The following is a 56,894-nucleotide window of genomic DNA, read 5'->3' as shown; positions in this document are numbered from 1 at the left end:
CAGCGTGAACCGCAACAGCTGTTGGCTCAACAAGTGCCCCTAGCTCCAAACCCATCGTTTCTGGTAAAATTAAGCCTTCGACTAGCTTCCTTAAGGTGCCTTAAAAGGCATTTTGTATTCCAAATAAGGCCCTTTTATTGAATAAAGGATTAATTGGACTTTACTTTTGCTCGGCTTCATATAGCGCTTTAATCAGCTTCCAAAGATGATGAAAACCATGTTTATCGCAAAAGATGTTTATACCTATGCCCAAGAAGGAATTGAAAATAAAATTAAGAACGGATGGTTTGAAGAACCCCCGCAAATGGAAAACCGAATCGGAATTATTAAAGGAAGTGAATGAGTGGGACGAGGGGACAGGTTTTGTTGTCCCTCTGTCCCTTACATACTCCTGCTTAAAAATACTAGTCGTTCTATTTCAGAAAATCCGTGTTTTTTGTAAAAACCTTCAGCCGGTATCCCTCTGTCAGTTAATAGTGAAATCATACTTACTCCGTCTGATTTTAATTCTTTTATTAAGTTATTCATCATCTTTGATCCAATGCCAGAATTTTGTTTGTCTGCCACTACACACATTTCATTGATGAAAAATTCGTCGCCACTCCACCAATGTTTTAGATTTCCAAAAATAAATCCTATCATTTCTTCCCCGTCAAAAGCGACAATCCCTTTAAAACCCGGTGTATGTGTGAAATCTTCTAAATAATTCTTAGCCGTTTCCTTTGTCCATTCATCATTCCACGGTTCCTGATTAAAAACATCCATAAATGTACTCGTACATTCCGGGAGGTGTTTTTCTTCAAATAATGCTATTTCCATTTATTTCAACTCATTTCTAAGTGTAGTCGGTTTTTTATATTTAAAACTGTGTTTTTAAGATATGACGCGTAAGACCATGAATGAACAACACCTTTTTTATCTACATGTTTTGGATCAAAGGTGATTTCCACATTAATCCCTTTCGTTTTAAGGTAATCATGATTGTAAATGGTGTTTGCATAACGGTCCCCGCGATCCGGAAATATAGCCGCTATGCCAGCGTTTCATTGACGGACTTGCGACGAAGATGAAATATTTCAAGGATTATGGAAATCAAATGGACTTGCTGTTCCGCTACGCAAAGCGGAAGAAAATCATCAAGGAAAATCCGATGGATGAATTGATCTACCCAGCCTACGTGGACGAGTATAGCAGTCAGGAAGAAGATCAAGGGATCGAATTTTGGGAACGGGATACGGTCAATTATTTCTTGAACCGGACGGAGCAGGAATTTCCGTACCGCGTATATGCGATGTTTCGGACTTTACTATATACTGGCATCCGCAAAGGTGAACTTGGTGCGCTACTCGAATCGGATGTATGCAAAAAAAAAGGAATTGCAGATTAGTAAGAACCTCATTTGGATCAACGAGGAATATCTGTTGCTGCGTCCGAAAACGAAGAATTCGGTGCGCACAATGGTAAAGTTGAAGAAACTGAACAAACAACTACGGGAAGACCGTGGCAATCCCGAAATCGAGAAATTTTTTCCCGCGTCCAAGCGATCTGAAACCAATACGGCTCGCGCATCTGAACGAGCGACTTCATTTCGCCTATAAGAAATTCAAATTGAAAAATATCAGGGTGCATGGGCTGCGGCATACCCACGCTTCTATGTTGTTTGCATCCGGGGCAAGAATGAAAGACATTCAGCAAAGATTAGGACATGCACGTATCAGTACCACAATGGATATTTACACACACATCACCGAAGATGTAGACGGTAGTTTAAGTAAACTTTTGGCGAGCTACTTGAATAAAGAAACCTTCCCAAGCGAAGAAGAATAATGAGGTATAAAAAGGTGTGACACGCGCATGTTCGAATCCCTAAAAACAGCCGAGAGTGAGTCCTTCGAAATTTTTTCGAAAAAAATTACATTCAAATTACATTCACTCGGGTGTTTTTCACCGGTTTTTGGTAAAATAAAGCCCATTTGAAATAAATTCCAAATGGGCGAAATCCTTGATACGATTGGATTTTTAACGTTTTGAGAACTGAGGTGCACGACGCGCGCCTTTAAGACCGTATTTCTTACGTTCTTTCATTCTTGCATCACGAGTTAAGAATCCTTCACGTTTTAAAGTAGAACGATATTCAGGATCTGCTTCTAATAATGCACGAGAGATACCGTGACGAATTGCACCAGCTTGGCCAGTGAATCCACCACCATGAACGTTTACTAATACATCATAAGTTCCTTCTGTTTCTGTAGCAGCTAAAGGCTGGTTAAGAATTAGAAGTTGTGTTTCATATGGGAAATAGTCTCTTGCATCACGACCATTGATTTTAATGTTACCTGTACCTGGTACTAAACGTACACGAGCAGTTGACTTTTTACGACGACCTGTTCCATAATATTGTACTTGTGCCAAAATCATTTACCTCCTTTGATTACCCACGAAGCTCGTAAACTTCTGGTTTTTGTGCTTGATGATTGTGCTCAGATCCTTTGAACACATGAAGTTTCTTAGCCATTTTACGACCTAATGGACCTTTTGGAAGCATACCTTTAACAGTACGCTCAATCATTTCTTCTGTATATTTAGAACGCATTTCTTCAGCATTACGCGCTCTTAGTCCACCTGGATGACCTGAGTGGTTATAGTACATTTTGTCATTTAATTTGTTTCCACTTAATTCTACCTTTTCAGCATTAATGATGATAACATGATCACCAGTATCAACATGTGGAGTGTAAGTTGGTTTATGCTTTCCACGAAGGATAGCTGCAACTTCACTTGCTAGACGACCAAGGCGTTGGCCTTCAGCATCCACTACTAGCCATTTGCGTTCCGTATTAGCTTCATTAGCCATGAAAGTTGTACGCATGATAGTTTCCCTCCAAATTTCATTTAATCGTTCAATTTATTGTTATTCTTATTATTATCATAATTAGTTTCCGGGGCTAATCATGGTTTCTTAAGAAATAAAATGCCATAAATCATATTATAATACATGTGGGGCTGTTGTCAAGCTTCTTCGGTTGCTTTTTCTATTAATTGAGGCTTTACCCATAGGTAACTTTCCACATATAAAGTCCATGAGCGTCTATGGTTTTCCCCACAACTCGTCGATCCCTTTTTTCAAGTAGAATAGGTATATCTTCAGGCTCTCTTTTCCCTTGACCAATATCTAGTAAAACACTAACAAGTATTCTTACCATATTGTACAAAAAACCACTTCCTCGAAAGATAAATTCCACTTGATTATCTTCCCATTTACAAGAAGCTTCATAAATGGTTCTGACTTTATCGCCTTTAACCGTCGCCTTAGAAGAAGAAAATGTCGTAAAGTCATGAGTACCTTCTAAATATTGGCATGCTTCCTGCATTTTTTCCATATCCAGCGAATATGGAAAATGGTACATATAATTTCTCTTAAATAAATCAGGTGTTTCTTGATTTAATATGAAATAATGATATTCCTTCTCTATTACATCGAATCTTGCGTGAAAGTCGGGATGTACCTTCTCCACACTCAGGACATGAATATCATCCGGCAATTGCGCATTTAATGCCTTTTTCCAGCCTGTTTCATGGATCTCCATCGTAGAATCAAAATGTATCACTTGTCCCAATGCGTGTACTCCAGCATCTGTTCTACCTGCACCAATGATACGTATATCTTGACCCTTATGCATTTTACGGAGTACCTTTTCTATCTCACCTTGAACAGTCCGTTTATTTGGTTGTACTTGGTAACCGTTAAATAGGGTTCCATCGTATTGAATAGTACATTTAAACCTTCCCATAAGTGTCAATCCTCATCCATAGGTTCTAGTTACAAATAATAAAATAATGACCACGATAAAAATGATATATACGAATATATCCATTTTTTCAATCTTTAATTCTCTTAGTTTTGATCTTCCTTCTCCACCTTGATACCCCCGTGCTTCCATCGCCATTGCAAGTTCTTCTGCACGCTTAAACGCACTTACAAATAAAGGAACCAATAAAGGTATTACTGCTTTGATACGGTCTTTAATTGGTCCTGTTCTAAAGTCAACCCCTCTTGATGCTTGTGCTCTTGAAATCTTATCTGTTTCCTGCATAAGTGTTGGTATGAATCTTAAAGATATAGACATCATTAAAGCTAGTTCATGTACAGGGAACTTTATCTTTTTTAAGGGCCCTAGCATGTCTTCAATGGCATCTGTAATCTCAATCGGCGTTGTCGTTAGTGTTAAGAGGGAAGTTACTAGAATTAATAGAAAGAAGCGAATGGCTATGGCAATACCTCGAATAACACCACCAGAGTAAAATTTAAAAATCCAAAGGTCAAAAACAAGAGTGCCTTCTTTCGTAACAAATAAATGTAGTAAAAAGGTAAATATAATAAGAAACCAGACAGGTGTTAAACCCTTCAGTATAAAACGAATTGGAACCTTTGAAGCAAACATACTAGCAAAAGCAAAAGCAACTAGGATCGCATAGCTTGGTAAATTATTTGCAAAGAATACAATAAAGACAAAAAAGAATATAATCGTAATCTTTGTTCTAGGATCTAGTCGATGTACAATGGAGTTTCCAGGAACATATTGTCCAATAATTAACGAATTATTCATTCCAATTCATCTCCAATCAGAGCCTGTTTGATTTGCTTTGCTAATTGTTCAGTAGATTGATTGGAAAACGGAATAGAAGTATTAAATTTATGATTAAAACTCGCTATAAACTGGACAATTTCTGGTACATCTAATTGAACTTGCTTCAAAGCATCCTTCTGTACAAAGACGTCCTCTGGGGTTCCTTCTAAATATTTCTTACCTTTATTTAAAATGATGACATGATCCGCATACTTTAAGGCATCTTCCATACTATGTGTAACAAGTACAGTGGTTAAACTCTGTTCTTGATGAAGCCTATAAAACATATCCATGATTTCTTTTTGACCTCTAGGATCGAGGCCAGCAGTTGGTTCATCTAAAACTAAAATATCTGGCTTTATTGCAAGAACTCCAGCTATGGCTACCCGACGCATTTGTCCACCACTTAAATCAAATGGGGATCGATCTAGAAGAGTCTCCGAAAGGCCTACCGCTGACAATGCCTCATGCGTTCTTTCTTTAATTTCACTTTCTGATACACCAAAGTTTTCTGGACCAAATCCTATATCCTTTTCAATCGTTTCTTCAAATAATTGATGCTCCGGATATTGAAATACCACACCAACTTTGCTTCGTAACTCTTTCAGGTCACCAGGCTTCTCGTCATGTGTTAATAAATACTTACCTACCTTAACTTTTCCGTCTGTTGGTATGGATAGACCATTTAAATGACTAATAAGTGTTGATTTTCCTGAACCTGTATGACCGACAATTGCTACAAAGGAACCTGATTTTATATGGAAAGATAAATCTTCTAATGCTTTATGCTCAAATGGGGTATTTCTTTGATAAGTATAGCTTACGTTCTCAAATGTAATGTCCATAGCTCCTCCAACAACTCTTCGTGGTTTAAAGGTTCCTTTGATATACTTACGCCAATATCCTTTAATGCGTCTGCTAAAGTAGTAACAAACGGTACATCAAGTCCAATCTTTCTCAGTTCTTCCTTCTCAGTGAAAATCTCCCTTGGTACAGATTCCTTCCATACTTCTCCCTTATTCATAACAATAACTCGATTTGCCTGAACGACTTCTTGTAAATCGTGAGTAATTGTGATGAGAGCTAAACCTTGCTTACTTTGCAGCTGTGATACAGTTTGCATAATCTCTTTACGACCATTAGGATCTAGCATGGCAGTTGCCTCATCTAAAATTAACACTCTTGGAGAAATCGCTAATACACCAGCAATTGCAACCCGCTGCTTTTGTCCACCAGATAATCGATGTGGTTCAGTAAACTGATAATCCGACATTCCTACAGCTTCTAGTGTTGATTGGATTCTTTCCACCATCACTTCTCTGGTTATACCACGGTTTTCCATACCAAAGGCTACATCATCTTGAACGGTTGCTCCAACAAACTGGTTATCCGGATTTTGAAATACCATTCCGACATCTTTACGTATATCCCAAATAGAATCCTCTGTTACTTTCTTTCCACCTATCAAAATTTCCCCTTCTTGAGGAAATAGTAAACCATTGATTAGTTTAGCGATAGTAGATTTCCCAGAACCATTATGACCTATGATTGCGACCCATTCATCTTCTTTAATTGTAAATGTTACATTCTTCAGTACCCAGGGATCTTGCTCACTATATCGAAATGATACATCTTTAAATTCTATTAAATTTCCTGCCATACATAGTCCCCCTGTTAATCTAGTTGGGAAATACAAACCATACAAAAGTATGATGCGAATATGTTGGTTTCCTAGCGTACAAAAAAAGGGCCTGGATTCACCTCGTGAGAGAATTGAGTCCTGCCCTTGCCGCATGTTGTATCATTAAACTAATTCAACGATAGCCATTTTTGCTCCATCACCTTGGCGTTCACCAAGTTTAAGAACACGTGTATAACCACCTTGTCTATCTTCGTAGCGTGCAGCAACATCATCAAATAGTTTTTGAACAACATTGTTGTCATCATCAGCTTCTTTATTATAAAGAAATGCTGCTGCTTGACGGCGCGCATGAAGATCACCACGTTTACCCAACGTAATCATTTTATCAACGATAGTTCTTAGTTCCTTCGCTTTTGCTTCTGTAGTTTCCACACGTTCATGAATAATTAAATCAGAAGCTAAGTTACGAAGAAGTGCCATACGGGCATCTGTAGTACGTCCTAATTTTCTAGCCATGGACTATAACCCTCCCTTTTTTGAAACTCTAGGTGACTGTAAGTATCAGTCGTCTTCACGTAAACCTAAACCAAGATCATTTAGTTTAAGCTTAACTTCTTCTAAAGATTTACGTCCTAAGTTACGTACTTTCATCATATCCTCTTCAGATTTGTTTGTAAGCTCTTGAACAGTATTAATTCCAGCACGTTTTAAGCAATTATAAGATCGAACGGAAAGATCCAATTCTTCAATTGTCATTTCCATTACTTTTTCTTTTTGGTCTTCTTCTTTTTCAACCATAATTTCAGCATTTTGAGCTTCATCTGTTAGGCTAACAAAAATATTAAAATGCTCCGTAATTATTTTTGCAGCTAAAGAAATAGCTTCTTCTGGACGAATGCTTCCATTAGTTGAAATATCTAATGTTAACTTATCAAAGTTAGCGTCTTGTCCTACACGTGTGTTCTCAACTTGGTAAGATACACGTGATACAGGAGTGAAGATGGAGTCAATTGGAATTACACCAATTGCTTGATCATCACGTTTATTTTCTTCAGCTTGACGATAACCACGTCCAGTTTCTGCCGTAATTTTCATATGCAAGTTACCCTTACTGTTTAAGGTAGCTATATGAAGATCTGGATTTAAAACTTCCACATCACTATCATAAGTAAGATCCCGTGCAGTTACTTGTCCTTCACCTTGAACATCAAGTTCTAATGTTTTAGGTTCATCCGAATAGATTTTTAAAGCTAAGTTTTTTAGATTCAAAACTATTTGTGTTACATCCTCTACTACTCCATCAATCGCAGAAAACTCATGCATTGCTCCGTCGATTTGAACGGATGTAACTGCAGCACCTGGAAGTGAGGATAGAAGGATACGACGCAAGGAGTTTCCTAGAGTGGCACCATATCCACGCTCAAGCGGTTCAACCACGAATTTGCCGAATGTAGCATCATCACTAACTTCAACCGTTTCAATTTTTGGTTTTTCAATTTCGATCATTAAATAAAACCCTCCTTTAAAACGTCGAAACCCCGGCTAGACAAAAGTCTAACCGAAATTCCCCAAAGGCAGTTGGCGTTTCTGCACTACCTTATTATTTTACGTACTGGTTTATCATCGATGCTGTAATAGTGACCATAATCACCGACATTTTAGCTATCATAACCCATTATTGACAGGGTGACAAATTCTATACGGTAAAATTAAACACGACGACGTTTTGGTGGGCGACAACCGTTATGAGGAACTGGTGTTACATCTACAATTGCTGTAACTTCTAAACCAGCTGCTTGAAGTGAACGAATTGCAGCTTCACGTCCAGCTCCTGGACCTTTAACAGTTACTTCTAAGTTTTTCATTCCATTTTCAATTGCAGATTTAGCAGCAGTTTCAGCAGCCATTTGTGCAGCAAATGGAGTAGATTTACGAGAACCTTTAAAGCCTAATGCACCTGCAGAACTCCAGCCAATTGCGTTCCCTTGTTTGTCCGTAATAGTAACAATAGTGTTGTTAAACGTTGAACGAATATGTGCTACACCTGATTCAACATTCTTTTTCACACGACGTTTACGAGTATTTGTTTTACGTGCCATTTATGTGAACCTCCTTTACTTATTTTTTCTTATTAGCCATCGTTTTACGTGGGCCTTTACGAGTACGTGAATTATTCTTTGTATTTTGTCCACGAACTGGTAATCCTCGACGATGACGTAATCCTCTGTAAGAACCAATTTCCATTAGACGCTTAATGTTTAATGAAATTTCACGACGTAGATCACCCTCGATAGTATATGCATCTACAGCTTTACGAATATTTGCTAATTCGTCTTCTGTTAAATCACGCACACGAGTGTCTTCAGAAACGCCAGCCTCTTTAAGGATTTTCTGTGCAGTCTTTTTGCCGATTCCATAAATATATGTTAATGAAATTACTACACGTTTTTCACGTGGAATATCAATACCTGCAATACGTGCCATGTATGGATAGCACCTCCTTATTAACCTTGTTTTTGTTTATGCTTCGGATTTTCGCAAATGACCATTACTTTGCCTTTGCGTTTAATAACTTTACATTTTTCGCATATTGGTTTAACAGATGCTCTTACTTTCATAAGTTATTCCTCCTTTTATATGGAGAGTCTATTTATAACGGTACGTAATTCGTCCTCTTGTTAAATCATATGGAGAAAGTTCAACCGTCACTTTATCTCCTGGTAAAATACGAATAAAATGCATGCGAATTTTACCAGAAACGTGAGCCAATACAGTATGGCCATTTTCAAGCTCTACATTAAACATTGCATTAGGCAATGTCTCGGTCACGGTACCTTCGACTTCAATTACATCATCTTTCGCCATCGTGTAGATCTCCCTTCTCAAGTTCAGTCACAATCTCATTTATAAACTTTGATATGGCAAATCGCAATTTCCCATTTGTGACACGACCAGTTTCTAGAAGGCTGTTTTGGACTTCAGGAGAAACATAATCCGTCATCTCAATGTGATGCAGATTCTTTTTCTTTGGTCGATTTGTTTTGCGTTTCTCCCCATCTGCTAGCAAGACATAACGATCATCTACTTGTTCAATAACAATCATATACTGGCCTGCTTCACGTCCTTGCAAAACACGAACAACCTGACCTAACGCGCCCTTAGCACCTTCGTTCAACAAGATCACCTGCACTTAGGCTATAGTTTGTTTGTCACCAATAAAGGTAAATTATAAATAGTGTCACTTTATAAAAAAGGTGTACATGAGTTTTCCCAAACTATCATATTTATTATAACGATTACCAAAGAGAAATGCATCTGTTCGGTGAGAACCGTTAAATTTCGGAATTACTTTTCAAGGAATTCTTGAATATCTTGGAAGACTTTATCTATCTCTTGATCTCCATTTACTTTAACAAGATACCCTTCTGATTCATAAAAATCAAGTAATGGTTGAGTTTGCTCTATATTAACTGATAAACGTTTTTTGACCGTTTCAGCTGTGTCATCGTCCCGTTGAACTAAATGTGAACCATCTTTGTCACAAATCCCTTCAACTTTCGGAGGATTAAATAAAACATGATAAGCTGTTCCACAAGTTGGACAAATTCTACGACCAGTAAGACGCTCCACTAATTTTTCTTCCGGTACATCTACATGAATAACATGATCAAGTGATAAACCTAATTCACTTAGAAGTTGTTGCAAAGCCTCTGCCTGTGCAATTGTTCTTGGAAAACCATCCAGTAAAAAGCCGTTTTTACAATCGTCTTTACTTAAACGTTCTTTTACTATTCCAACTGTAACTTCATCGGGAACAAGCTCACCTTGATCCATGAATTCTTTAGCTCTTTTCCCGAGTTCTGTTCCTTCTTTAATAGCTAGACGAAACATATCCCCTGTAGATATATGAGGGATGTTATATTTATTATTAATTTTGTCTGCCTGTGTACCTTTACCTGCACCAGGTAAACCCATTAATATTAAGTTCATCGTTTTCCCCTCGCTCTTTGTTGGCAGCAGGAAATTACTTAATAAATCCCTTGTAGTGACGTTTCACTAACTGACCTTCTAATTGTTTCATCGTTTGTAACGCAACACCTACAACGATTAGTAAACTTGTGCCGCCAATTTGTACTGCGGTAGGTAGATTAGCAAGACTACCTAAAACCATAGGTAAGACAGCAACAACAGCTAAGAAAATAGAACCAACAAAAGTTAGTCTATTAATTACTCTTGTCAAATATGTCTCTGTATTCTTCCCGGGCCTAATACCAGGAATGTATCCACCTTGCTTTTGTAAGTTTTCTGCCATTTGCTCTGGATTCACTTGAACAAATGTATAGAAATATGAGAAAGCTATAATTAACGCAATATAGATTACCATACCAATAGGTTGTGTATAATCAAATATCTGTGTAATTGTTGCTGCAACCTTTCCATCAAAGAAACTAGCAATCGTACGTGGCGCAATAATAAATGCAACAGAAAATATTACAGGAATAACACCAGCTGCATTTACTTTTATTGGTAGATGAGTTGATTGGCCACCAACCGTAGAACGATTTACCATTTTTTTTGCATATTGGACTGGTATTTTTCTTAATGCCTCGTTAACAAAAATAACGCCAACTATTACGGCCAAAGCAACCAGGGCAATTAAAGCAACAATAACAATATTGATAAACAATTGATCACCAGGATTAATAAAATACTGGCTATACAACTGTGCCACACCATTTGGTACTGCCGCAACAATACCCGCAAAAATGATGATAGAGATCCCATTGCCAACACCATGTTCAGTAATCTGTTCTCCTACCCACATCAAGAATGCAGTACCAGCAGTTAAAACTATAGCAATTACTAAGAACTTCGCAAAGTTAGGATTTTCAATTAACATTCCTCCAGCTAATGCATTAAATCCTATAGACATTGCAATAGCCTGGATAAATGCTAGCACGATTGTGAAATATCGGGTGAATTGAGCAAGCTTTTTGCGTCCCATTTCACCTTGTTTTTTCCATTCAGTAAACTTAGGAACAATATCCATCTGCAATAATTGCATAATGATGGATGCAGTAATGTAAGGCATAATTCCCATTGCAAAAATGGAGAAGTTTTGTAAAGCCCCACCACCGAATGTATTTAGAAATCCAAATACATTTTGCTGATTGTTCATAAAGTCAATAGCATCATTGTTTGTAAATGGTACTGGTATAAATGTACCTAGACGGAAGACAATTAACATAAGTAGAGTGAAAATTATTTTCCGTCTGATATCAGCAACGCGCCATAAATTGGAGAATGTACGAAACATTAAATCACCTCAGTTTTACCGCCCGCTGCCTCAATTGCTTCCTTTGCAGAAGTAGAGAACTTATGAGCTTTTACTGTTAGATTCTTTTCGATAGCGCCTTTTCCAAGTACTTTAATACCTGCATTTAGTTTGCTTACGATACCTTCTTCTAGTAATAGCTCTGGAGTAATTTCTGTTCCTTCTTCAAAGCGATTTAAAGTTTCTAAATTAACTATTGTATATTCTTTACGATTAATATTAGTAAAACCACGTTTTGGTAAACGTTGAAATAAAGGCATTTGTCCACCTTCGAATCCTGGGCGAACACCGCCGCCAGAACGTGCTTTTTGACCTTTATGTCCTCTACCAGAAGTTTTACCATTTCCTGAAGAAGTTCCACGACCAACACGATTTCTGTCTTTACGTGATCCTTCAGTTGCTTTTAATTCATGTAGTTTCATGCGAGCACCTCCTCTTTACACTTATGTTATTAAACTTCTTTTACCGCTACAAGATGAGATACTCTATTGATCATACCGCGTACGGATGGAGTATCTTCAAGAACTACGGATTGACTAATCTTTTTAAGTCCTAATGCTTCAACAGTTTTAACCTGTTTTTCTTTTCTACCTATAACACTCCGTGTGAGGGTGATCTCTAATTTTTTAGACATAGTATTTCCCTCCTTATTATCCTAACAGTTCTTCTATGGACTTACCGCGCAATTTAGCAACATCTGCAGCACGTTTAAGTTGAGTTAAACCATCCATAGTAGCACGAATCATATTGATTGGTGTATTAGAGCCTAAGGATTTAGTTAAAATATCACCTACACCAGCTAACTCTAAGACCGCACGGACTGGGCCACCAGAGATAACTCCAGTACCTTCAAGTGCTGGCTTCATCAATACTTTACCAGAACCATATCTACCATATACTTCGTGTGGGATACTAGTTCCAACTAAAGGCACAGTGATTAAGTTTTTCTTAGCGTCATCGACTGCTTTTTTAATAGCTTCTGGTACTTCTTGAGCTTTACCTGTACCAAAACCTACATGACCGTTTTTATCTCCGACTACAACGATTGCCGCGAAACGCATACGACGTCCACCTTTTACAACTTTCGAAACACGGTTTACCGCAACAACACGTTCTTCAAGATCAAGTTTATTCGGATCGATACTTGTATTCATCCTAGATTTCCCTCCTTCTTCCTTTAGAATTCTAATCCTGCTTCACGAGCTGAATCAGCTAATGCTTTTACACGTCCATGATAAAGGTATCCTCCGCGATCAAATACAACAGATTTAAATCCTTTATCTTGAGCTCGTTTTGCAATTAGTTCTCCGACTACTTTAGCTGCATCGGTATTTGACGTAGATTCAAGATTAACTTCTTTATCTTTAGTAGAAGCACTTGCAACTGTTACTCCAGTCATATCATCTATTAATTGAGCATAGATATGCTTATTTGAGCGATAAACGTTTAAACGAGGACGTTCCATTGTACCAGCTAAATTTCTACGTACACGGTTATGTCTTCTTTTACGTATAACATTTTTGTCAGGTTTTGTGATCATTTACGTCACTCCTTTCTGCTCTTAACCTTTATTACTTAGCAGTTTTACCTTCTTTACGGCGTACATATTCACCAGCATAGCGAATACCTTTACCCTTGTATGGTTCAGGTGGTCTGATCGCTCTGATGTTAGCTGCAACAGCACCAACTAGTTGTTTATCAATACCTTTTACAACAACTTCGGTATTCTTCGGTACATCGATTTCGATTCCTTCGATTTTTTCGATTTCAACTGGGTGAGAATAACCTGCATTAATAACAACTTTATTTCCTTGTTTTTGAACACGGTAACCAACACCAATGATTTCAAGAGATTTCTCAAAACCTTTACTTACTCCTTCAACCATGTTAGCGATGTTGCTTCGAGTAGTACCGTGTAGTGTGCGATGTTCTTTATGATCACTTGGGCGTTCAACAGTAAGAACATTACCATCTATATTAATCTTCATATCATGATGTATATCTAGTGTCAAAGTTCCTTTAGGGCCTTTAACAGTAATTGTATTCCCATCTTGTTTTACTTCTACACCTTCAGGGATTTCAATTGGCTTAAGTCCTATACGAGACATTCATGGCACCTCCTCTAATTAAAAATATTAATTACCAAACATATGCTAATACTTCGCCGCCTACTGCTTGAGAACGTGCTTCTTTATCAGAAAGCACTCCTTTAGAAGTGGAGACAATAGCAATTCCAAGGCCGTTTAGTACGCGAGGTACTTCGCTAGCTTTAGCATATACACGTAATCCTGGCTTACTGATACGTTTAATACCAGTAATAACCTTTTCTTCATTTTGACCGTACTTAAGGAAAATACGTAGAACACCTTGTTTGTTATCTTCAATTACTTCATAATCTTTAACGAATCCTTCACGTTTAAGAATATCCGCTATTTCAGCTTTAATTTTTGAAGATGGTAGTTCTAATTTTTCATGTTTAACCATGTTTGCATTACGAATACGAGTAAGCATGTCTGCAATTGGATCTGTCATAGTCATTACTAAAATACCTCCTTCCCGAATCGGGGATTACCAACTTGCTTTTTTGACACCAGGAATTTGACCTTTATAGGCAAGTTCACGGAAACAAATACGGCAAAGTTTAAATTTACGAATTACTGAATGTGGACGACCGCAACGTTCACAACGTGTATATTCACGAACTTGATATTTTTGTGGACGTTTTTGTTTCGCAACCATTGATTTTTTAGCCACAATTTTCCCTCCTTGTGTTAGCTCTTTAGCTTATTTTTGGAAAGGCATGCCTAGCCCAGCCAAAAGTTCACGAGCTTCTTCGTCAGTGTTAGATGTTGTAACAATAACGATATCCATACCACGAACTTTATTTACCTTATCATAGTTAATTTCTGGGAAAATTAGTTGTTCTTTAACACCCAATGTATAGTTACCACGACCATCAAAAGCCTTTTTAGAGATTCCACGGAAGTCACGTACACGTGGAAGTGATACTGAAATAAGTTTTTGTAGGAATTCGTACATGCGTTCTCCGCGAAGTGTTACCTTAGCGCCGATAGGCATACCTTCACGTAGACGGAAACCAGCGATTGATTTCTTAGCACGAGTAATAAGTGGTTTTTGACCAGAAATTAGAGATAATTCCTCAACTGCACTATCTAATGCTTTAGAGTTTTGAACAGCGTCACCAACACCCATATTGATAACAATCTTTTCTACTTTAGGCACTTGCATTACTGAATTGTAATTAAATTTATTCATTAAAGATGGTACAATTTCATCTTTGTATTTTTCTTGTAATTGATTCATCATGTCGCCCTCCTTCCTGCAGCGAATTATTTATCTAAAACTTCACCGGATTTTTTAGCGATACGTACTTTTTTTCCATCACGTAATTCATATCCTACGCGAGTTGGTTCACCAGTCTTTGGATCGATTGGCATTACATTAGAAACATGGATAGGTGCTTCAATGTTTAAAATTCCACCTTGTGGATTTTCTTGAGAAGGTTTTGCGTGTTTTTTAATCATATTTACGCCTTCTACTAGTACACGTTCCTTTTTAGGGAATGCTTCTAATATTACGCCTTCTTTACCACGATCTTTACCAGACAATACTTTAACTTTATCACCTTTTTTTACATGCATGCTTTACGCACCTCCTTGACACTAAGTTTACGATCTTATAGAACTTCTGGAGCTAGAGATACGATTTTCATGAATTTAGCATCACGTAATTCACGTGCAACAGGTCCAAAGATACGAGTTCCTCTAGGACTTTTATCGTCACGTACAATTACTGCGGCATTTTCATCAAAACGAATATATGATCCATCTTTTCGGCGAGCACCAGATTTGCTACGTACGATAACAGCTTTTACTACGTCACCTTTTTTGACAACGCCGCCTGGTGTTGCCTGTTTTACTGAACAAACAACAATATCACCGATGTTAGCCGTTTTACGACCTGAGCCACCTAATACTTTAATGGTTAACAATTCACGAGCACCAGAGTTATCTGCAACTTTTAAACGAGTTTCTTGTTGAATCATAACACTGTGACCTCCCTTCGGATTTTTTTAAGATCCGACTTATTATATAATTACAGCTTCTTCCACAACTTCGACTAGACGGAAACGTTTAGTAGCTGAAAGTGGACGAGTTTCCATGATTTGAACGATATCTCCAACTTTAGCTTGGTTATTCTCATCATGTGCTTTAAATTTCTTAGAATATTTCACACGTTTACCATATAATTTATGGTTTTTATAAGTTTCTACTAATACTGTGATAGTTTTATCCATTTTATCGGATACAACACGACCAGTGTAAACTTTACGATTATTACGTTCAGACATTTGAGGCTAACCTCCTCTCAGTTAATCAGTTATTAACGTTTAATTCACGTTGGCGAATGACTGTTTTCATTCTTGCAATTGCTTTTCTTACTTCACGAATACGTGCTGTGTTTTCCAATTGTCCAGTTGCAAGTTGGAAACGTAAATTAAATAGTTCTTCTTTTAATGATTTTACTTTTTGTTCAATTTCGGCAGTGGTTAGATCTCTAATTTCATTAGCCTTCATTGTTTTCACCACCAATTTCTTCACGTTTTACAAATTTAGTTTTAATCGGTAGTTTATGAGAAGCAAGACGCAGTGCTTCACGTGCAACCTCTTCAGATACACCAGCGATTTCAAACATAATTTTTCCTGGCTTAACGATAGCCACCCATCCTTCAGGAGCACCTTTACCGGAACCCATACGTACTTCTAAAGGTTTTTTAGTATACGGTTTGTCTGGGAATATTTTAATCCAAACTTTACCGCCACGTTTCATATAACGAGTCATCGCAATACGAGCAGCCTCGATTTGACGACTTGTAATTCTAGCAGGTTCAACTGCTTGTAAACCATACTCACCAAACGCTACGGAAGTACCACCTTTAGCTTGGCCAGTTAATTTAGCACGATGTTGCTTACGATGTTTTACACGTTTAGGCATTAACATAATGCAATTGCCCCCTTCCTTTATTTTTCTTTTTTAGTTGGAAGGACTTCACCACGATAAATCCACACTTTAACACCTAGCTTACCATAAGTAGTGTCAGCTTCTGCAGTGCCATAGTCAATGTCAGCACGTAGAGTGTGTAATGGTACCGTTCCTTCACTATAATGTTCCGCACGAGCGATATCCGCTCCTCCAAGACGACCAGATACTTGTGTTTTAATTCCTAATGCGCCACCACGCATAGCACGTTGAATCGCTTGTTTTTGAGCACGACGGAATGAGATACGATTTTCTAATTGACGTGCAATATTATCAGCTACTAATTTAGCGTTAATATCAACTTTTTTAACTTCCACAATGTTGATGTGTACTCTTTTACCAGTTAGTGCATTTAAAGATTTACGTAGAGCTTCTACTTCAGATCCGCCTTTACCAATTACCATACCAGGTTTACCTGTATGAATAGTAATATTTACACGATTTGCCGCACGTTCGATTTCAATAGAAGAAACAGCAGCAATCTTTAGGCGATTTTCAAGATATTCTCTAATCTTGATATCTTCATGTAATAAGTCTGCATAGTCTTTTCCAGCATACCATTTTGATTCCCAGTCTTTAATAATTCCCACACGAAGACCGGTTGGATGTACTTTTTGACCCACTAACTATCCCTCCTTCTTTTCTGTTACAACCACTGTAATGTGGCTTGTGCGTTTATTTATTCTGCTTGCGCGTCCTTGTGCACGTGGACGGAAACGTTTCAATGTTGGACCTTCATTTACATAAGCTTCTGATACTACTAAGTTATCAGTGTCCATTTCATAGTTGTGTTCTGCATTAGCAATAGCAGATTTTAATACTTTTTCTACTACTGGAGAAGCACCACGTTGTGTATGTTTTAAAATCGCAACTGCTTCACCAACGTTTTTTCCTCGAATTAGATCAACAACTAAACGAACTTTACGAGGAGCAATACGAACTGTTTTTGCAACGGCTTTAGCTTGCATGCATTAACGCCTCCTCTCATTAACGTTTTGTTTTCCTATCATCGCCAGCATGCCCTTTATAAGTACGAGTTGGCACGAATTCACCTAATTTATGTCCGACCATATCTTCGGTAATGTATACAGGAACGTGTTTACGTCCATCATAAACTGCGATTGTATGACCGATAAATTGTGGGAAGATTGTTGAACGACGCGACCAAGTTTTAACAACTTGTTTTTTATCAGTTTCGTTCAATGTATCAATCTTTTTTAATAAATGGTCATCTGCAAAAGGTCCCTTTTTTAAACTACGACCCATGGATAAACCTCCTTCCGCAATTGAAAGACGGGTGATATTTCCCGTCTGTGATTTCGTTTATTTTTTACGTTTACGAACAATATATTTATCAGACGGTTTGTTACGTTTACGAGTTTTGTAACCAAGTGTTGGTTTGCCCCAAGGAGACATCGGTGATTTACGTCCGATTGGTGCACGTCCTTCACCACCACCATGTGGGTGATCATTCGGGTTCATTACAGATCCACGAACAGTTGGGCGTTTACCTAACCAGCGAGAACGTCCCGCTTTACCGACTCTAATCAATTCATGTTCGACATTTCCTACTTGACCAACAGTTGCGCGGCATGTACTTAAGATAAGACGAGATTCACCAGATGCTAAACGAACTAGTGTGTATTTACCTTCACGTCCTAGAATTTGAGCCTCAGTACCAGCCGAACGAGCAAGTTGACCACCGTTTCCTGGCTTCAATTCAACATTATGAATGATAGTACCAACGGGGATATTTTCTAAAGGAAGTGCATTACCAACTTTAATGTCAGCATTTTCTCCTGATTCAACCTCTTGGCCTACTTTAAGTCCTTTTGGTGCTAAAATATAACGTTTTTCTCCATCAACATAATGGATTAATGCAATATTAGCAGTACGGTTTGGATCATATTCAATCGTAGCAACACGTCCTGGTATTCCATCTTTGTTGCGTTTGAAGTCAATAACACGATATTGACGTTTATGTCCACCGCCTTGATGACGAACCGTTAATTTCCCTTGGTTATTACGACCACCACGTTTATATAACGGAGCTAGTAGGGATTTTTCTGGTTGGTCTGTTGTGATTTCTGCAAAATCAGAAACAGACATATTACGACGACCGTTAGAAGTCGGTCTGTATTTTTTAATCGCCATCTTGTTTCCCTCCTTCTCTTAATTTACTTATTAAGCTTCAAAGAAATCTAGTTCTTTACTATCTTCTGATAGTTGAACGATAGCTTTCTTACGATTTGGGCGAAATCCGCCATAACGTCCCATACGTTTAAACTTACCTTTAAGGTTTAATGTGTTAACTTTAATTACTTTGACACCAAAGATAGATTCTACGGCATCTTTAATTTCAGTTTTATTTGCTTTAGTGGATACTTCAAAAGTGTATTTTTTTTCTCCCATTAAATCTGCGGAATGCTCTGTAATGACAGGGCGCTTAATAATATCACGTGGATCTTTCATTATGCAAGCACCTCCCCTGCTTTAACAGCTGCATCTTTAGTTAAGATTAGCTTGTCATGCGTAAGCAAGTCTAAAACATTTAATTCTTCTACTGTTAATACCTTAACAGATTGTAGGTTATTTGCTGAACGAGCAACAACTTCATCTCTATTATCAGTAACGATTAAAGCTTTATCTGCTACTTTTAATGCTTCTAACATGTTAACAACTTCTTTTGTTTTAGGGGCTTCAATAGAGATACCGTCTAAAACTACTAAGTTATCTTCTTTAACCTTAGAAGATAATGCAGATCTAAGAGCTAAACGACGAACCTTTTTCGGTAGTTTATAGCTATAGCTACGTGGTGTAGGTCCGAAAACAGTTCCACCGCCTACCCATTGAGGAGATCGAATTGATCCTTGACGAGCACGTCCAGTTCCTTTTTGACGCCACGGTTTACGTCCACCGCCGCTAACTTCTGAACGATTTTTAACTTTATGAGTTCCTTGACGTAAAGAAGCTCTTTGCATTACAACTGCTTCGTGTAATACATGAGTATTAGGTTCAATACCGAACACCGCATCGTTTAATTCAACTTCTCCTGCATTACTTCCATCTTGATTAAATAGTGCTACTTTAGGCATGACATATCCTCCCTTCGTCTGTAATTAGTTACCTTTTATCGCACTTGTGATTTTAACGTAAGATTTTTTCGCACCTGGAACATTACCTTTAATTAATAGTAGATTTTTTTCAGCATCTACACTAACAATTTCAAGGTTTTGGATTGTAACTTTTTCAGATCCCATATGTCCTGGTAGTTTTTTACCTTTAAATACACGCATAGCATCAATCGCACCCATAGAACCTGGTCCTCTGTGATAGTGCGAACCGTGTCCCATTGGTCCACGTTGTTGTCCGTGACGTTTAATTGAACCTTGGAATCCTTTACCTTTAGAAGTTCCTGTTACATCCACTTTTTCTCCAGCTTCGAAAACATCAACCTTAATTTCTTGACCTATTTCATAATCGTCAAGATTTGCGTTACGGAATTCACGAACGTAGCGCTTAGGGGCTGTATTTGCTTTTTCAGCATGACCTACTTCTGGTTTTTTTGTGCGAGATTGTTTTTTATCTGCAAAACCGATTTGTAGAGCCTCATAGCCGTCGTTTTCTAATGATTTCTTTTGTAAAACTACGTTTGGCTCAGCTTGAATAACAGTAACTGGTACTAATTCACCATTTTCCGTAAATAGTTGAGTCATGCCAATTTTACGACCTAAGATTCCTTTCGTCATCCGTTACACCTCCTATAATTAAACTTAGTTTTATAATTTAATTTCAATGTCCACACCAGACGGTAAGTCAAGTCTCATTAATGAATCAACCGTTTTTGGTGTTGGATCAACAATATCGATTAGACGTTTATGTGTACGCATTTCGAATTGTTCACGTGAATCCTTATATTTATGAACCGCACGTAAGACTGTATAAACTGATTTTTCTGTAGGCAATGGAATCGGTCCAGATACATTCGCTCCAGAACGTTTTGCTGTGTCTACGATTTTTTCAGCAGATTGATCTAATACACGGTGATCATATGCCTTTAAACGGATTCTGATTTTCTCTTTTGCCATTATTTTCCCTCCTTTACGCCCATATCATAACAGACATTCTCCGTGAAAATTCCTTGACAGCCAGCCATGGCAAAGGGGCCGGGCGTGCCAACAACCTCTCACATCATCACTTTATATGACCAACATTAATAGTATATCAAAAGCGATTGGCCAATGCAACCATTACTTTTAGGCTTTTTTTCGGTCACACATCTAGGTATTATACATACTCATATCAACAATTGCAAGTGATTATGGGATTTTTTTAATTTCGGAAACAAAATGCAGCATGATATTTCCTCCCAATGATAAATGGTATAAAAAAACAGGTAACGCAATTATTGCGTCACCTGTTTCAAAATAAGCATTTATTTAATGATTGTTGTTACAACACCTGATCCAACAGTACGTCCACCTTCACGGATAGAGAAGCGAGTACCTTCTTCAATAGCGATTGGAGAGATAAGCTCAACTGTCATTTCAGTGTTATCTCCAGGCATTACCATTTCAGTTCCTTCAGGAAGATTAATAACTCCTGTTACGTCAGTTGTACGGAAGTAGAACTGAGGACGGTAGTTAGAGAAGAATGGAGTGTGACGTCCACCTTCGTCTTTTGACAAAACATAAACTTCAGCTTTGAAGTTAGTATGTGGAGTGATTGAGCCTGGTTTAGCAAGCACTTGTCCACGGTTGATATCTTCACGAGCAACACCACGAAGTAGCGCACCGATGTTGTCACCAGCTTCAGCATAGTCAAGAAGCTTACGGAACATTTCAACACCAGTTACTGTAGTTTTGCTAGACTCTTCGTTAAGACCGATGATTTCAACTTCGTCCCCAACTTTAACTTGTCCACGTTCAACACGACCAGTTGCAACAGTACCACGACCAGTGATTGAGAATACATCCTCTACTGGCATCATGAATGGTTTGTCGTTGTCACGTTCTGGAGTTGGAACATATTCATCAACTGCGGCCATTAGGTCTACAATTGCTTGTTCGTATTTTTCGTCACCTTCAAGTGCTTTTAGCGCAGAACCGCTAATAACTGGTACATCATCACCAGGGAAGTCATATTCAGATAATAAATCACGAACTTCCATTTCTACTAATTCTAGTAATTCTTCATCGTCTACCATATCAACTTTGTTTAAGAATACAACGATTGAAGGTACACCTACGTTACGAGAAAGTAGGATATGCTCACGAGTTTGTGGCATTGGACCATCAGCAGCAGATACTACTAAGATAGCTCCGTCCATTTGTGCAGCACCAGTGATCATGTTTTTAACATAGTCAGCGTGACCTGGGCAGTCTACGTGTGCATAGTGACGAGTTTCAGTTTCATATTCAACGTGAGAAGTTGCAATTGTAATTCCACGTTCTTTTTCTTCTGGAGCACCATCAATTTGATCGTACGCCATAGCAGTACCAGATCCGTTTTTCTTATTCATTACTGTTGTAATCGCAGCAGTTAAAGTAGTTTTACCATGGTCAACGTGTCCAATTGTACCAACGTTAACGTGACTTTTAGAGCGGTCAAATTTTTCTTTAGCCATTTATAGTTCCTCCTTTAAGTAACAAAAATTATATTTTAAATTTTTATGTGTAACTAAGAAATAATAATTAAACTATTATTTCTTAGCCTTCATACATTTGTTATACGTTACATCTACAAAAAAATCAATTATTCTCCTGCATTTTTCTTAATAATTTCTTCAGCAATTGATTTTGGAACTTCTTCAAAGTGATCAAAATGCATTGAATATGTTCCGCGTCCTTGTGTATTAGAACGTAGAGCTGTAGCATAACCAAACATTTCAGATAATGGTACAAACGCTTTGATAATTTGTGCATTACCGCGAGCTTCCATACCCTCTACACGTCCACGGCGTGATGTAACATCACCCATAATGTCTCCCATGTATTCTTCTGGAATAGTAATTTCTACTTTTTCAATTGGCTCTAGAATAACAGGGTTACATTTGTTTTTGGCAGCTTTAAGTGCCATAGATGCAGCAACCTTAAACGCCATTTCGTTAGAGTCAACATCATGGTAGCTACCATCATATAGTGTAGCTTTTACGTCAATTAATGGATAACCAGCTAATACCCCATTTTCCATTGCTTCTTCAACACCTTGTTGAACAGCTGGAATGTATTCACGAGGTACAACCCCACCAACAATGTTGTTAACAAATTCAAAGCCAGCGCCTTCTTCATTTGGTTCAAATTTGATCCAAACGTGACCGTATTGTCCACGTCCACCAGACTGACGTACGAATTTACCTTCAACTTCAGCCGCTGCTCGGAATGTTTCACGATATGCAACTTGTGGGGCACCAACATTTGCTTCAACTTTGAATTCACGTTTTAAACGGTCAACAATAATATCTAGATGTAGTTCACCCATACCAGAGATGATTGTTTGACCAGTTTCTGGGTTTGTTTCAGTTCTGAATGTTGGATCTTCTTCAGCAAGTTTACCTAAAGCAATACCCATTTTATCTTGGTCAGCTTTTGTCTTAGGCTCAATAGCTACTGAAATAACTGGTTCTGGGAATTCCATGGATTCCAAGATTACTAAGTTCTTTTCATCACATAATGTATCCCCAGTTGCTGTGTCTTTCAAACCAACTGCTGCAGCGATTTCTCCAGAATAAACTGTTGAAATTTCCTCACGGTGGTTTGCATGCATTTGTAGAATACGTCCAACACGTTCACGTTTATCCTTCACAGAGTTCTTCACATAAGAACCAGAATCTAATGTTCCGGAATATACACGGAAGAATGTAAGTTTACCAACGTACGGGTCAGTCATTACTTTAAATGCAAGTGCAGAAAATGGTTCACTATCATCTGATGGGCGAGTTACTTTTTCTTCAGTTCCTGGAATGATACCTTCGATTGGAGGAATATCCGTTGGAGCTGGAAGATAATCAATAACTCCGTCCAACATCAATTGAACACCTTTATTTTTAAATGCTGATCCACAAAATACTGGATAGAATTCAACATTCAAAGTAGCTTTACGAATAGCGGTTTTTAACTCATCGATACTGATTTCTTCACCTTCAAGATATTTTATCATTAGGTCTTCATCAGATTCTGCTACCGCCTCAATAAGATTAGCTCGTAATTCTTCAGCTTGATCTCTTAATTCTTCAGGAATTTCACGAGATTCATCAGTAGTACCTAAGTCATCTAGGTAATAATGAGCTTCCATGTTGATTAGGTCGATGATTCCCTCGAATTGATCTTCAGCACCGATTGGTAACTGAACTGGGTGTGCGTTAGCACCTAGACGGTCTTTCAAAGTCTTTGTAGAATATAAGAAATCCGCACCAGTTTTATCCATTTTATTAATGAATACTATTCTTGGTACACCGTATGTTGTAGCTTGGCGCCAAACTGTTTCTGTTTGAGGTTCTACACCAGATTGTGCATCAAGTACTGTAACCGCACCATCAAGCACACGTAATGAACGTTCAACTTCAACTGTGAAGTCTACGTGACCAGGTGTGTCGATAATGTTAATGCGGTGACCTTTCCACTGAGCTGTTGTTGCAGCAGAAGTAATCGTAATACCACGTTCTTGCTCCTGCTCCATCCAGTCCATTTGCGAAGCACCTTCATGTGTTTCACCAATTTTATGAATACGTCCTGTATAGAAAAGAATACGTTCGGTAGTTGTTGTTTTACCGGCATCAATGTGTGCCATAATACCGATATTACGCGTCTTTTCCAAGGAGAACTCTCTAGCCATGTATTTCTCTCCTTTCTATTACAAACTAACTAATGTTCGTATACTATTACCAACGGTAGTGAGCAAATGCTTTGTTAGCTTCAGCCATTTTATGCATTTCTTCACGTTTCTTAACAGATGCACCTGTATTATTAGAAGCATCTAGAATTTCATTAGCAAGACGTTCTTCCATAGTTTTTTCTCCACGAAGACGTGAATAGTTTACTAGGTAACGTAATCCTAATGCTTGACGTCTCTCAGGACGCACCTCAACTGGTACTTGGTAGTTTGAACCACCAACACGACGAGCGCGAACTTCAAGTACAGGCATTACATTCTTCATTGCCTGTTCAAACACTTCCATTGGATTTTGTCCACTTCTCTCTTGAACAAGCTCAAATGCTTTATAAAGGATTTTTTGAGCTTTACCACGTTTACCATCAACCATGATTTGGTTAATTAAACGTGTAACTAATTTTGAATTGTATAGCGGATCTGGCAATACATCACGTTTTGGTACTGGACCTTTACGAGGCATATGACATCCTCCTTTCACTTAATGTTGATTTGAAATTAATTATTTTTTCGCTTTTGGCTTTTTAGTTCCGTATTTAGAACGACTTTGCATACGTCCTTCTACACCTGCAGTGTCAAGCGCACCACGAACAATATGGTAACGTACCCCTGGTAAGTCTTTAACACGACCTCCACGGATTAATACAACACTGTGTTCTTGTAGGTTATGGCCAATCCCTGGGATGTACGCAGTTACTTCCATGTTGTTTGATAAACGTACACGTGCATATTTACGTAATGCAGAGTTTGGTTTTTTAGGAGTTAGTGTACCAACACGAGTACAAACACCACGTTTTTGTGGAGAATTTACATCAGTTAATGATTTTTTAAAGCTGTTGTAACCTTTGTTAAGTGCTGGAGAGTCAGAAGCTTTAGATTTACTAACTCGACCTTTGCGTACAAGTTGGTTAATTGTAGGCATTTTTGTTTTCCTCCCTTCCTTGTTTAATACTGTAATATAATTGCAGTAACTAGATAGTTTTTCGGCATTTGTAATCCCACACATCCAGGCGGTTCATTTTATAGTAAAAAAATCCAGAGGCTTGACCTCTTAATTAATTACCTTTACCGCAACTACAGACGCATCAACTTCAATGCCACATACGACACCCAACTTCCTTTTGGAATCGACTGACTTACGTGGTATATCAAGTTCATCCGCTAAACTAGCTACTTTTTGCGTTATATGCTCATCAGCATCATTAGCAATAAACACTTCACTTACTTCGCCATTTTTCATAGCTTTCAGTGTTTGTTTAGTCCCAATTATTAGACGTGATTTGACTTGTGTTACTTTATCATAAGACATCTATCATCGTATCCTCCAAAGCAACAAGAATAATCGGAAGCACCTTGAATATAGTACCATTCTACTTTTTTAATGTCAATATCAAATGTCTATTTTTTTTGGTGCTTCCTAACAATTATTCCTTTTTGGTTAGATTAATTATTGTACTATTTCCGTTTCTATCTCTTCTGAAACTTCTTCTTCAGGTTTATCTAATATTGGTTTAATGCGACGATATTGTTGCATCCCTGTACCCGCTGGAACGAGTTTACCAATAATAACATTTTCTTTAAGTCCAAGTAATTCATCACGTTTACCTTTAATCGCAGCATCTGTAAGAACTCTTGTCGTTTCTTGGAAGGATGCAGCTGATAAGAATGAATCTGTTTCAAGAGATGCTTTCGTAATACCAAGTAATACTGGTCTACCTGTTGCAGGGTTACCGCCGTCAAGTAACACAGATTTGTTCGCTTCTTTAAATTGATGTAACTCAAGTAACGAACCTGGCAATACATCCGTATCTCCCGAATCAACAACTCTAATCTTACGTAACATTTGTCGTACCATTACTTCAACGTGTTTGTCGCCAATTTCTACCCCTTGCATACGATATACACGTTGAACTTCGCGTAGAATATAAGCTTGAACACCTTCTACACCTTTAACACGTAATAAATCTTTCGGATCAATGGAACCCTCTGTCAATTCTTGCCCAGCTTCTACTGCGTCACCTATAGATACCTTAAGTCTAGCATTATAAGGTACCGCATAAGAACGCTGTTCCACATCGCCTTGGATAACAATCTCTTGTTTATCTTTGTTTTCATTTATCTCTAGGACACTACCGTAAATTTCAGTAATAACCGCTTGTCCCTTAGGATTACGTGCCTCGAATAATTCTTGGATACGAGGTAAACCTTGTGTAATATCATTACCTGCTACCCCACCTGTATGGAATGTACGCATTGTTAACTGTGTACCTGGTTCCCCGATAGATTGTGCTGCGATAATACCCACAGCTTCACCCACTTCCACATCAGAACCTGTAGCAAGGTTACGTCCATAACATTTTTGACATACACCGTGTTTAGTATTACATGTAAATGCTGAGCGGATAGTAACCTTTTCAATACCTGCTTCAACAATTTCTTTAGCTTGGTCTTCTGTCATTAACTCATTCTTGTTAACTATTACCTTGCCAGTTTCAGGGTGTTTAACAGTCATAAATGCAGTACGTCCTATTAGTCGGTCAATTAATGGTTCAATAACTTCGGTACCATCAACTAATGCTTCTACCTCTAGTCCGCGATCCGTTCCACAATCTTCCTCGCGAATAATAACGTCCTGTGCAACATCTACCAAACGACGAGTTAGATATCCAGAATCCGCAGTCTTAAGCGCGGTATCAGCAAGCCCTTTAAGTGCACCGTGAGTTGAAATAAAGTATTCCAATACCGTTAACCCTTCACGGAAGCTAGATTTAATCGGTAGTTCAATAATCTTACCAGCCGGGTTAGCCATTAGTCCACGCATACCAGCAAGCTGTGTAAAGTTAGACGCGTTACCACGTGCACCCGAATCACTCATCATGAATATTGGGTTTCGGTTACTTAGGGATTCCATAAGTTTAGCTTGGATCGTATCCTTTGTAGTGGTCCAGATAGAGATAACACGGTCATAACGTTCCTCTTCTGTAATAAGACCACGACGGAATTGTTTTAGCACTTTATCTACCTTTTCTTGTGCCTCATCTAAGATTGCTTGTTTTTCAGGTAATACTACAATATCAGCGATACCTACTGTCATCCCAGCTTTTGTAGAATAGCTGAAACCCAAATCTTTCATTCGGTCAAGCATTTTAGATGTTTCTGTAATTTTATATCGTTTAAATACTTCCGCAATAATGTCTCCTAAGAAACCTTTCTTAAATGGTTTAACTAATTCACGATTCTTAATTTCATCTTTAATATTTGTTCCCATACTAACAAAATAATTCTCTGGAGTTTTTTCCTCTAGATTCAATCGTGTTGGTTCGTTTATAAACGGGAACGATGCTGGTAAAATTTCATTGAAAATTAGTTTTCCAACAGTAGTTAGCAATAACTGGCTATTTTGTTCTTCAGTGAAAGTTTGGTTGTTTAAACTTGAAGCCTTAACCGCAACTCTCGTATGAAGGTGAACATAACCATTTTGATAAGCTATCCTTGCTTCATTGATATCTTTAAATACACTACCCTCACCAACTGCATTTTCACGTTCAAGTGTTAAGTAGTAGTTACCTAATACCATATCCTGGGACGGTGTAACAACCGGTTTTCCATCCTTTGGATTAAGAATATTTTGAGCCGCAAGCATAAGAAGTCGTGCCTCAGCCTGTGCTTCAGCTGATAGTGGAACGTGAACAGCCATTTGGTCACCATCAAAGTCCGCATTGTATGCAGTACATACTAGTGGATGCAAACGAATTGCTCGACCCTCAACCAAAGTTGGCTCAAATGCTTGAATACCTAATCTATGCAAAGTCGGTGCGCGGTTTAGTAATACCGGATGTTCTTTAATGACATCTTCAAGCACATCCCATACATCTGGATGAACGCGTTCGATTTTACGCTTAGCTGATTTAATGTTATGAGCTAGACCTCTTTCCACTAACTCTTTCATTATAAATGGTTTGAATAATTCTAATGCCATCTCTTTAGGAAGTCCACATTGATACATTTTAAGGTGAGGACCAACAATAATAACAGAACGTCCAGAATAGTCTACACGTTTACCAAGAAGATTTTGACGGAATCTTCCTTGTTTCCCTTTCAACATATGAGACAGTGATTTAAGTGGTCTATTACCTGGTCCTGTGACAGGACGTCCCCTTCTACCATTATCAATCAAGGCGTCAACAGCTTCTTGTAACATACGTTTTTCGTTTTGCACAATAATGCTTGGCGCACCTAAATCTAATAGTCGTTTCAAACGATTATTACGATTAATAACACGTCGATATAGATCATTTAAATCAGAGGTTGCAAAACGTCCACCATCAAGTTGTACCATCGGACGAATTTCCGGTGGAATGACAGGTAGAACATCTAGTACCATCCAATCAGGTTTATTACCTGAATTACGGAATGCTTCTAATACTTCTAGTCGTTTGATTGCTCTAGTACGACGTTGTCCTTGAGCAGTTTTTAACTCTTCTCTTAGAGTTTCCACTTCTTTTTCTAAATCAATATCTTGCAATAATTTACGAATTGCTTCCGCACCCATTTGTGCCTTGAATGTATTGCCGTATTTTTCATAATATGCTCGATATTCTTTTTCAGAAAGAAGTTGTTTTTTCTCTAACGGTGTACTTCCTTGATCAGTCACAATATAGGCAGCAAAGTAGATTACTTCTTCTAGCGCTCTTGGCGACATATCTAATACTAGACCCATACGGCTAGGAATTCCTTTGAAATACCATATATGAGATACAGGTGCAGCTAATTCAATATGCCCCATACGTTCGCGACGCACTTTAGATTTGGTGACTTCAACTCCACAGCGATCACAAACTACACCCTTATAACGTACACGTTTGTATTTACCGCAATGACATTCCCAGTCTTTTGTTGGGCCAAAAATACGCTCGCAGAAAAGGCCATCTTTCTCCGGTTTTAACGTACGGTAATTTATGGTTTCTGGTTTTTTAACCTCACCATATGACCAAGAGCGGATTTTTTCCGATGAAGCTAAGCCAATTTTCATATACTCAAAATTATTTACATCTAGCAAGGAGCCTTCCTCCCTTTTAATGTGCGTTTTTTCATCCAATTTTCAAATAGAGAATTGATGGTATGATGAACCATCAATTCTCTTATATATTCTATTTTCCTTCTACTTCAACTTCCAAGTTCAGTTTACTAGCAGAGTGGGTATCATCTTCTTCTAAATCACGCATGTCGATTTCGTCTTCATGGCTGTTAAGCATTTTAACATCCATACCAAGACTTTGTAGTTCTTTAATTAAAACTTTAAACGATTCTGGTACACCAGGCTCAGGGACGTTATCGCCTTTAACAATGGATTCATAGGTCTTAACACGGCCTACAATGTCATCCGATTTAACTGTTAGGATTTCCTGTAATGTGTATGCAGCACCATAAGCTTCTAAGGCCCACACTTCCATTTCTCCAAACCGTTGTCCACCGAACTGTGCTTTACCACCAAGTGGTTGTTGCGTTACTAATGAATAAGGTCCAGTTGATCTCGCATGCAGCTTATCATCGACCATGTGAGCCAATTTAATCATATACATTACTCCGACAGAAACACGGTTGTCAAAAGGGACACCTGTTCTACCATCATAAAGTACGGTTTTCGCATCTCTTGACATGCCAGCCTCTTCTAGGGTTTCATATACATCTTCTTCTGTTGCACCATCAAATACTGGTGTAGCAACATGAATGCCTAAAAGTCTAGCTGCCATACCTAAGTGAAGCTCAAACACCTGTCCGATATTCATTCGCGATGGTACACCTAGTGGGTTTAACATGATATCAACAGGCGTTCCATCTGGTAAGAATGGCATATCTTCTTCAGGTAATATTTTGGAGATTACCCCTTTATTACCGTGTCGACCAGCCATCTTATCTCCTTCATGGATTTTACGTTTTTGCACAATATACGCACGCACCAATTGGTTTACTCCAGGTGGTAACTCATCGCCGTCTTCACGGTTAAAGATTTTAACATCTAATACTATACCGCCTGCACCATGTGGAACACGCAAGGATGTATCACGTACTTCACGCGCTTTTTCACCAAAGATAGCATGCAATAATCTTTCTTCTGCAGATAATTCCGTAACTCCCTTAGGCGTTACTTTCCCAACTAGGATATCCCCATCAGTAACTTCAGCACCAACACGGATTATTCCATTCTCATCCAAGTTCTTCAATGCATCTTCACCGACGTTAGGAATATCACGAGTAATTTCTTCAGGTCCCAGTTTTGTATCACGAGATTCGGATTCATATTCTTCAATATGAATAGATGTGTAAACATCGTCCTTTACAAGCCTTTCACTCATGATGATCGCATCTTCATAGTTGTAACCTTCCCATGTCATGAAAGCAACTAGAACGTTTTGACCTAATGCCATTTCTCCGTCTTGCATAGATGGGCCGTCTGCTAAAACTTCACCCTTTGTTACACGATCGCCTTCTTTAACAATTGGGCGCTGGTTAATACATGTTCCTGCATTCGAACGAATAAATTTTTGAAGTTTGTATCGATCTAGATCACCTTGAACTTCTTTCCCGTTCACTTCAGATACACGACGCACAAGCACTTCTTTCGCTTCAACTCGTTCTACAATCCCCTCATGCTTACAAATCAATGCAGCACCTGAGTCTTTACCATTCACATATTCCATTCCCGTACCAACAATTGGTGCTTGTGGTTTGATTAACGGCACTGCTTGTCGTTGCATGTTCGCTCCCATAAGGGCACGGTTTGAGTCATCATTCTCTAAGAAAGGAATACACGCCGTTGCAGCAGATACAACCTGCTTAGGGGAGACATCCATATAGTCTATTTTCTCTCGATCAACAACAATGTTTTCCCCTCTAAATCTTGCAATTACTTCATCGTTTTCGAATATATTCTCCTCATTTAAAGGAGCGTTTGCTTGAGCGACAATGTAATTATCCTCTTCGTCAGCAGTTAAATAATCAATTTTATTCGTAACTTTACCAGTATCTGGGTCAACTCGACGATACGGAGTTTCAATAAATCCGTAATCATTCACTTTTGCAAAGGATGATAAAGAGTTAATTAGACCGATGTTTGGTCCTTCAGGTGTTTCGATAGGACACATACGACCATAGTGTGAATAGTGAACATCTCGCACTTCCATACCAGCACGCTCACGAGTCAAACCACCAGGTCCTAATGCAGATAGACGACGCTTGTGCGTAAGCTCTGCCAATGGATTCGTTTGGTCCATAAACTGAGATAACTGGGAACTACCAAAGAACTCCTTAATAGAAGCAATTACTGGTCTAATATTAATTAGCTGTTGCGGCGTTACACTTGACGTATCTTGTATGGACATTCTCTCACGGACTACACGTTCCATACGAGAAAGTCCAATACGGAATTGGTTTTGTAATAACTCACCAACGGATCGCAACCTACGATTACCTAGGTGATCAATATCATCTGTATCCCCAACTTCATGAAGGAGATTAAAGAAATAACTAATTGAGGCTAAGATGTCAGCTGTTGTAATATGCTTCGTATCTTTGTCAACATTACCATTTCCGATTACATTAAGTACTCTTTCTCCACTTGGGTCTGTTGGGTCAATGATTTTCACCGTTTGCAAAGTGATTTCATCATCTAGAACCCCATCATGTGGTTGAAACGTGTTTTCGCCAAGCATATTTTCAGTACGTTCTAAATATGGAATTAACTTATTCAATAATTTACGTTCTAATCGGTCGCCTTTTTCAGCTAAAACTTCACCAGTTTCCGGATCAACTATTGTTTCAGCTAAAACTTGGTTAAATAAGCGATTTTTTATATTAAGCTTTTTATTCATTTTATAACGACCTACATGTGCAAGATCGTAACGTTTCGGATCGAAAAATCTAGAAACTAGTAGACTTTTAGCGTTTTCCACTGTTGGTGGCTCACCAGGACGTAATCGCTCATAAATCTCGAGCAAGGCCTTTTCAGAAGTCTCTGTATTATCTTTTTCTAATGTATTTTTAAGGTAATCATTTTCACCAAGTAAATCTATGATTTCCTGATCGGTACCGAATCCAAGTGCACGTAAAAGTACAGTTATTGGCAATTTTCTTGTACGGTCAATTCGTACATGGGCTACATCCTTAGCATCCGTTTCAAATTCAAGCCATGCGCCTCGATTCGGGATAACTGTTGCTCCAATACCGCGCTTACCATTTTTATCGATCTTATCATTAAAATAAACGCTTGGAGAACGTACAAGCTGAGATACAATGACACGTTCAGCACCATTTATAATAAATGTTCCTGTATCAGTCATTAATGGGAAGTCTCCCATAAACACTTCTTGTTCTTTTACTTCACCGGTCTCGTTATTAATTAAACGAACCTTCACACGAAGGGGAGCATTATACGTAACATCTCTAGACTTTGACTCATCCACATCATACTTCGGCTCACCTAAACTATAATCTACGAATTCAAGTGATAAATTTCCTGCGAAATCCTCAATAGGAGAAATATCCTTGAACATCTCTCTTAATCCTTCTTCTAAAAACCAATCATATGAAGAAGTTTGAATCTCAATTAAATTTGGTAGCTCTAATACCTCATTAATACGTGCATAGCTCCTACGTTTTCGGTGCCGTCCATATTGAACTAGTTGACCTGCCAACTGCTTCACCCCTTAAATAATACGTTTTGTAGAAGTTAATTCTACTATTTTACAAAGGCATGTATATATATAAAACACAGCCAATCAAAAATTGGATATGTTTTGACACAAGATTCACACCTCATAACAATGAGGTTTATAGAAATGCTTTATAAAACAGAAATATGTAGCCACCTATCTATTAGAGCGTATGATCTATAGGATGAAAACTATAACCCCTCTAAAGTTGTAACCTTTTTCGCAAATAATAGTTTACAGATAGATTGATTAAACGTTATAATAAGAAAAAGTAAAAGTAATATTTTCTTTAAAAACCCCGTTTACCTTCCATTATAACAGTTTTTCCTATCATCCATTAATTATACATATTTATTTTATAAAGATCCCTTGACATAAAAATCCCATTATTAGCATCTTCCAATGTTAACACAAGAGGCCTGTTTGGTCAAACATTTATTGCCTTAAAAATATAATAACCTTTATCCCTGGCCATGATATCTACCTCGCCAAATAGCGTTTCAAGTTTCTTTTTCGCCGATGGGGCTCCTTGCTTCTTTTGAATTACCACCCACAACTCGCCATTCGGAAGTAAAACATCTTTTGAATCTCCAAACATATCGTGAACAAGCTTTTTTCCAGCTCTAATTGGAGGATTCGTTATAATAGAGGCGAACTTTCGATCCTTAACATTTGTTGTACTATGACTTTGGATAATTTCAGTGTTATTCTCCACATGATTTTCCATAGCATTTCTTTTTGCTAATTCCAGTGCTCTATTATTAACATCGACCATAATAACATTACGTTTTTGGAAGCTTTTAGCTAAGGAAATACCTATTGGGCCATAGCCGCATCCTAGATCTAAAAAATCACCATCAATTGAAGGTTCGTTAAAGGTTTCAATTAGTAATCTAGAACCGAAATCTACTTCACTTTTTGAAAAGACGCCTATGTCGCTAGTAAAAGTAAATTCCTTTTCTCTTAAATTATATTTCCAAGTCTTTGGTGAACTTTTTGATTGAGGTTGTTGTGAAAAGTAATGCTCTGACATTCGGCACCTACTTTACTAATATAATAGCGTAAGTCCAGTTCTTATTTGGACTGAAAAACAGAAGAATTTATTATAGTTGAAAAGAGCTCGGTCGAATATCGACGAGCTCTATTATTTTTATATACTTTAATTATTTAACTTCTACAGATGCTCCAGCTTCTTCAAGTTTAGCTTTAACTTCTTCAGCTTCATCTTTAGAAACGGCTTCTTTAACAGCTTTAGGAGCGTTATCTACTAGATCTTTAGCGTCTTTCAAACCAAGACCAGTGATTTCGCGTACAGCTTTAACAACTTTGATCTTAGATGCTCCAGCACTTTCAAGTACAACATCAAATTCAGTTTTTTCTGCAGCAGCGTCTCCGCCTGCAGCTGCGCCTGCAACAGCAACTGGCGCTGCAGCTGTAACTCCAAATTCCTCTTCGATTGCTTTAACTAAGTCGTTCAATTCTAAAACAGTCATTTCTTTGATCGCGCTAATCATTTCTTCTTTAGTCATGATATATTGCCTCCTAATTTATAATTTAATATATTTATTATTTTCCAGTTATTAAGCACCTTGTTCTTCTTTTTGTTCTGCAACAGCTTTAGCCGCATAAGCAAAGTTGCGAATCGGTGCTTGTAGTACGCTAAGCAACATAGAAACCATACCTTCGTAGTTTGGTAGGTCTGCAAGTTCGTTGATTTGATCAAGAGTAGCAATTTTACCTTCGATGATGCCACCTTTAATCTCTAAAGCTTCATGTTCTTTGCCGAATTCCTTTAAAATTCTAGCAGGAGCAACCGCATCATCATTACTGAATGCTAGAGCAGTTGGTCCAACTAAAGTTTCGTTTAGTTCACTTAGTTCAGCTGCATCTGCCGCACGACGAGTCATAGTATTTTTATATACTTTGAATTCAACTCCTGCTTCACGTAATGTTTTACGTAATTCAGTAAGCTCACTAACGTCAAGTCCACGATAATCCACAACTACTGTAGTTTGGCTATTACGGAATTTATCAGTAATTTCCTCTACTAGTTGTTTCTTTTGTTCGATAATACCAGACATTGTTCCACCTCCCAATTATTCTCATATACCGTAGCTATAGTTAATCTAGAGCGATCATATCGAAAAAGCCCTCATGTAGACATGAGGGCTTTTTATTACAAACGTAAATTATCCATTCCAGAAAATTTGTTTATAAAAACCTCGGTAGGATCATTAAGCTTTATATAGCCCCTACTGTCTACGGTATAACATATTATTTTATAACAACGGAAGTTATTATAACAAACCCATAAAAGGATGTCAATAACTAATTAACGAAAATCAGAAACATCTACTCTGATTCCAGGTCCCATTGTAGATGAGATAGAAACATTCTTCAAGTATGTTCCTTTTGCAGATTGTGGTTTAACTTTAACAATCTGTTCTACTAATGCTTTGAAGTTATCAGCTAGTTTTTCATTATCAAATGAAATTTTACCGATTGGAACATGAATATTTGATGATTTATCTACACGATATTCGACTTTACCAGCTTTAATTTCATTAACTGCTTTTTCTACATCAAAAGTAACTGTTCCAGTTTTAGGGTTTGGCATTAAACCTTTAGGTCCTAATACACGTCCTAATTTACCTACTTCTGCCATCATATCTGGAGTAGCAACGATAACATCAAACTCGAACCAACCTTGGTTGATTTTGTTAATGTATTCAGCATCTCCAACATAATCAGCGCCTGCAGCTTCAGCTTCTTTTACTTTATCGCCTTTAGCGAACACTAGTACGCGTTGTGTTTTACCAGTACCATGTGGTAAAACCATAGCACCACGGATTTGCTGGTCTGCTTTCTTAGGGTCTACCCCTAAACGAAACGCTACTTCAACTGTTTCATCAAATTTAGCTTTAGCAGCATCTTTTGCTAGTTGAACAGCTTCTGTAATTTCATAAGATTTACTACGATCAATAAGCTTTGTAGCTTCTTGATACTTTTTACCTCTTTTAGCCATTATATTTCCTCCTCTATTGTGGTTATAACGGTAATACCTCCCACTTATAAAAGCGTGATAACTTTTATAAATCGTGTGATCGTTTTATCACACTCACGAAAAAGGTTGCGATTTATGGCAATACTCGCAACCCTATACCGTATTAAAAAATCACTCTAGTAGTTTAGCGACCTGCTAGATTAGTCTTCAATAACAATTCCCATACTTCTTGCAGTACCTTCAACCATACGCATCGCTGATTCTACATCAGCTGCATTAAGGTCAGGCATTTTTGTTTCTGCAATTTCTTTTACTTTATCGCGTTTAAGCGTAGCAACTTTATTACTATTTGGTTCACCTGACGCTTTATCAATTCCAGCTGCTTTTTTAAGTAATACAGCTGCAGGTGGAGTTTTAGTGATAAATGTAAATGAACGGTCTTCAAATACTGTAATTTCTACAGGAATTATTAGACCTGCTTGTTCTTGTGTACGCGCATTAAACTCTTTACAGAATCCCATAATGTTAACACCTGCTTGACCTAATGCTGGTCCAACTGGTGGCGCTGGATTAGCTTTACCTGCTGGGATTTGCAATTTAACTACTTTAATTACTTTTTTAGCCACGAGACACACCTCCTTAAAGTCCGTGATGTGGTAATAGGGGTAATATGTCCCCTCCCACTCATATTAAACACTCATACTCAGAGTGTGAATTAACATAGGAATTTTATCATGAATAATAAAATAATGCAAGGTTTTGTCTAAACAATATATAACTATAACTTTTCTACTTGAGAGAAGTCAAGTTCAACAGGAGTCTCCCTACCAAACATATTCACATGGACTTTGATCTTTTGCTTATCAATGTCAATGTTTTCAATGGTTCCTGTGAAGTCAGTAAATGGTCCTTCTTTCACACGGACATTTTCTTGCAATTCGAAGTCAACTTCAACACGAGTTTCGTCAACACCCAACTGTTTTAACAGAGTATCTACTTCTTCCGGTAAAAGAGGTGTAGGCTTAGATCCATGTCCACTTGATCCAACAAACCCAGTTACTCCTGGGGTATTACGTACAACATACCATGAGTCATCTGTCATGATCATTTCTGTCAAAACATACCCAGGGAAAAACTTCTTTTTCACTACTTTTTTCTTACCATTTTTAATTTCAGTTTCTTCCTCTTCTGGTACAATGACACGAAAGATTTTTTCTTCCATGCCCATTGTTTCAACACGTTTTTCTAAATTCATTTTCACTTTGTTTTCATATCCTGAATACGTATGAACTACATACCATTGTTTCTCCATTAAACTAGGGCGACTTAGCCCTTCCCTCCCTTAGATACTTTTAGAATTTTATGCAATTTAAAAAACCCGTTTTTTTGCGGGTTTTTGCGTCATCATTATTTATCATTAATTATTAACATTATAACATAATTATAACATAATTATTCAAAAGGTTACTAAAGGAGATTTAATCCTAAAGATATTAACTGATCTATAACCATAAAGAATATGGACATTAACACTACAGTAGTAACGACTATAATTGTATAGTTGATTAATTCTTTCCCTTTAGGCCAACTAACCTTCTTCATTTCTCTCGAAACATTATTTAAGAATTTAAACAAAGTTGTACCCCCCTACTCTACCAAATGCATTCACTAAAGAACCCATTTATTTCGTCTCGCGATGCAATGTGTGTTTTCCACATATCTTGCAAAATTTGCGTACTTCTAAACGAGTAGATTTTGTTGATACATTTTTATTAGTTGAATAGTTTCTACTTGAACATATTGCACACGCTAGAGTAACCTTTTTGTTCATATTTTCACCTTTATACTGAAGTTTCTCTTCTTTTAAATGTAGCACGGCATACTACATGATGTCAATAAATCAACATATTACACATACATTAATTATAGCTTAATCTCAATTTCATTAGATTCTAATAGCTGTTCTAACTTTTTCTTCACCCGCTGAAGCGCATTGTCAATTGACTTCACATGCCTTTTTAAATCTATAGAAATCTCTTGATAGGTTCTACCATCAAGGTATAATTGAAGTACTTTCTTCTCTAACTCGCTAAGTAGTTCAGATAACTTCAATTCCATATCTCCCATTTTTTCTCTATTAACCAATAATTCTTGCGGATCACTTGCTTTTGAACCCTCAATAATATCCATTAAAGTACGCTCTGACTCTTCATCATAAATAGGCCTGTCCAAAGAAACGTAAGAATTTAGCGGTATATGTTTTTGCCTTGTAGCAGTTTTAATCGCAGTAATAATTTGACGAGTAATACAAAGCTCTGCAAACGCTTTAAAAGAGGTTAGCTTGTCCTCATTGTAGTCACGAATGGCTTTATATAAACCAATCATCCCTTCCTGTACAATGTCCTCTTTATCCGCTCCAATAAGAAAATATGTCCGTGCTTTTGCTCGTACAAAGTTTCTGTATTTTTGTATTAAATAGTCAAGAGCATGACTATTCCCCTGATGAATTAGAGCTAAAATTCCTTCATCATCAAGCAAGTGTATGCTTTTATTTTCTTCTTCTAATCGCTCGATATTCAAGAAAAAAGCCCTCCCAATCCCACACAGTGCACTTTAAAGAACATTATACAGTCCGTTTAAACAAGCGTCAATACTCGTTCCGGGTGATTTTTAAAATATATAGAAAAAACGAAAATGACTAAAAATTATTCGACCCTTTTCGTATTCTGTCGACAATATTCCGCAATACCTACTCGGAAAACTCCCCTCTTCTCATTTTTTCGAACTTGTTTAAGATAGATTCATCCAACTCGATTTTCGTTTGAGGTTTGATTTGTTTATGACTTTCAACATTTTCTTTAATTTGCCGTTCAACATCTTTTAGTTCAATATATAATTCGCGCGCTGACTTTCTTAATGCACCTTGCGCAAAAATGGTACGTTGCTCTGTATAGTCTGAGGTTGCCACATATACTTGAGTTTTAACGTTCTTTAGTTTTTTCACTAATTTTTCAATACATTCGTCGGCTGTTTCCTTTTCTTTGGTGTAAATTATTTCAACGTTGAATTCCTGTAACTTACTTTCAATACCTCTAACATAGTAAGCGTCAAATACAACGATGACTCGATATCCCGAATATGACTGATACTCGGCCATCAACTCAATCAAGCGATCCCGTGCTTGACCTATGTCTTTATCCTTTAATTGCTTTAATCCGTCCCATGCCCCAATAATATTATACCCATCTACTACAACGATAACCATTAGTGCTCTCCCATTGGATGCCGTCTTCGATATACTTCATATAGTAATAGACCACAGGCTACAGAGGCATTTAATGAGGAGACCTTTCCTCCCATTGGAAGACTCACGGTCCAGTCACATTTCTTTTTAACTAATCTACTAATCCCTTTTCCTTCGTTGCCTATAACAACCGCAATTGGTAAAGTGCCATCTAACTTTCGGTAATCTTCTGTTGCTTCTGCTTCTGTACCGACAACCCAAACATTCTCTTCTTTTAATTCATCAATTGTATTTGCGATATTTGTCACTCTTACCACGGGAATATGTTCCATTGCACCAGCTGCTGTTTTTGCCACAGTTGCTGTTAGCCCAACAGAACGTCGCTTCGGAATGATAACACCATGAGCCCCAGTGGCATCTGCTGTTCTTAATATAGATCCCAAGTTATGGGGATCTTCTAATTCATCCAATATGATAAAAAAAGGTTCCTCTCCTTTGTTTTTAGCATTTTGAAACAAATCATCTAATGTAGCATATTCGTATGGCGCCACATAAGCTATCACTCCTTGGTGATTACCGGAATTAATTTGATCAAGTTTCGTCTTCGGTACTTTTTGAATAATTGTACCTGCTTCTTTTGCTAATTGTTTTAGCTTCCCTTGTACATTTTGATTTAAATGTTCTGATATCATGACTTTATTAACAGATCTTCCCGTTTTCAAGGCTTCCATAACGGGGTTTTTTCCCATAATAATTTCTTGATCCATTTTCCTTATTCACTCCTTCCTTCGATAACTTGCACAGCCCTTTTGAGTAACTCTTCTAAACGCTCCCCGTTTTTAGCTAAGTAATGATAACCAATTAGAGCTTCAAATGCTGTACTATATCGATACGTTTGGATACTGATATTTTTTGGCGTGGATCCGGATTTTGCATTTCTCCCTCTTGCAACAATCCGCTCCTCTTCCTCTGATAAAATGCCTTGCTCTAACCATTCTAGAATAACTTCTGCTTGTGCCCTTCCCGAAACAAATGAAACAGCACTTTGATGCAATTCATTAGGCTTTATTTGACCTTTATTTAGAAGATACTCTCTAATATATACCTCATATACCGCATCTCCCATATAAGCAAGACTTAAACTTTTCATTTGTTTCACATCTAAATTCATGACTACTTATCCTCTTTTCCACCGTACTCCTTGTGGTGTATCTTCTAATATAATACCTTTACTTTTAAGCATATCCCGTATTTCATCAGCACGACCAAAATCACGATCTTTCCTAGCCTGATTACGTTCTTCTATTAAATTTTCGATATCTTCGTCTAACAGTTGTTGCTCTTGTTGAATATTAATACCTAAAACATTTAAGAGAGTAACAATTGTATCCTGGAACTTTCTTATAACATCTGTTGACGTTTGCTCTAGTTGCAGATAAACATTGGCTTCTTTTGCTAAGTCGAATAAGACTGAGATAGCATTTGCAGTATTAAAGTCATCGTCCATCTCATGCTCGAATTTTTCTCTTAACTCATTAATTCTGCCAATCCATTCCGTATGATGGTCAACTAAGTCCATACTTGTTTCTTTTCGATGTTCTAAATTTTGATAAGCTGTTTTGATTCGATCAAAACTATTATGTGCACTTTGTAATAATTCTTCCGTAAAGTTTATCGGATTTCGGTAATGAACGCTTAACATAAAGAAGCGAAGAACTTGAGGATCATACTTAGCTATTAAATCTCTTGCCAACACAAAATTCCCCAGTGATTTAGACATCTTCTCATTGTTAATATTGATATAACCATTATGGATCCAATAGTTTGCAAAGGTTTTTCCCGTATTTGCCTCTGATTGAGCAATTTCATTTTCGTGATGTGGAAAGGTCAAATCTTGCCCACCAGCATGAATGTCTATCGTATCCCCTAAATATTTCTTTACCATTGCGGAACATTCAATATGCCAACCTGGCCTTCCTTTTCCCCAAGGCGAATCCCATGAGATCTCCCCTTCTTTCGCACTCTTCCATAAAGCAAAGTCTAATGGATCATCTTTCTTTTCCCCAATCTGAATTCTAGCACCTGAACGGAGTTCATCAATGGATTGGTGAGAAAGCTTCCCATAACCTTCAAAGGCACGTGGTTTAAAATAGACATCTCCTCCGGCTTCATAAGCATATCCTTTTTCAATCAGTACTGCTATGAAGTCAATAATATCATCCATTGATTCTGTTACTCTCGGATTGTGGGTTGCCTTTTTTACCCCTAATGCATTTACATCTTCTAAATATGCATTAATAAACCTTTCAGAAATGGCAGGAACCTCTTCACCTAATTCATTGGCTGCCTTAATAATCTTGTCATCTACGTCCGTAAAGTTTAGAACATAATCCACTTTGAAATTCCGATATTCAAAATATCTACGCACCGTATCAAAGACAATCGCCGGCCTAGCATTTCCTATATGAATATAGTTGTATACTGTTGGTCCACAAACATACATGCTAACTTTACCTTCAACAAGTGGTTTAAACTCCTCTTTTTCATGTGTTAATGTATTATAAATTTTGATTGTCATACTGTTTTGTTCCCTTCTTTCAATTTGGCTATTTCCTCACGTAAGGATTCCACTTCCTGTTTCAATTCTTTAATCGTATTTGCAACAGGGTCAGGCATATTTTGATGATCTAGGTCTCTTCTCACTCTAACTCCATTTTGAACAACCACTCTCCCCGGCACCCCAACGACTGTACAATTTTCCGGAACATCTCTTACAACTACCGCTCCTCCGCCTACCTTAGAGTTTTCCCCTATTGTAATGGAGCCAAGCACTTTTGCCCCTGTAGAAATTAGTGCATTATCTTTTATAGTCGGATGACGCTTTCCCTTCTCATTTCCGGTTCCCCCTAGTGTAACCCCTTGAAATATAGTTACGTTATCACCAATTTCGCAAGTTTCACCAATAACGACTCCCATTCCATGATCGATAAAAAAACGTCTACCTATTTGGGCTCCCGGGTGGATTTCAATTCCTGTAAAAAATCTACTTAGTTGCGATATTACCCTTGCAATAAAGAATAACTTACGTTTATAAAAGGCATGTGCAATGCGATGCGCCCAAATCGCATGTATACCTGAATAAGTTAGAAATACTTCTAAATATGTTCTAGCGGCTGGATCCTGTTCAAAGACAACATCCATATCCTCTTTCATACGCTTAAATATCCCCATTTTACTTTTCTCCACCCCTATCTATTTCTATTAGAAAACTTGACATTTCCTATTAGGTTAGACAAATACCTTAGTTGCACTTAGAATGTTTTATCTTATCTCTCTACTAAAAAAGACGTCTTTGTGTAATAAATACACAGAGACGCCTTTTTGCGCGGTTCCACTCTGTTTGGAGGTTCTCTCCCAACTTGTGCTCCATTAACGGTAGAGTGCCGCTGTCATGTACTACTATTTCCATAACAGACTCCAAGGGGCACTTCAAAAATGTCACTTAAAACCGCTCTCAGCCTAGGCGATTCTCTCTGGATAAGTCAGCCACTTTCTACTTTCCCTTTTCAACGTTCCTTATATAGTTTCAATTCCGCTTTTATATTTCTAATATATTACATCTCTTTACTTTTGTGAATGGTTACGCTCCTAGTTGTTTCAAAACTTTGTCTAGGCGCGATACAATAAGTTCTTTTCCTAATAATTCAATGGCCATTGGTAATTCTGGGCCGTGCATTTGTCCAGTTGTTGCAATACGGATTGGCATAAATAGTTTTTTCCCACGATGACCGGTTTCCTTTTGCGTTGCCTTTATTTGTGCTTTGATGGAATCCTTAGTGAAATCATCTAAGTGAATTATTTTATCTGTAAACACTTGTAAAACTTCCGGAACTTGTTCTTCTTCTAAAACCTTCCTAGATGCTTCATCTAATGTTATTTCTTCTTTGAAAAACAACTCCGTCAATTCTACTATTTCTTGTCCATAACGTAATTGTTCACGATATAATTCAATAACATTCTCGGCCCACTGTCTTGTTTCAGCATCCATATCCTCAGGAAGCCTTCCAGCTTCGATTAAATATGGCATTGTTAACTCAATAACATCTTCCGTATCTCTTGCTTTAATATATTCATTATTCATCCATTTTAATTTTTGTTGATCAAAGATAGCAGCTGAAGTAGATAAACGTTCCGGATCAAAGATTTTAATTAGTGTTTCCTTATCAAAAATTTCTTCTTCACCAACCGGGGACCAACCAAGTAATGAAATGAAGTTAAATAATGCCTCCGGTAAATAACCTAAATTCTTATATTGCTCGATAAATTGAACAATATGGCTATCCCTTTTACTTAGTTTTTTACGATCTTCATTTAGAATCAATGTCATGTGCCCAAATTTAGGAGGTTCCCAACCAAATGTTTCATAAATCATCATTTGTTTAGGTGTATTTGAAATGTGTTCTTCTCCTCTTAATACATGAGAAATTCCCATTAAGTGATCATCAATCGCTACTGCAAAATTATAAGTTGGAATACCATTTTTCTTTACAATAACCCAATCGCCAAAGTCACTAGATTCAAAAGTAATATCCCCGCGAACTATATCATTAAACGTATAAGTTTTATCATCCGGAACACGAAAACGAATACTTGGTTTGCGCCCTTCCGCTTCAAAAGCTAAACATTGATCTTCCGTTAAATTACGATGCGCACCAGAATACTTAGGAACTTGTCCATTGGCTTTTTGTTCTTCACGTTCGGCTTCAAGTTCCTCTTCCGTCATATAACATTTATATGCCAAACCTTTTTCTAACAACTCATCAACGTATTTTTGGTAAATATCAAGGCGCTCTGTTTGCCGATATGGTCCATATTCTCCGCCAATATCAGCACCTTCATCCCATTCAATTCCTAGCCATTTTAGGAATTTAAACTGACTTTCTTCTCCACCTTCTACATTTCGTTTATCATCTGTATCTTCTGTACGAATAATAAACTTTCCATCAAAATGTCTTGCATATAAATAGTTAAAAAGCGCTGTTCTAGCATTACCAATATGTAAATGCCCAGTTGGACTTGGAGCATACCTTACACGAACATCGTTTGTCATTTTTGCTTTCTCCTTTCAAGTTAAAGTAAAATTATATATTTAAAGAAGACTTCCATCAGTAGGGTTTTCCTTCATCCCCACTGATAATTAGTCGCACTTATCGGACCTTTACGGGCAGTTGGTCTCACACCTACCTTCTTTGTTTCCCTAGAAACGGTGAGAGTTTTATTGCCCGTTTAGGCAGGATAAATAATTATGTATACCAAAAAGGAAAGTGATAACGAATACTGTTATCACTTCTACTCTCTCCTTATAAGTTATACCGCTTTTATAATGCTTTTTCAAGTAATTTTGGTTTTGCAAAAATCATTCTACCTGCAGAGGTTTGTAAAACACTCGTAATTAATACCTCAATTGTCTTCCCTATATAATCCTTACCTTCTTCTACAACTATCATTGTTCCATCATCGAGATAAGCTACACCTTGGTTTTGTTCTTTACCATCTTTTATTACCTGTACCACAAGCTCTTCTCCTGGTAAAACAACTGGTTTCACTGCATTTGCCAAATCATTAATATTAAGAACACGAACACCTTGTAAATCACAAACCTTATTTAAATTGAAATCATTTGTAACAATAATTCCGTCAATCACTTTTGCAAGTTTAATTAGTTTACTATCTACCTCATGAATTTCTTCAAAATCACCTTCGTAAATTTCCACTTTAACTGGTAATTCCTTTTGAATTCTATTTAACACATCTAATCCCCTACGACCACGATTTCGTTTCAATGCATCTGAGGAATCAGCTATATGTTGAAGTTCACCTAGTACAAATTGCGGAATAACAATGGTTCCTTCTAAAAAATTGGTTTGACAAATGTCCGCAATTCTACCATCGATAATAACGCTTGTATCTAGTATTTTTACTTTTGGCTCGCTTATTTCCGTTTCGTCAGAGTCCGACATTCTACGTTTTTCCTTTTTTGATGTTCTTAACAGATTGATAAATTCGTCCCTTCGTTTAAAACCAACCTGAAACCCGAAATAACCAAGTAAAATCATAATGAAGAGTGGTAGTACTTGAGATATAACATCTATATTTATATCTTGCAAGGGTATGTTAATAAAGTAAGCAATAACTAACCCAAGGATTAAACCAATACTACCAAAGAATAAATCAACAGCTGGAATTTTAATAAGAGATTCTTCAATCCATTTTAAGAAATTAACAATAAATCCGGCCACCCAATAGGAAATGAGAAAGAATATAATTGCGCCTACGACCATACCAAGATATGGGGATGTCAACCAACTTATATCAGTTAATTTTAATAAATGAATAATAGCTGGAATGTATAAGAATCCAATTGTTCCACCAAGTATTACAAAAAATAGATTAACAATAATCTTTAACAACCCATTCACCTCCTAATTCTATTATTACCGTTCATACAATAAATAATCCTAGTAATTATTAAAAAAACTCGAATTCGCCTATCCTTTTGAGAAATAATTCAAATGAATTACTCTACAGAACATACTTCCTGCATAAGTGCGTGTTCAAAAAGGACCGAGTCGGCTAAGAACGCAACGTCCTGGGATTCTGATTACTCGTCCCGCCGTAAAGATTTGTTGCAACGCTGCTCCTACATAGGGTATGCCGATGTTAGCCGCAAAGGCTGCCTTTAGTCGGCCTTTCTCTAATGCACGTCCTGTGCGTCGGAATTTCGAGGCGGTGAAGCTCCCGGTACCGGAATGTATGCAGTTCATACATAAGGGACGGATAAACGAGCATTTTCAAGAAATTCGAAGTGTCATTTTTACCGGACTTTTTGAACAACATCTATTATATATAAAAGAAAAATAATACCAATTAAATCATAGCATAGCTATGATGAACATTCCATTTGGATAAATGCTAAGAAACATCCTTTTTTTGTACAGCGATACAATACTATCGTTCTATCCCTAAATCCAATGCCTCTTGAACTGATTGAACTCCAATTACTTGGATGTCCCTAGGTGGTGTCCACCCATCTAAATTATTTTTAGGACAAATAACTCGTTTAAAACCGAGTTTGGCAGCCTCTTGCACTCGCTGTTCAATTCGAGAGACCCTTCTAATTTCTCCGGTTAGTCCAACCTCACCTATAAAAATATCATCTGGTCTAGTAGGATTATCCCGAAAGCTAGATGCAATACTGACAGCAATCGCTAAATCAATTGCTGGCTCATCTAATTTCACTCCACCAGCAACTTTTATATATGCATCCTGGTTTTGTAGCATTAATCCTACACGTTTTTCCAAAACCGCCATTAATAACGATACACGATTATGATCTACACCGGTTGCCATTCTCCTTGGGTTTCCAAAACTAGATGGGGATATTAACGCTTGGATTTCCACTAAAACCGGTCGTGTCCCCTCCATAGACGCAACAACCGTGGATCCAGACGTGCCATGAGAACGTTCCTCTAAAAATATTTCTGAAGGATTCATAACCTCTCTAAGTCCCTCTTCCTTCATTTCGAAAATCCCCATTTCATTGGTAGAACCAAAGCGATTCTTTACCCCACGTAAAATTCGATAGGTATGATGCCTTTCACCTTCAAAATAAAGAACCGTATCTACCATATGTTCTAGCATTCTCGGTCCTGCAATTGCTCCCTCTTTTGTAACATGACCTACAATAAAGATAGGAATGTTATTTATCTTTGCCAAGCGCATTAATTCTCCTGTACATTCTCGCACTTGGGAGACACTTCCTGGGGCACTAGTTACCTCTTCTTTAAATATCGTCTGAATGGAGTCAATCACTACAAAAGAAGGCTTAATTTGTTCCACATGTCTTGAAATATCAAATAAATTTGTTTCCGAGAGCACATATAGTTCTTCTGATTTAATCCCTAAACGATCCGCTCTTAATTTCGTTTGACGGGTTGATTCTTCTCCTGAAATATAAAGCACAGGTAAATGCTTATCTGCTAATTGTGCTGAAATCTGCAATAATAGTGTAGATTTACCAATTCCGGGGTCACCACCAATTAATACAAGGGATCCCATTACAATCCCTCCACCGAGAACACGATTAAACTCTTTCATAGTCGTCGTAATTCTTGGCTCTTCTTGGGATTCAATAGATGTAATCCGTTCAGGTTGGGCTACCGCACTTCTGGCTACATTAAATATATGTCTCCCTTTACCTGATGATGCTTCCATTTCCTCCACTAAAGTGTTCCAATTATGGCATCCTGGGCATTTTCCCATCCACTTTGCAGACTCATATCCACATTCCTGACACACAAACTTTGTCTTACGCTTCGCCAAGCTTCTCGTTCCCTTCTCCCTTTTAATTGTAACTTACTTTTTTAATGTATAGGTTACATCCTCCTTTCAATTAAAAGCAAATGAACCACAACTTTGCCACAATTTTTTAGTACAAAAATCTTTCTTGTCTTGGGCTTTGATTTCTCGCTCTACCATACTGAATTGCATAAGTGTTGCTAAGGTAGAGGCCAAGTTGTCTAAGATGATGGAAAAGCTAGAAGAACATTATTCTTCTAGCTTTTCATGAAAACTTATGAAAGGAGAATAAAATCGCCTTTATTACTTAAACCGATTTTCACTTTCTGTCCTTTTTCTATCGTTCCTTTTAGCATTTCTTCAGATAATAGATCCTCGATATTCTTTTGAATGGATCTACGTAATGGACGTGCCCCATATTCAGGATCAAATCCCTCGCTAGCAATCTTTTCAATTGCCTTATCAGTAAGGGAGAGGTCTATTTCTTGTTCATATAATCGGTCATGTAACTGTTTAACCATAAGCGTAACAATATCTTTCATATGCTTTCTTTCCAAGGAATGGAAGACAATTGTCTCGTCAATACGGTTTAAAAACTCTGGACGGAATGCTTTCTTTAGTTCGTTCATTACTTTAGATTTCATATCTTTATATTCTTGGTTGTCATCTTCCATTGCAAAACCAACATATTTATTTCGTCTCAATTCGCTTGCACCAACATTAGACGTCATAATAATAATTGTATTTCGGAAATCAACTAGACGGCCTTTCGAATCTGTTAAACGACCATCTTCTAATACTTGCAGTAAAATGTTAAACACTTCTGGATGTGCCTTCTCAATTTCATCAAGTAAAACTACAGAATATGGTTTACGACGTACTTTCTCAGTTAATTGTCCACCCTCTTCATAACCTACGTATCCAGGAGGTGAACCAACTAAACGTGCTGTCGCATGTCGTTCCATATATTCGGACATATCGATTCGAATCATAGCATCTTCATCAGCAAACATCACTTCAGCCAAAGCTCTAGCCAATTCTGTTTTACCAACTCCTGTTGGACCTAAGAAGATAAATGACCCGATAGGACGTTTTGGATCTTTTAACCCCGCACGTGCTCTACGAATGGCTTTAGAAATAGCTACAACTGCTTCTTCTTGACCGATTACACGTTTATGCAAAGTTTCTTCCATATTTAGTAGTCGATCACTTTCATCCTTAGTTAATTTAGAAACAGGAACCCCAGTCCAGCTTGAAACAACGCTAGCAATATCGTCTATTGTAACTTTAGAATCCATTTGTCCTTGTTTTTCTTTCCATTCTTTCTTCGTCTGTTCTAATTCCTCACGATAACGCTGTTCAGAGTCCCGTAAGGATGCTGCTTTTTCAAACTCTTGACTCTGAACTGCTGCATCTTTTTCTTTCCGAACCTCTTCTAATTTATGCTCCAATTCCTTTAAATTTGGTGGAATGGTATATGAGCGTAGGCGGACTTTAGAGCCAGCTTCATCTATTAAATCAATTGCTTTATCAGGAAGAAAACGATCTGTAATATAACGATCCGATAGGGTAGCAGCCGCTTCAATTGCATCGTCTGTAATCGTCACTCGATGGTGTGCCTCATAACGATCGCGTAATCCACCTAAAATCTGAATGGTTTCCTCCACAGACGGCTGATCTACTTGAATTGGTTGGAATCTACGTTCTAACGCTGCATCTTTTTCAATATATTTACGGTATTCGTCTAATGTTGTAGCTCCGATACATTGTAACTCTCCACGAGCAAGGGATGGTTTAAGTATGTTGGACGCATCAATTGCTCCCTCTGCTCCACCGGCTCCAATTAGTGTATGTAATTCATCGATGAATAAAATAATATTACCAGCCTGACGGATTTCTTCCATTACTTTTTTCAAGCGGTCCTCAAATTCACCACGATATTTGGTCCCCGCGACAACAGTACCCATGTCTAAAGTCATAACGCGTTTATCACTTAATGTTTCTGGAACCTCGTTATCTATTATTTGTTGTGCCAATCCTTCAGCAACAGCCGTTTTCCCTACACCAGGTTCACCGATTAGCACAGGGTTATTTTTTGTTCTTCTACTTAATACCTGAATAACACGTTCAATTTCTTTTGCTCGACCAATAACTGGATCAATTTTTCCGTCTCGAGCACTTTGGGTTAAATCTCGCGCTAAAGAATCTAATGTTGGTGTATTAGCACTTGATTGCTGGCCCCCTCTACCTTGTCGGCCGGCTTGTGATTCATTGCTACCTAATAATTGTAGGACTTGTTGTCTTGCTTTATTTAAACTAACTCCAAGGTTATTTAAAACTCTTGCAGCAACACCTTCACCTTCACGAATAAGGCCTAATAGGATATGTTCAGTTCCAACGTAGGAATGACCTAACTTCCTAGCCTCATCTTGTGAAAGCTCTACAACCTTTTTTGCGCGAGGTGTATAATGGATGGATTGCATAGGTTGTTTACCAACACCTATTAACTTTTCCACTTCCTCTTGAATTTGGCTAATCTCTAGGCCTAATGATTGTAAAGCTTTTGCAGCAATTCCATCTCCTTCACGTACAAGTCCTAAAAGGATATGCTCAGTTCCTATATTATTATGACCAAGGCGAACTGCTTCTTCCTGGCTTAACGCTAGTACTTTTTGTGCTCTCTCAGTAAATCTTCCAAACATCATAATAGCTTCCCTCCTAATTCTCTAACTGTAATCTTTCACGGATGAGTGACGCCCTAAGTACATCACGTTCTCGGGATGTTAATGTTTTCTTTGCATAGTGTTGAAGAAATCCTGGTTGTATAAGTACCATCAACTCATTAAGTATATTTCTAGAGGTATCTTTAATGATACCTAAATCTATTCCTAATCGCACGTTTGATATGCAATTAGATGCCTCTTTTGATTCGATTATTCTACTATAGGCTAGCACACCATAAGAACGAAAGATGCGGTCTTCTAATGCGGTAGGCGACTCCCTCATAATTAAATCTCTTGCATTTCGTTCATGATCTATTAGCTGATTTACTACACTTTCCAGATCGCCTACAATATCTTGCTCCGATTTTCCTAATGTGATTTGATTAGAAATTTGGAAAATATTCCCTAGCGCTTCACTGCCCTCACCATAAATTCCTCGAACAACTAGCCCCAACTGGTTAATAGCTGGCATCATTCGATTTATTTGTCCTGTGAGAGCAAGTGCTGGTAAATGCATCATAACAGAAGCACGCATCCCTGTACCAACGTTGGTTGGACAGGTTGTTAAATACCCTTTATTTTCATCAAAAGCATAATTTACCTTTTCTTCTAACCAATCATCTATTTCAAATGCTTTATCTAAAGCATGACGTAACTGTAAACCAGGAAAATAAAGCTGGATACGAAGATGATCCTCTTCATTTACCATAATAGATACTTGTTCATTTTCAGAGATTATTACTGCCGATTCATTCGTATGTTTAGCAAGATTAGGGCTTATTAAGTGCTTTTCTACTAAAACTCGCTTTTCAATAGCAGTTAATTCTCTAATAGGGATAAATTCAAAATTATGATAACTATTAAATGACTTGTTTGCATATTCTTTTTCAATAAGTTTCCTTACTTCTGCCAGTTTCTCCTCTTCAGCAATAATAGGATAAGGTATACTTGCTATATTTCTTGCTAGGCGAATGCGGCTACTCATTACAATATCACTACTCGGCCCTTCTTCACGCATCCAAGGGCTAATAGCATCATTCATAAAATGTTCGAGTGTCATGCATTATCACCTGCTTCTTTATCTCTTATATTAGCTTCAAGCTCCTTTATTTGATCCCTTACTTTAGCTGCCTCTTCAAATGCTTCATTTTCTATCAATTGCTGTAATTGACTCTTGTAATGGTTCAACTGACGTTTCATTTGTATATCATTACCTGCACGTTTAGGTATTTTTCCATAATGTTTTGTATTACCAGCATGAACACGTCTTAATATTGGATCTAATTTATCCGAAAATGTTTCATAACAAGTAGCACATCCAAACTTGCCAACTTGCTTAAATTGAGCAAATGTCATTTTACATTGTGGGCATTGCAGATCTTTCACTTTCTGCAAAGTTGGATTATCTATTTTCGACGTATCAAAATTAAAAAGACCTGATAATAAATTATGAAGAGAATAAGCTTCTTCCTCTGGATACGTCACATAACCTTTTTCTTTTGCACATACATTACATACACTTATTTCCGTCTTTTTACCATTAATAACTTGTGTAAAATGCAGTGTCGCTGGACGTTTATGACATTCTTGGCATTCCACTGTTTCTTCCCCCTTTACAACTACTGGTATTAGAAAACTTGGCATCCGCCAAGCCTTTCGGTGGATGGCTTAGTTGCACTTATGCAGACGGGAAAGATTTTATACTTTCCTACCTGCCAAGGTAATTCCCTTTGTATAGTAAATTTAAACTAAAAATACTTTAGTTGTGATAACATAGCGGTTAAGATTCTGGAACGTATTTCATCTCTTAACGGAAGGTTAAATGCTAAAGTGGTACGTTCCATGGCACTTAGCATAATTTTCGCCTCTCGTTCCGTTATAATTTCCTCTTCTAAGAGTCGATCTAGTATGTCAGTAGCCGATCGTTGGGATATAGTTGGATTAGCCATTTCAATAATCTCATCAATTAATGTAGATTTATCCTTATGCCTCACTCGCATAATACGAATGTATCCTCCACCACCACGTTTACTCTCTACAATGTAACCTTTTTCTAACGTAAAACGAGTATTAATAACATAATTAATTTGTGATGGAACACACTGGAAGCGATTGGCGACTTCACTTCTCTTTATTTCAATTGCATTTTGGCCTTTCATTTGAAAAACAGTTTTTAAATATTGCTCAATGATATCTGAGATATTACTCATCAGATCCATCCCCTCTTGCACGTTGTTAATGTCAGTATTTTCAATGCATTTGACTTTGACTATCTTTGACTATACTCTTATTATACGCCAACATTTTTGAGATGCAAATACCTTTTATATATTTTAGACAAAATTATTGAAAACAAAACCTTACACCTAATTATACGTGTAAGATTTTTAGAATCAAAAGCGGAAACTCCCTTACAGCACGTGTTCAAAAGGAAGGATAAGAGTCGGCTAAGAACTAACGTACTATTGAAACGCTACCCAACACAGGGGTATGTCGACGACGTTACCGCAAAGATTGTTTTAGTCGGCCCTCCTTTAATTCGGTTCTAGTGCGTCGGGAGTCGAGACAGCGAATTCCCCGGTACAGTTAATACGTGAGGAATGGAAAAGCGAGCTAAGGGAGGACACACTAAAGCTGGACGTGACTTTTCTTAAAAAAATATAATAAGCTAAATTAAAGCTTAATTATGATATGTTTCGTACCCCTGTTAATCTTGATAATTCATCATAAAGTTTTATTTTATCGATTCTTTTGTTCCTTTCAACTTTAATTTGAACATTTCTCATTCTTTTCTCAATATTAGTAATTTCAATAGAAAGAATTTTTACATCAAATTGTTCAAATAAATTTACTAATAAACTCAGATTCGTATTATGGTCAATAGTAATATTTACGGAAGAAAAGGAACGCCTGCTTTGAAATAACTTTTCAAAGTTATTCAGGAATACTAAGCTAATTAATATAATTAATGTAGCTAATATAGCCGCACCATACATACCTAATCCAACAACTAATCCTAAACCTGCCACTGTCCAAATAGACGCTGCCGTAGTTAAACCTCTTATTGTTCCACCGTAAACGATAATCGTACCTGCCCCTAAAAATCCGATACCACTAATTACATATGAAGGTATTCGTGCAGGGTCGAAACGTATATTACCATAAGTATCAATTAATGATGAAAAACCATAGAGCGACATTAACATCATTAAACAAGAACCAACACCTACTAAAATATGAGTACGGAAGCCAGCAGAATGATTATTCATTTCTCTTTCAAAGCCAATAAGTCCTGATAGAAGAAGTGCAATTAGTAAGCGAATTGCTATAACATAAAAGTCCTCTCCTAATATTTGATTTACGTAAACTATAGGAAATCCCCCTATCTAAAAGATATAATAACAAAACAACTCTAAAGATAGAGTGGTATTAAAATTTATGTGTCAATCCTTAATTTTATGCTGTCTTATTATAATTAGGTTCCCTGTTATCGACTTAGTATAAAGAAGACTTCCATCAGTGGAGGTTTTCCTTCATCCCCACTAATGGTTAGTCGCACTTATCAGACCTTTACACGCAGTTGATCTCCCACCTGCCTTCTTTGTTCCCAGAAATTTGAGGAGAAAGGCTTACTACCCGTTTAAATGGGATAAATTCCTTTCCTGTTACCAGAGCGTTAATACAATACTAAATATTTTTTTAATACTGTGGTGAAACCCTTTTTATGTATCGCTGGGCGCTGGAGCCGGACGTGGCCTATTCTGAATAATTATCCACATGCAGCAAATTTTATAATTTCCTAAACAAAAAAACATCTAGGTTGATTGTCCTAGATGTTTTTTATTTGCCTGGCGGCGTCCTACTCTCGCAGGGGGAACCCCCAACTACCATCGGCGCTGGAGAGCTTAACTTCTGTGTTCGGTATGGGAACAGGTGTGACCTCTCCGCCATCGCTACCAGACATTCATATTAAATTAAGGATTTATACCTTAAAAACTAAATAAGAGTAAATCAAGACATCAAAAGAATTTAGTTAAGTCCTCGATCGATTAGTATTTGTCAGCTCCACGTGTCGCCACGCTTCCACCTCAAACCTATTAACCTCATCGTCTCTGAGGGATCTTACTCATTTAAAATGATGGGAAGTCTCATCTTGAGGGGGGCTTCATGCTTAGATGCTTTCAGCACTTATCCTTTCCATACGTAGCTACCCAGCTATGCTCCTGGCGGAACAACTGGTACACCAGCGGTATGTCCATCCCGGTCCTCTCGTACTAAGGACAGCTCCTCTCAAACTTCCAACGCCCACGACGGATAGGGACCGAACTGTCTCACGACGTTCTGAACCCAGCTCGCGTACCGCTTTAATGGGCGAACAGCCCAACCCTTGGGACCGACTACAGCCCCAGGATGCGATGAGCCGACATCGAGGTGCCAAACCTCCCCGTCGATGTGAACTCTTGGGGGAGATAAGCCTGTTATCCCCGGGGTAGCTTTTATCCGTTGAGCGATGGCCCTTCCATGCGGAACCACCGGATCACTAAGCCCGACTTTCGTCCCTGCTCGACTTGTAGGTCTCGCAGTCAAGCTCCCTTCTGCCTTTACACTCTGCGAATGATTTCCAACCATTCTGAGGGAACCTTTGGGCGCCTCCGTTACCTTTTGGGAGGCGACCGCCCCAGTCAAACTGCCCGCCTGACACTGTCTCCGAACCGGATCACGGTCCTGGGTTAGAAGGTCCATACAGCCAGGGTGGTATCCCACGGATGCCTCCACGTAAGCTGGCGCTCACGTTTCTAAGGCTCCCACCTATCCTGTACAAGCTGCACAGACATTCAATATCAGGCTACAGTAAAGCTCCACGGGGTCTTTCCGTCCTGTCGCGGGTAATGCGCATCTTCACGCATCGTATAATTTCACCGGGTCTCTCGTTGAGACAGTGCCCAAGTCGTTGCACCTTTCGTGCGGGTCGGAACTTACCCGACAAGGAATTTCGCTACCTTAGGACCGTTATAGTTACGGCCGCCGTTTACTGGGGCTTCGGTTCTAAGCTTCGGGCAAAAGCCCTAACTCTTCCCCTTAACCTTCCAGCACCGGGCAGGTGTCAGCCCCTATACTTCGCCTTTCGGCTTCGCAGAGACCTGTGTTTTTGCTAAACAGTCGCTTGGGCCTATTCACTGCGGCTCTACTCCGTAGAGCACCCCTTCTCCCTAAGTTACGGGGTCATTTTGCCGAGTTCCTTAACGAGAGTTCTCCCGCTCACCTTAGGATTCTCTCCTCGCCTACCTGTGTCGGTTTGCGGTACGGGCACCTGTGACCTTGCTAGAGGCTTTTCTCGGCAGTGTGAAATCAGGAACTTCGGCCAGAAGGCCTCCCCATCACAGCTTGAAATGGCCAGGCGGATTTGCCTACCTGACTTTCTCACTGCTTGGGCGCACACATCCATCCGTGCGCATTCCTTATCCTACTGCGTCCCCCCATCGCTCAAACGGTCATGAGGTGGTACAGGAATATCTGCCTGTTGTCCATCGCCTACGCCTTTCGGCCTCGGCTTAGGTCCCGACTAACCCTGAGAGGACGAGCCTTCCTCAGGAAACCTTAGGCATTCGGTGAAAGAGATTCTCACTCTTTTTTCGCTACTCATACCGGCATTCTCACTTCTAAGCGCTCCACCAGTCCTCACGGTCTGACTTCACAGCACTTAGAACGCTCTCCTACCATTGTTCGTAAGAACAATCCACAGCTTCGGTGATACGTTTAGCCCCGGTACATTTTCGGCGCAGAGTCACTCGACCAGTGAGCTATTACGCACTCTTTAAATGGTGGCTGCTTCTAAGCCAACATCCTGGTTGTCTAAGCAACTCCACATCCTTTTCCACTTAACGTATACTTTGGGACCTTAGCTGGTGGTCTGGGCTGTTTCCCTTTCGACTATGAACCTTATCACCCATAGTCTGACTCCCAAGTTTAAGTATCTGGCATTCGGAGTTTGACTGAATTCGGTAACCCGATGAGGGCCCCTAGTCCAATCAGTGCTCTACCTCCAGTACTCATCATCTTGAGGCTAGCCCTAAAGCTATTTCGGAGAGAACCAGCTATCTCCGTGTTCGATTGGCATTTCACCCCTACCCACACCTCATCCCCGCATTTTTCAACATACGTGGGTTCGGGCCTCCAGTCAGTGTTACCTGACCTTCACCCTGGACATGGGTAGATCACACGGTTTCGGGTCTACGACCGCATACTAAATCGCCCTATTCAGACTCGCTTTCGCTACGGCTCCGTGTCTTCCACTTAACCT

Annotated in this window: 69 protein-coding genes, 2 rRNA genes, 1 pseudogene and 2 other annotated features (1 of these 74 running past the window's edge); of the genes and pseudogenes, 3 read left to right on the top strand and 69 right to left on the bottom strand. The window is 38.1% G+C overall.

Features of this window, described 5'->3' with window-relative positions; all coding sequences use genetic code 11:
* Positions 1–55, bottom strand: a pseudogene (locus KM885_RS09745) (zinc-binding dehydrogenase); it reaches 562 nt to the left of the window's first position.
* A 162-nt stretch (positions 56–217) separates the two neighbouring features.
* Here KM885_RS09745 and KM885_RS09740 point away from each other — a divergent pair.
* The gene (locus tag KM885_RS09740) at positions 218–343 is read left to right on the top strand and encodes a DUF3231 family protein (protein ID WP_216883864.1); all 126 of its coding nucleotides are present in this window, start codon (positions 218–220) and stop codon (positions 341–343) included.
* 38 nt (positions 344–381) lie between these two features.
* Here the strand turns inward: KM885_RS09740 and KM885_RS09735 are convergent, their stop codons facing one another.
* Complete coding sequence (locus KM885_RS09735) at positions 382–819, bottom strand: GNAT family N-acetyltransferase (RefSeq protein WP_047185869.1); 438 nt, start codon at positions 817–819, stop codon at positions 382–384.
* A 247-nt stretch (positions 820–1,066) separates the two neighbouring features.
* Between KM885_RS09735 and KM885_RS09730 the strand changes: the two genes are divergently transcribed.
* Positions 1,067–1,387 (top strand): site-specific integrase, encoded by a 321-nt coding sequence (locus KM885_RS09730; RefSeq protein WP_204798443.1) that lies wholly within the window; start codon positions 1,067–1,069, stop codon positions 1,385–1,387.
* A gap of 113 nt (positions 1,388–1,500) precedes the next feature.
* Positions 1,501–1,827 (top strand): tyrosine-type recombinase/integrase, encoded by a 327-nt coding sequence (locus KM885_RS18260; RefSeq protein WP_204798444.1) that lies wholly within the window; start codon positions 1,501–1,503, stop codon positions 1,825–1,827.
* A gap of 192 nt (positions 1,828–2,019) precedes the next feature.
* On the opposite strand, the gene rpsI is transcribed toward KM885_RS18260, so the two are convergent.
* The 67 genes from rpsI to KM885_RS09390 all read right to left on the bottom strand — a co-directional run.
* On the bottom strand, positions 2,020–2,412 hold the full coding sequence (gene rpsI, locus KM885_RS09720; RefSeq protein WP_047185871.1) for a 30S ribosomal protein S9: 393 nt from the start codon (positions 2,410–2,412) through the stop codon (positions 2,020–2,022).
* A gap of 19 nt (positions 2,413–2,431) precedes the next feature.
* Positions 2,432–2,869 (bottom strand): 50S ribosomal protein L13, encoded by a 438-nt coding sequence (gene rplM, locus KM885_RS09715; RefSeq protein ID WP_047185872.1) that lies wholly within the window; start codon positions 2,867–2,869, stop codon positions 2,432–2,434.
* A 178-nt stretch (positions 2,870–3,047) separates the two neighbouring features.
* Positions 3,048–3,791: a tRNA pseudouridine(38-40) synthase TruA gene (gene truA / locus KM885_RS09710; RefSeq protein WP_047185873.1), complete on the bottom strand. Its 744-nt coding sequence runs from the start codon at positions 3,789–3,791 to the stop codon at positions 3,048–3,050.
* A 12-nt stretch (positions 3,792–3,803) separates the two neighbouring features.
* Complete coding sequence (locus KM885_RS09705) at positions 3,804–4,607, bottom strand: energy-coupling factor transporter transmembrane component T family protein (RefSeq protein ID WP_047185874.1); 804 nt, start codon at positions 4,605–4,607, stop codon at positions 3,804–3,806.
* Positions 4,604–5,473, bottom strand: a complete 870-nt coding sequence (locus KM885_RS09700; protein ID WP_047185875.1) for an energy-coupling factor ABC transporter ATP-binding protein — start codon at positions 5,471–5,473, stop codon at positions 4,604–4,606. Before KM885_RS09700 ends, KM885_RS09705 begins: the two co-directional genes overlap by 4 nt.
* Positions 5,449–6,288 carry an energy-coupling factor ABC transporter ATP-binding protein gene (locus KM885_RS09695; RefSeq protein ID WP_047185876.1) on the bottom strand — a complete coding sequence of 280 codons (840 nt, stop codon included), beginning with the start codon at positions 6,286–6,288 and terminating at the stop codon, positions 5,449–5,451. Before KM885_RS09695 ends, KM885_RS09700 begins: the two co-directional genes overlap by 25 nt.
* Positions 6,289–6,432: 144 nt before the next feature.
* Complete coding sequence (gene rplQ / locus KM885_RS09690; RefSeq protein WP_047185877.1) at positions 6,433–6,786, bottom strand: 50S ribosomal protein L17; 354 nt, start codon at positions 6,784–6,786, stop codon at positions 6,433–6,435.
* Positions 6,787–6,831: 45 nt separating this feature from the next.
* A complete protein-coding gene (locus KM885_RS09685) occupies positions 6,832–7,776 on the bottom strand; it encodes a DNA-directed RNA polymerase subunit alpha (protein ID WP_047185878.1) in 945 nt (314 codons plus the stop codon).
* Positions 7,777–7,979: 203 nt separating this feature from the next.
* Positions 7,980–8,369, bottom strand: a complete 390-nt coding sequence (gene rpsK, locus KM885_RS09680) for a 30S ribosomal protein S11 (RefSeq protein ID WP_047185879.1) — start codon at positions 8,367–8,369, stop codon at positions 7,980–7,982.
* 19 nt (positions 8,370–8,388) lie between these two features.
* Positions 8,389–8,754, bottom strand: coding sequence for a 30S ribosomal protein S13 (rpsM, locus tag KM885_RS09675; protein WP_047185880.1), 366 nt, complete (start codon positions 8,752–8,754; stop codon positions 8,389–8,391).
* A 20-nt stretch (positions 8,755–8,774) separates the two neighbouring features.
* Positions 8,775–8,888 (bottom strand): 50S ribosomal protein L36, encoded by a 114-nt coding sequence (gene rpmJ, locus KM885_RS09670; RefSeq protein WP_010095733.1) that lies wholly within the window; start codon positions 8,886–8,888, stop codon positions 8,775–8,777.
* A gap of 28 nt (positions 8,889–8,916) precedes the next feature.
* Positions 8,917–9,135, bottom strand: coding sequence for a translation initiation factor IF-1 (infA, locus tag KM885_RS09665; RefSeq protein ID WP_010095735.1), 219 nt, complete (start codon positions 9,133–9,135; stop codon positions 8,917–8,919).
* Complete coding sequence (locus tag KM885_RS09660; protein WP_047185881.1) at positions 9,122–9,445, bottom strand: KOW domain-containing RNA-binding protein; 324 nt, start codon at positions 9,443–9,445, stop codon at positions 9,122–9,124. Before KM885_RS09660 ends, infA begins: the two co-directional genes overlap by 14 nt.
* Before the next feature lie 170 nt (positions 9,446–9,615).
* Entirely contained in the window at positions 9,616–10,260 is a 645-nt protein-coding gene (locus tag KM885_RS09655; protein ID WP_047185882.1) for an adenylate kinase, read from the bottom strand.
* 34 nt (positions 10,261–10,294) lie between these two features.
* The gene (gene secY, locus KM885_RS09650; RefSeq protein WP_060668145.1) at positions 10,295–11,587 is read right to left on the bottom strand and encodes a preprotein translocase subunit SecY; all 1,293 of its coding nucleotides are present in this window, start codon (positions 11,585–11,587) and stop codon (positions 10,295–10,297) included.
* Positions 11,587–12,027: a 50S ribosomal protein L15 gene (gene rplO / locus KM885_RS09645; protein ID WP_047185884.1), complete on the bottom strand. Its 441-nt coding sequence runs from the start codon at positions 12,025–12,027 to the stop codon at positions 11,587–11,589. Before rplO ends, secY begins: the two co-directional genes overlap by 1 nt.
* Before the next feature lie 29 nt (positions 12,028–12,056).
* Complete coding sequence (rpmD, locus tag KM885_RS09640) at positions 12,057–12,239, bottom strand: 50S ribosomal protein L30 (protein WP_047185885.1); 183 nt, start codon at positions 12,237–12,239, stop codon at positions 12,057–12,059.
* Between the two features lie 16 nt (positions 12,240–12,255).
* A complete protein-coding gene (gene rpsE, locus KM885_RS09635) occupies positions 12,256–12,759 on the bottom strand; it encodes a 30S ribosomal protein S5 (protein ID WP_047185886.1) in 504 nt (167 codons plus the stop codon).
* A 23-nt stretch (positions 12,760–12,782) separates the two neighbouring features.
* Positions 12,783–13,145, bottom strand: coding sequence for a 50S ribosomal protein L18 (rplR, locus tag KM885_RS09630; protein ID WP_047185887.1), 363 nt, complete (start codon positions 13,143–13,145; stop codon positions 12,783–12,785).
* A gap of 31 nt (positions 13,146–13,176) precedes the next feature.
* Positions 13,177–13,713 (bottom strand): 50S ribosomal protein L6, encoded by a 537-nt coding sequence (gene rplF, locus KM885_RS09625; protein ID WP_047185888.1) that lies wholly within the window; start codon positions 13,711–13,713, stop codon positions 13,177–13,179.
* A gap of 31 nt (positions 13,714–13,744) precedes the next feature.
* Positions 13,745–14,143, bottom strand: a complete 399-nt coding sequence (gene rpsH / locus KM885_RS09620; protein ID WP_047185889.1) for a 30S ribosomal protein S8 — start codon at positions 14,141–14,143, stop codon at positions 13,745–13,747.
* A 30-nt stretch (positions 14,144–14,173) separates the two neighbouring features.
* Complete coding sequence (locus KM885_RS09615; protein ID WP_047185890.1) at positions 14,174–14,359, bottom strand: type Z 30S ribosomal protein S14; 186 nt, start codon at positions 14,357–14,359, stop codon at positions 14,174–14,176.
* Between the two features lie 30 nt (positions 14,360–14,389).
* Entirely contained in the window at positions 14,390–14,929 is a 540-nt protein-coding gene (gene rplE / locus KM885_RS09610) for a 50S ribosomal protein L5 (RefSeq protein ID WP_047185891.1), read from the bottom strand.
* Between the two features lie 26 nt (positions 14,930–14,955).
* Positions 14,956–15,267, bottom strand: a complete 312-nt coding sequence (gene rplX / locus KM885_RS09605) for a 50S ribosomal protein L24 (protein WP_060668146.1) — start codon at positions 15,265–15,267, stop codon at positions 14,956–14,958.
* Between the two features lie 35 nt (positions 15,268–15,302).
* On the bottom strand, positions 15,303–15,671 hold the full coding sequence (gene rplN / locus KM885_RS09600) for a 50S ribosomal protein L14 (protein WP_047185893.1): 369 nt from the start codon (positions 15,669–15,671) through the stop codon (positions 15,303–15,305).
* Positions 15,672–15,713: 42 nt separating this feature from the next.
* A complete protein-coding gene (gene rpsQ, locus KM885_RS09595; protein WP_047185894.1) occupies positions 15,714–15,977 on the bottom strand; it encodes a 30S ribosomal protein S17 in 264 nt (87 codons plus the stop codon).
* A gap of 25 nt (positions 15,978–16,002) precedes the next feature.
* A complete protein-coding gene (rpmC, locus tag KM885_RS09590; RefSeq protein ID WP_047185895.1) occupies positions 16,003–16,203 on the bottom strand; it encodes a 50S ribosomal protein L29 in 201 nt (66 codons plus the stop codon).
* Complete coding sequence (rplP, locus tag KM885_RS09585) at positions 16,193–16,627, bottom strand: 50S ribosomal protein L16 (RefSeq protein ID WP_047185896.1); 435 nt, start codon at positions 16,625–16,627, stop codon at positions 16,193–16,195. The genes rpmC and rplP overlap by 11 nt, the downstream gene beginning before the upstream one ends.
* A 20-nt stretch (positions 16,628–16,647) precedes the next feature.
* Positions 16,648–17,289 carry a 30S ribosomal protein S3 gene (gene rpsC / locus KM885_RS09580; protein WP_047185897.1) on the bottom strand — a complete coding sequence of 214 codons (642 nt, stop codon included), beginning with the start codon at positions 17,287–17,289 and terminating at the stop codon, positions 16,648–16,650.
* A gap of 3 nt (positions 17,290–17,292) precedes the next feature.
* Positions 17,293–17,634, bottom strand: a complete 342-nt coding sequence (gene rplV, locus KM885_RS09575) for a 50S ribosomal protein L22 (RefSeq protein WP_047185898.1) — start codon at positions 17,632–17,634, stop codon at positions 17,293–17,295.
* Positions 17,635–17,653: 19 nt separating this feature from the next.
* Positions 17,654–17,932: a 30S ribosomal protein S19 gene (gene rpsS, locus KM885_RS09570; protein ID WP_060668147.1), complete on the bottom strand. Its 279-nt coding sequence runs from the start codon at positions 17,930–17,932 to the stop codon at positions 17,654–17,656.
* Between the two features lie 57 nt (positions 17,933–17,989).
* The gene (rplB, locus tag KM885_RS09565) at positions 17,990–18,820 is read right to left on the bottom strand and encodes a 50S ribosomal protein L2 (protein WP_047185900.1); all 831 of its coding nucleotides are present in this window, start codon (positions 18,818–18,820) and stop codon (positions 17,990–17,992) included.
* A 30-nt stretch (positions 18,821–18,850) separates the two neighbouring features.
* Positions 18,851–19,138: a 50S ribosomal protein L23 gene (rplW, locus tag KM885_RS09560; protein WP_047185901.1), complete on the bottom strand. Its 288-nt coding sequence runs from the start codon at positions 19,136–19,138 to the stop codon at positions 18,851–18,853.
* Positions 19,138–19,761, bottom strand: coding sequence for a 50S ribosomal protein L4 (gene rplD, locus KM885_RS09555; RefSeq protein ID WP_047185902.1), 624 nt, complete (start codon positions 19,759–19,761; stop codon positions 19,138–19,140). Before rplD ends, rplW begins: the two co-directional genes overlap by 1 nt.
* A gap of 24 nt (positions 19,762–19,785) precedes the next feature.
* Positions 19,786–20,415: a 50S ribosomal protein L3 gene (gene rplC, locus KM885_RS09550; protein ID WP_047185903.1), complete on the bottom strand. Its 630-nt coding sequence runs from the start codon at positions 20,413–20,415 to the stop codon at positions 19,786–19,788.
* A 30-nt stretch (positions 20,416–20,445) separates the two neighbouring features.
* The gene (rpsJ, locus tag KM885_RS09545; RefSeq protein WP_047185904.1) at positions 20,446–20,754 is read right to left on the bottom strand and encodes a 30S ribosomal protein S10; all 309 of its coding nucleotides are present in this window, start codon (positions 20,752–20,754) and stop codon (positions 20,446–20,448) included.
* A 347-nt stretch (positions 20,755–21,101) separates the two neighbouring features.
* Complete coding sequence (gene tuf, locus KM885_RS09540; RefSeq protein ID WP_047185905.1) at positions 21,102–22,292, bottom strand: elongation factor Tu; 1,191 nt, start codon at positions 22,290–22,292, stop codon at positions 21,102–21,104.
* A gap of 128 nt (positions 22,293–22,420) precedes the next feature.
* Complete coding sequence (gene fusA / locus KM885_RS09535) at positions 22,421–24,499, bottom strand: elongation factor G (RefSeq protein WP_060668149.1); 2,079 nt, start codon at positions 24,497–24,499, stop codon at positions 22,421–22,423.
* 46 nt (positions 24,500–24,545) lie between these two features.
* Positions 24,546–25,016 carry a 30S ribosomal protein S7 gene (rpsG, locus tag KM885_RS09530; RefSeq protein WP_047185907.1) on the bottom strand — a complete coding sequence of 157 codons (471 nt, stop codon included), beginning with the start codon at positions 25,014–25,016 and terminating at the stop codon, positions 24,546–24,548.
* A gap of 39 nt (positions 25,017–25,055) precedes the next feature.
* The gene (rpsL, locus tag KM885_RS09525) at positions 25,056–25,475 is read right to left on the bottom strand and encodes a 30S ribosomal protein S12 (RefSeq protein ID WP_047185908.1); all 420 of its coding nucleotides are present in this window, start codon (positions 25,473–25,475) and stop codon (positions 25,056–25,058) included.
* Positions 25,476–25,604: 129 nt separating this feature from the next.
* Positions 25,605–25,862: a ribosomal L7Ae/L30e/S12e/Gadd45 family protein gene (locus KM885_RS09520; RefSeq protein WP_047185909.1), complete on the bottom strand. Its 258-nt coding sequence runs from the start codon at positions 25,860–25,862 to the stop codon at positions 25,605–25,607.
* Positions 25,863–26,000: 138 nt separating this feature from the next.
* Positions 26,001–29,612 (bottom strand): DNA-directed RNA polymerase subunit beta', encoded by a 3,612-nt coding sequence (rpoC, locus tag KM885_RS09515; protein WP_216883863.1) that lies wholly within the window; start codon positions 29,610–29,612, stop codon positions 26,001–26,003.
* 91 nt (positions 29,613–29,703) lie between these two features.
* Entirely contained in the window at positions 29,704–33,246 is a 3,543-nt protein-coding gene (rpoB, locus tag KM885_RS09510; RefSeq protein ID WP_204798447.1) for a DNA-directed RNA polymerase subunit beta, read from the bottom strand.
* A 445-nt stretch (positions 33,247–33,691) separates the two neighbouring features.
* A complete protein-coding gene (locus tag KM885_RS09505) occupies positions 33,692–34,297 on the bottom strand; it encodes a class I SAM-dependent methyltransferase (RefSeq protein WP_216883862.1) in 606 nt (201 codons plus the stop codon).
* Positions 34,298–34,427: 130 nt separating this feature from the next.
* The gene (gene rplL, locus KM885_RS09500; protein ID WP_047185913.1) at positions 34,428–34,793 is read right to left on the bottom strand and encodes a 50S ribosomal protein L7/L12; all 366 of its coding nucleotides are present in this window, start codon (positions 34,791–34,793) and stop codon (positions 34,428–34,430) included.
* A 51-nt stretch (positions 34,794–34,844) separates the two neighbouring features.
* Positions 34,845–35,345 carry a 50S ribosomal protein L10 gene (gene rplJ, locus KM885_RS09495; protein WP_047185914.1) on the bottom strand — a complete coding sequence of 167 codons (501 nt, stop codon included), beginning with the start codon at positions 35,343–35,345 and terminating at the stop codon, positions 34,845–34,847.
* 52 nt (positions 35,346–35,397) lie between these two features.
* Positions 35,398–35,547 (bottom strand) — a sequence feature (ribosomal protein L10 leader region).
* 49 nt (positions 35,548–35,596) lie between these two features.
* On the bottom strand, positions 35,597–36,289 hold the full coding sequence (gene rplA / locus KM885_RS09490) for a 50S ribosomal protein L1 (RefSeq protein ID WP_047185915.1): 693 nt from the start codon (positions 36,287–36,289) through the stop codon (positions 35,597–35,599).
* 179 nt (positions 36,290–36,468) lie between these two features.
* Positions 36,469–36,894, bottom strand: a complete 426-nt coding sequence (gene rplK, locus KM885_RS09485) for a 50S ribosomal protein L11 (protein WP_047185916.1) — start codon at positions 36,892–36,894, stop codon at positions 36,469–36,471.
* A 152-nt stretch (positions 36,895–37,046) separates the two neighbouring features.
* On the bottom strand, positions 37,047–37,580 hold the full coding sequence (gene nusG, locus KM885_RS09480) for a transcription termination/antitermination protein NusG (protein WP_060668153.1): 534 nt from the start codon (positions 37,578–37,580) through the stop codon (positions 37,047–37,049).
* Positions 37,581–37,735: 155 nt separating this feature from the next.
* Positions 37,736–37,903 carry a preprotein translocase subunit SecE gene (gene secE, locus KM885_RS09475; RefSeq protein WP_060668154.1) on the bottom strand — a complete coding sequence of 56 codons (168 nt, stop codon included), beginning with the start codon at positions 37,901–37,903 and terminating at the stop codon, positions 37,736–37,738.
* Positions 37,904–37,949: 46 nt separating this feature from the next.
* Positions 37,950–38,099 (bottom strand): 50S ribosomal protein L33, encoded by a 150-nt coding sequence (gene rpmG, locus KM885_RS09470; RefSeq protein WP_083452522.1) that lies wholly within the window; start codon positions 38,097–38,099, stop codon positions 37,950–37,952.
* A gap of 92 nt (positions 38,100–38,191) precedes the next feature.
* Complete coding sequence (sigH, locus tag KM885_RS09465) at positions 38,192–38,848, bottom strand: RNA polymerase sporulation sigma factor SigH (RefSeq protein ID WP_216883861.1); 657 nt, start codon at positions 38,846–38,848, stop codon at positions 38,192–38,194.
* Between the two features lie 169 nt (positions 38,849–39,017).
* Entirely contained in the window at positions 39,018–39,533 is a 516-nt protein-coding gene (locus KM885_RS09460) for an NYN domain-containing protein (protein ID WP_216883860.1), read from the bottom strand.
* Positions 39,533–40,279 (bottom strand): 23S rRNA (guanosine(2251)-2'-O)-methyltransferase RlmB, encoded by a 747-nt coding sequence (gene rlmB / locus KM885_RS09455; protein WP_216883859.1) that lies wholly within the window; start codon positions 40,277–40,279, stop codon positions 39,533–39,535. Before rlmB ends, KM885_RS09460 begins: the two co-directional genes overlap by 1 nt.
* A gap of 5 nt (positions 40,280–40,284) precedes the next feature.
* Positions 40,285–40,683 (bottom strand): Mini-ribonuclease 3, encoded by a 399-nt coding sequence (locus KM885_RS09450; protein ID WP_047185922.1) that lies wholly within the window; start codon positions 40,681–40,683, stop codon positions 40,285–40,287.
* A 6-nt stretch (positions 40,684–40,689) separates the two neighbouring features.
* Complete coding sequence (gene cysS / locus KM885_RS09445) at positions 40,690–42,090, bottom strand: cysteine--tRNA ligase (RefSeq protein WP_060668157.1); 1,401 nt, start codon at positions 42,088–42,090, stop codon at positions 40,690–40,692.
* Positions 42,087–42,737, bottom strand: coding sequence for a serine O-acetyltransferase (gene cysE, locus KM885_RS09440; RefSeq protein WP_047185935.1), 651 nt, complete (start codon positions 42,735–42,737; stop codon positions 42,087–42,089). The genes cysS and cysE overlap by 4 nt, the downstream gene beginning before the upstream one ends.
* A gap of 141 nt (positions 42,738–42,878) precedes the next feature.
* Positions 42,879–43,091 (bottom strand) — a binding site (T-box leader).
* A 61-nt stretch (positions 43,092–43,152) separates the two neighbouring features.
* Positions 43,153–44,622: a glutamate--tRNA ligase gene (gene gltX / locus KM885_RS09435; RefSeq protein ID WP_047185924.1), complete on the bottom strand. Its 1,470-nt coding sequence runs from the start codon at positions 44,620–44,622 to the stop codon at positions 43,153–43,155.
* A 268-nt stretch (positions 44,623–44,890) separates the two neighbouring features.
* Positions 44,891–45,982: a PIN/TRAM domain-containing protein gene (locus KM885_RS09430; protein WP_047185925.1), complete on the bottom strand. Its 1,092-nt coding sequence runs from the start codon at positions 45,980–45,982 to the stop codon at positions 44,891–44,893.
* Between the two features lie 538 nt (positions 45,983–46,520).
* Complete coding sequence (gene radA / locus KM885_RS09425; RefSeq protein ID WP_060668158.1) at positions 46,521–47,894, bottom strand: DNA repair protein RadA; 1,374 nt, start codon at positions 47,892–47,894, stop codon at positions 46,521–46,523.
* Between the two features lie 251 nt (positions 47,895–48,145).
* A complete protein-coding gene (gene clpC / locus KM885_RS09420; RefSeq protein WP_047185928.1) occupies positions 48,146–50,575 on the bottom strand; it encodes an ATP-dependent protease ATP-binding subunit ClpC in 2,430 nt (809 codons plus the stop codon).
* 13 nt (positions 50,576–50,588) lie between these two features.
* Positions 50,589–51,653, bottom strand: coding sequence for a protein-arginine kinase McsB (locus KM885_RS09415; RefSeq protein ID WP_204798455.1), 1,065 nt, complete (start codon positions 51,651–51,653; stop codon positions 50,589–50,591).
* Entirely contained in the window at positions 51,650–52,192 is a 543-nt protein-coding gene (locus tag KM885_RS09410; protein WP_047185930.1) for a protein-arginine kinase activator protein McsA, read from the bottom strand. Before KM885_RS09410 ends, KM885_RS09415 begins: the two co-directional genes overlap by 4 nt.
* 149 nt (positions 52,193–52,341) lie before the next feature.
* Positions 52,342–52,803, bottom strand: coding sequence for a CtsR family transcriptional regulator (locus tag KM885_RS09405; RefSeq protein WP_047185931.1), 462 nt, complete (start codon positions 52,801–52,803; stop codon positions 52,342–52,344).
* Positions 52,804–53,277: 474 nt separating this feature from the next.
* A complete protein-coding gene (locus tag KM885_RS09400) occupies positions 53,278–53,862 on the bottom strand; it encodes an MgtC/SapB family protein (protein ID WP_240473227.1) in 585 nt (194 codons plus the stop codon).
* Between the two features lie 577 nt (positions 53,863–54,439).
* Positions 54,440–54,554 (bottom strand): 5S ribosomal RNA (gene rrf / locus KM885_RS09395).
* A 68-nt stretch (positions 54,555–54,622) separates the two neighbouring features.
* A 23S ribosomal RNA gene (locus KM885_RS09390) occupies positions 54,623–56,894 on the bottom strand; the annotation flags it as partial.

The organism is Oceanobacillus caeni (assembly GCF_019037185.1).
GTDB classification, from domain to species: Bacteria; Bacillota; Bacilli; order Bacillales; family Amphibacillaceae; genus Oceanobacillus; species Oceanobacillus caeni.
This window is presented reverse-complemented; position numbering and strand designations above follow the sequence as displayed.

Excerpts from the sequence above, each read along its gene's own strand:
- KM885_RS09405 (WP_047185931.1), bottom strand. The coding sequence starts at position 52,803 with ATGAGTAATATCTCAGATATCATTGAGCAATATTTAAAAACTGTTTTT.
- infA (WP_010095735.1), bottom strand. The coding sequence starts at position 9,135 with ATGGCGAAAGATGATGTAATTGAAGTCGAAGGTACCGTGACCGAGACA.
- rplJ (WP_047185914.1), bottom strand. The coding sequence starts at position 35,345 with ATGTCTGGTATTATCGAACAAAAGAAACAACTAGTAGAGGAAATTACT.
- rplO (WP_047185884.1), bottom strand. The coding sequence starts at position 12,027 with ATGAAACTACATGAATTAAAAGCAACTGAAGGATCACGTAAAGACAGA.
- rpsS (WP_060668147.1), bottom strand. The coding sequence starts at position 17,932 with ATGGGTCGTAGTTTAAAAAAGGGACCTTTTGCAGATGACCATTTATTA.
- KM885_RS09400 (WP_240473227.1), bottom strand. The coding sequence starts at position 53,862 with ATGAATAATCATTCTGCTGGCTTCCGTACTCATATTTTAGTAGGTGTT.
- rplD (WP_047185902.1), bottom strand. The coding sequence starts at position 19,761 with ATGCCTAAAGTAGCACTATTTAATCAAGATGGAAGTAATGCAGGAGAA.
- rpsH (WP_047185889.1), bottom strand. The coding sequence starts at position 14,143 with ATGACTATGACAGATCCAATTGCAGACATGCTTACTCGTATTCGTAAT.
- rpsK (WP_047185879.1), bottom strand. The coding sequence starts at position 8,369 with ATGGCACGTAAAACAAATACTCGTAAACGTCGTGTGAAAAAGAATGTT.
- KM885_RS09695 (WP_047185876.1), bottom strand. The coding sequence starts at position 6,288 with ATGGCAGGAAATTTAATAGAATTTAAAGATGTATCATTTCGATATAGT.
- nusG (WP_060668153.1), bottom strand. The coding sequence starts at position 37,580 with ATGGAGAAACAATGGTATGTAGTTCATACGTATTCAGGATATGAAAAC.
- fusA (WP_060668149.1), bottom strand. The coding sequence starts at position 24,499 with ATGGCTAGAGAGTTCTCCTTGGAAAAGACGCGTAATATCGGTATTATG.
- rplL (WP_047185913.1), bottom strand. The coding sequence starts at position 34,793 with ATGACTAAAGAAGAAATGATTAGCGCGATCAAAGAAATGACTGTTTTA.
- KM885_RS09700 (WP_047185875.1), bottom strand. The coding sequence starts at position 5,473 with ATGGACATTACATTTGAGAACGTAAGCTATACTTATCAAAGAAATACC.
- rplW (WP_047185901.1), bottom strand. The coding sequence starts at position 19,138 with ATGAAAGATCCACGTGATATTATTAAGCGCCCTGTCATTACAGAGCAT.
- rplC (WP_047185903.1), bottom strand. The coding sequence starts at position 20,415 with ATGACGAAAGGAATCTTAGGTCGTAAAATTGGCATGACTCAACTATTT.
- rpsG (WP_047185907.1), bottom strand. The coding sequence starts at position 25,016 with ATGCCTCGTAAAGGTCCAGTACCAAAACGTGATGTATTGCCAGATCCG.
- rplP (WP_047185896.1), bottom strand. The coding sequence starts at position 16,627 with ATGTTAATGCCTAAACGTGTAAAACATCGTAAGCAACATCGTGCTAAA.
- secY (WP_060668145.1), bottom strand. The coding sequence starts at position 11,587 with ATGTTTCGTACATTCTCCAATTTATGGCGCGTTGCTGATATCAGACGG.
- rplV (WP_047185898.1), bottom strand. The coding sequence starts at position 17,634 with ATGCAAGCTAAAGCCGTTGCAAAAACAGTTCGTATTGCTCCTCGTAAA.
- rplM (WP_047185872.1), bottom strand. The coding sequence starts at position 2,869 with ATGCGTACAACTTTCATGGCTAATGAAGCTAATACGGAACGCAAATGG.
- rlmB (WP_216883859.1), bottom strand. The coding sequence starts at position 40,279 with ATGGATCAAGAAATTATTATGGGAAAAAACCCCGTTATGGAAGCCTTG.
- rplB (WP_047185900.1), bottom strand. The coding sequence starts at position 18,820 with ATGGCGATTAAAAAATACAGACCGACTTCTAACGGTCGTCGTAATATG.
- KM885_RS09415 (WP_204798455.1), bottom strand. The coding sequence starts at position 51,653 with ATGACACTCGAACATTTTATGAATGATGCTATTAGCCCTTGGATGCGT.
- rpmG (WP_083452522.1), bottom strand. The coding sequence starts at position 38,099 with ATGAACAAAAAGGTTACTCTAGCGTGTGCAATATGTTCAAGTAGAAAC.
- rpmC (WP_047185895.1), bottom strand. The coding sequence starts at position 16,203 with ATGAAGGCTAATGAAATTAGAGATCTAACCACTGCCGAAATTGAACAA.
- rplN (WP_047185893.1), bottom strand. The coding sequence starts at position 15,671 with ATGATTCAACAAGAAACTCGTTTAAAAGTTGCAGATAACTCTGGTGCT.
- tuf (WP_047185905.1), bottom strand. The coding sequence starts at position 22,292 with ATGGCTAAAGAAAAATTTGACCGCTCTAAAAGTCACGTTAACGTTGGT.
- cysS (WP_060668157.1), bottom strand. The coding sequence starts at position 42,090 with ATGACAATCAAAATTTATAATACATTAACACATGAAAAAGAGGAGTTT.
- rplX (WP_060668146.1), bottom strand. The coding sequence starts at position 15,267 with ATGCATGTAAAAAAAGGTGATAAAGTTAAAGTATTGTCTGGTAAAGAT.
- truA (WP_047185873.1), bottom strand. The coding sequence starts at position 3,791 with ATGGGAAGGTTTAAATGTACTATTCAATACGATGGAACCCTATTTAAC.
- rpsM (WP_047185880.1), bottom strand. The coding sequence starts at position 8,754 with ATGGCACGTATTGCAGGTATTGATATTCCACGTGAAAAACGTGTAGTA.
- rpmJ (WP_010095733.1), bottom strand. The coding sequence starts at position 8,888 with ATGAAAGTAAGAGCATCTGTTAAACCAATATGCGAAAAATGTAAAGTT.
- KM885_RS09730 (WP_204798443.1), top strand. The coding sequence starts at position 1,067 with ATGAAATATTTCAAGGATTATGGAAATCAAATGGACTTGCTGTTCCGC.
- KM885_RS09655 (WP_047185882.1), bottom strand. The coding sequence starts at position 10,260 with ATGAACTTAATATTAATGGGTTTACCTGGTGCAGGTAAAGGTACACAG.
- KM885_RS09450 (WP_047185922.1), bottom strand. The coding sequence starts at position 40,683 with ATGAATTTAGATGTGAAACAAATGAAAAGTTTAAGTCTTGCTTATATG.
- rplA (WP_047185915.1), bottom strand. The coding sequence starts at position 36,289 with ATGGCTAAAAGAGGTAAAAAGTATCAAGAAGCTACAAAGCTTATTGAT.
- KM885_RS09520 (WP_047185909.1), bottom strand. The coding sequence starts at position 25,862 with ATGTCTTATGATAAAGTAACACAAGTCAAATCACGTCTAATAATTGGG.
- rpmD (WP_047185885.1), bottom strand. The coding sequence starts at position 12,239 with ATGTCTAAAAAATTAGAGATCACCCTCACACGGAGTGTTATAGGTAGA.
- rpsJ (WP_047185904.1), bottom strand. The coding sequence starts at position 20,754 with ATGGCAAAAGAGAAAATCAGAATCCGTTTAAAGGCATATGATCACCGT.
- KM885_RS09705 (WP_047185874.1), bottom strand. The coding sequence starts at position 4,607 with ATGAATAATTCGTTAATTATTGGACAATATGTTCCTGGAAACTCCATT.
- KM885_RS09460 (WP_216883860.1), bottom strand. The coding sequence starts at position 39,533 with ATGGTTATCGTTGTAGTAGATGGGTATAATATTATTGGGGCATGGGAC.
- rpsE (WP_047185886.1), bottom strand. The coding sequence starts at position 12,759 with ATGAATACAAGTATCGATCCGAATAAACTTGATCTTGAAGAACGTGTT.
- rpsL (WP_047185908.1), bottom strand. The coding sequence starts at position 25,475 with ATGCCTACAATTAACCAACTTGTACGCAAAGGTCGAGTTAGTAAATCT.
- rplE (WP_047185891.1), bottom strand. The coding sequence starts at position 14,929 with ATGAATCAATTACAAGAAAAATACAAAGATGAAATTGTACCATCTTTA.
- KM885_RS09505 (WP_216883862.1), bottom strand. The coding sequence starts at position 34,297 with ATGTCAGAGCATTACTTTTCACAACAACCTCAATCAAAAAGTTCACCA.
- rplF (WP_047185888.1), bottom strand. The coding sequence starts at position 13,713 with ATGTCTCGTATAGGACTTAAGCCAATTGAAATCCCTGAAGGTGTAGAA.
- rplQ (WP_047185877.1), bottom strand. The coding sequence starts at position 6,786 with ATGGCTAGAAAATTAGGACGTACTACAGATGCCCGTATGGCACTTCTT.
- gltX (WP_047185924.1), bottom strand. The coding sequence starts at position 44,622 with ATGACAAACGATGTTCGTGTAAGGTATGCTCCAAGTCCAACTGGGCAT.
- KM885_RS09740 (WP_216883864.1), top strand. The coding sequence starts at position 218 with ATGTTTATCGCAAAAGATGTTTATACCTATGCCCAAGAAGGAATTGAA.
- clpC (WP_047185928.1), bottom strand. The coding sequence starts at position 50,575 with ATGATGTTTGGAAGATTTACTGAGAGAGCACAAAAAGTACTAGCGTTA.
- rplR (WP_047185887.1), bottom strand. The coding sequence starts at position 13,145 with ATGATCACAAAACCTGACAAAAATGTTATACGTAAAAGAAGACATAAC.
- KM885_RS09735 (WP_047185869.1), bottom strand. The coding sequence starts at position 819 with ATGGAAATAGCATTATTTGAAGAAAAACACCTCCCGGAATGTACGAGT.
- rpsQ (WP_047185894.1), bottom strand. The coding sequence starts at position 15,977 with ATGTCTGAACGTAATAATCGTAAAGTTTACACTGGTCGTGTTGTATCC.
- KM885_RS09685 (WP_047185878.1), bottom strand. The coding sequence starts at position 7,776 with ATGATCGAAATTGAAAAACCAAAAATTGAAACGGTTGAAGTTAGTGAT.